The sequence below is a fragment of the Ferruginibacter sp. genome (assembly GCF_049840995.1).
Classification (GTDB): domain Bacteria; phylum Bacteroidota; class Bacteroidia; order Chitinophagales; family Chitinophagaceae; genus Ferruginibacter.
Genome location: NZ_JASGIP010000003.1, coordinates 1,960,832 through 2,018,502, shown reverse-complemented (window position 1 = coordinate 2,018,502; position 57,671 = coordinate 1,960,832). Strand labels below are relative to the sequence as shown.

Here is a 57,671-nt window from a genome sequence, read left to right as displayed (position 1 = left end):
TATAGTTAATATAAAACAAAAAGGTTGTCTTTCTAAAGACAACCTTTTAAATAATATTTATTTAATCTTATTTACACTTATAACTAAACGTCAGTTTCCCTTCTGCCGCCGGTATGCTCGACTGGTCATCGCCCAGCATATACGCACTAACAACATAATTATCACGGCTAAGAATATACGAATTAAAGGTAGATACTGCTGAATCCACAACCACGTTGCCCGGATCATAGTAACGCAGTTTTAAACTCTTTACTGCATTGGATGGTTTATTGCCAAAATTGAAGAACTGGTTGTATTCTGCATAAGTATCTTCATCAGGAAAAAGATACAGGTAATTTTTTGGTGAGATGTTACTGTAATAGGTCAGGTCCGCGTCTTTTATCTTATCGGTTGTAAAAGCGTCGATCACTTCCATGTGCGTTAGGTTGCTGCCGGTATAAGTATAATTCACCAGCTGGTAAGGAACCGTTGGTAAAGCTGAATTAGCATACGATTTATTGATCAGTAAACCAGCCGCGTCGTAAGTATAAGTAATATCAAATTCAGCAGAGCCGGGAACAGTAGGGTCTACCAGCCCGTGCAGCGATTTGATACGCTTATTGGCTGTTTCCATAATAAAATACTGGTCGGGGTCGATATACACGGTATCATTAAAATACTGTGGCTGAGAATTAAAATCGATGGTCAAAGTAAGGCTGTCGAATTTGGTGATATCGGTTACCACATCTGTTGCATCAATGGTGGCGCTGATAGAACCGATGCCCACGCCCGATGCACTGTCTGCATAAGCGATCTTGCTGATGCGGCAATCGGCACCGATAATAACACCTGCACCGCCTTCGCCACCGTTCTCTGTACTGTATTCTTTCTGGCAGGAGGCAAATGCTGCAATAATTATAATGGAATACAACAACCCTTTTTTCATGCTCAATTATTTATTTGATAGTTCCTTTTCTAAAACAAAAATGAAGCCATATCAATTGCTCTTACAATTATCTTTAAAATACTTTATAGTTTTTGATAGGATAATTTGGTCCGGTAATTCCGAATAAAGGATTAAAATTGACAACAATTTTAATAAGCCCTATACCTTTTGCATAATAATAATCATCTGTCTCTGTATCAAGATTAGAAATACCAAGGCCAGGTATAGTAAACATAGGGGTTACTGTCATATGGATCACATTGCTGAAAGTAACTGAGTTAACGGTAAGAGTCGTATTAGGATCAATTATTTTAAGATTATAATACATTGTTGCCGCATACAATGTTCCGCTTCCATCATCGACATTACCACTATAACTTCCGGTTGCAGGCATTCTCCAGGTAGTACCCGCTGTTGCATTTTCTTTTAAGAAATTAAAGTCGGTATAAACTGCGGGTGCTTCAAAATATATGCCGTATGAATAATAGTCAGTAGGCATCCATTCCCAGTAGTCGTTACCCGATTTCCTGTAATGTGCCGTATCGCCGGGTACATTAGCATAATTATCCTGCATCTCCGTGTAGGTGTTACTGTTATATGCCTTAGTGCCATATATTACATTATACAATGTATCGCTAGGTGCTGATGATTCTGAATCAAAATAACTCCACCAGCTGTTATTGGTCAAAGGGAAATAATCGTTATTCGGTACAGGTGGCGCTGCCACATAAGTTACTACAAAATCGCAACTGTTGGCAACATTGGGTTTAAAGGTACGTGTACCTGCTGCGCCCGTTGGTGTACCGGTGGCCGCTAATGTTATGGTTTGCCCGGTACCTACCGCAAGCGTTCCTGTTGCAGAAAAAGTAATACCATCCAGCGTGTTGGTGCTGATGGTATAAGTACCCGCAGTTGTTACATCTACTTTTAAAATCACGGTATTGGTAGCGCTACTTACTGCTGTACCGATGGTGTAGGTTCCGTTAATAGTAGGTGTGGTACAGTTGCCCGGGTTGCCCTGGAAAGTAAATACTGCTGCACCGCCGCCTGCTGCCTGCACGGGTATATCCACATTGCAGAAATTAACCAGGTCGGGCGTTACAGAAAATGGTATGTTACCTGCAGTGGTTGGTGTACCGGTACCCGTTAAGGTTACATTCTGTACACCAAGGCTGGTGAAAAGGCCCGTGCCTGAAAAAGAGAAACCAGCGGTGAGTGTGCTGTTGGTAGCCACAATATTATACGTACCTAAGGCTGTAACATTTACTTGTACGGTTAATGTATTGGCAGGCGTTAATGGAGTGTTCACTGTATACGTACCACCGGGTGTGGCAAGCGTACAGCCTCCGGGCGCACCGCTTAATGTAAAGATGGCTGGGCCCGCTGCAGGCCCTACCACGGTAATATCAAAAGTACAGGTGCTGCCACCTGCTCCTGTTCCGTATTTTACTGTAAAGGTATTAGTGCCGGACAGTACGGGTTTACCGCTGGCATACAGGCGGATGGTATTGGTGCCCAGCACTACACTGCCTGCTTTATTGAACCAGAAACCATTCACGGTATCTGTCCTGATATCGAATGTACCCGGGTAAGAAACATTTACCTGTACGTCCACATAATAATTACTGTTGAGCGTGGAATCCACTTTAAAAACGCCGTTCACCGTTACAGGTGCGCAATCGCCGGCCGCATCTTTCTTAAAAGTGCCGGTCGAAACACCATCATTGTCATATTTTAATTCTTTTTGACATGATATAAACACCGCAATTGCTGCAAAAATGAAGAGAGTAGATTTCAAAATTCTCATAACCCGGTTATTATTATTTGTTTTTTTATAAAGATAAGTCTTTTACGACACCTGCGACTCGTCATTTACCAACGCCCTGGTTTCTACTGTATGATTATTTTCATGGCTTTTCCGCTGCCTGAAAAAACGTTTTTGGAAAACTAAAATGGCAATTACACCCGTAGAAATGGCCGCATCGGCCAAATTGAAGATCGGCCGGAAGAATTCAAAGTCATCACCGCCCCAAAATGGCACCCAGGAAGGGAAATGTCCCCTTATCACCGGGAAATACAGCATATCCACCACGTTGCCGTGTAAAAAAGAGGCATAACCATGTTTTGAAAATACAGCCAGTCCTGCATACCCGGCATAATCCCTGGTAACAGGATCTGCCACCATTCCCTTATCAAAAATTAATCCATAAAATGCGGAATCGATCAAATTGCCCAGCGCACCGGCATAGATCAGGGCGGCGCAGATGATAAAACCTTTGTGGTATCGCTGTTTGATGATATTGCCCAGGTACCAGGTTCCAAACACCACGGCCACCAGCCGGAATACCGTTAACGCCAGCTTGCCCCAGTTGCCGCCAAACTTCCAGCCATAGGCCATGCCGGGGTTTTCTACAAAATACAGCTGGAACCAGTTGCCCGCCACATTGTGAGACTCGTTTAAAGCGTAATTTGTTTTGATGTAGAGTTTAAGGGCCTGGTCGGCTATTACCACCAGCGCAATAATAAATGCAACGTGTTTTGCTTTCATAATAGGGCGTAAAGATAAGACGTTGGGAGTTAAGAGGTATGAGTTATGAGTTATAAGTTGGGAGTTACGGGTTACGGGTTATGAGTTACAGGTTACGGGTTGCGGGTTAGGGATGTTTGGTATTTATGCAGGTTATTTGATCCATTTGCCTTCGCTAACGATCCAATAACCCGCAACCCGCAACTTGTATTTTATTCCTCATAGTACACCCGCTTCACCCTTTGCGATATGCCGGTGAGTATTTCGTAAGCGATAGTGCCCGACCATTGTGCCAGTTGAGCGACCGCCAGTTGTTCGCCAAAAACAATTACATCATCTCCCTCTTTTGCATCAATACCGGTAATGTCCAGCATCGTCATATCCATACACACATTACCAATGACAGGAGCCAGTTTACCCTCCACCCACATTTTACCTACGCCATTGCTCAGGTTTCTCGGGTAGCCGTCCGCATAGCCGATCCTTACTGTAGCGATCACGGAATCTTTTTCTGCAATGCCTTTGCGGCTATAGCCAACGCTCTCCCCTGCCTTTACATTTTTTACCTGCGAGATGGTGGTCTTTAAGGTGCTTACATTTTTAAGGCGCTGCTGCATTTTTTTATTGCCATCCACACCATACAATCCAATGCCCAGCCTTACCATATCCAGCTGCAGTTCTTTATGGCGGTGAATGGCAGAAGTATTGGCAATATGTTTTATGAAGGGATAGTTGATGTTTTGCTGAATTACCGCACAGCCTTTTGCAAACTGTTCTGCCTGGTAATGCGTAAAATCATCATGCGCTTCATTATCGCTGGAGGCCAGGTGCGAAAAAACAGATTGTATCTTGAACCGCGATGATGTACGCAGGTTTTCGCTGAGCGCTTCAATATCTTTTGGTTCAAAACCGAGGCGGTGCATGCCCGTATCCAATTTAATATGCACAGGATAATTGCTGATGCCCGACTGCAGTAAATAATTTTCAAATGCGGTCAATATGCCAAAAGAATACAGCTCCGGTTCCAGGTTGTGCTGCACCAGCATATCAAAAGTGGATTCTTCGGCATTCATTACCATAATGGGCAGGCTGATACCGGCGCGGCGCAGCTCCACTCCTTCATCGGCATAAGCCACGGCCAGGTAATCCACTTTATGGAATTGCAATAAATTGGCGATCTCAAAACTTCCGCTGCCATAGCTGAAAGCTTTTACCATGGCCATCATTTTCACACCCGGTTTTAAAAACTGCTGGTAGGCCTTCAGGTTATGTATCACGGCGCTCAGGTTTATTTCCAGCAGGGTCTGGTGCGTCTTCTGCTCCAGCAAATGACTGATCTGCTCAAATTCAAATATCCGGGCGCCTTTTAGTAAGATGGTTTCGTTATAAAAATGCAGCGCTGCAAACTGTTGTTTGAATTCGCTGGTGGAACTGAAGAAACTGGTTTCCTTTATTGCATTAAAGCTTTCGCTGTATTTGGAAATTTCTGTACCGATACCGATCAGCCGGCTGATATTTTTTTGCTGCAGTATATCTGCCACTTCTTCGTAAAGCGCCGCATTGTTCTTGCCACTTTGCAATATATCGCTCAATATCACCGTGCGCTTGGGGTGCTGCTGTTGTTGCTGTAAAAAATCCAGCGCTATGGAAAGCGATGTGATATCGGCGCTGTAACTATCATTGATAACAGAGCAATTATTGATACCCTGTTTTAATTCCAGCCGCATTTCCACCGGCTTCAGTTGCAGCATACGTTCCTGTATCAGTTCATCGGGTATGCGTAGGTGTAATAATATACACCAGCAGGTGATGGCGTTCTTTACCGCCGCATCGTTGGTGAATGGTATGGAGATGCTGATCTTTCTTTCGTTGAATACCGCTTTGATGACGGTGTTGAATGGCTGTACCTGTATGGTGTTGATGCAGAGCGTGGCATCTTCCTGCTGCCCCCAGCTGAATAAAGTGCTGTTATTTTTTTGCTGCAGTTGCAGCATAGCTTCATCTACCAGTTGTTCGTCTTTACAATACACAATGGATTGTGCATCGATAAATAAATTTATCTTCTCACTGATCTTGGCAGCAATGCTCTCAAATCCTTCGCTGTGCGCTTCGCCGATATTGGTAAAGATGCCAATGGTGGGCTGTATCACTTTCTGCAGCCGCTCCATTTCTCCCACCATAGAGATACCGGCTTCAAAAATGCCGAGTGTGTGCGAACTGTCTATCTGCCAAACACTGAGCGGTACACCGATCTGTGAGTTATAACTTTTAGGACTGCGTACAATATTATAATCGGCCTGCAGCAACTGGTACAGCCATTCTTTTACAATGGTCTTGCCATTACTGCCGGTGATACCAATTACCGGTATATAAAAACGGGAACGATGCTGTGCCGTTAATTGCTGTAAAGCACCCAGCACATTTTCAGAAAGTATGATATTGGCATCGGGATAATCTGAAGCCTTAAATACAAAAGAACTGTCTACAATAAAATTCCGTACGCCTTTCTGGTACAGGTCTTTTACAAAAGCATTGCCCTGCCGGCGTGGTCCGGCGATGGTAAAAAATAAAGTAGAAGCGGGGAATAATATTTTCCTGCTGTCGATCAGCAAGTGTTCAATAACGGCTTCGGGATTTTTATTGACTAAAAACCTGCCGGCGATTATTTGCTCTATTTCGTTGATCGTGTACATGACACATTGCAGTTTAGTGTTACGGACCGGGTAGTAAATAAAAACGTTTTTACCGGCGGCTTATTGCCCGCTCATATCCTCGGGGCAACCCTTTCTTTTATGATAAATGGAGTATAATATCGACCCTGTGATACATACCACTATCACCAGCAGTGATACCCATACCGGCATGTGCAGGTAATTATCATCCACACCAACATATTTCAGCAACGGTACCAGCATTTTGGCACCGATGAATAATAATACAATAGCAATACCCTGTTGTAAATAATCGAACCTGCTGGCAGCGCCCCGCAGCAAAAAGAATAAACTCCGCAGGCCCAGCACCGCAAAAATATTGGAGGAATAGATCAACAGTTTTTTGCTTGGGTCGGGTATAATGGAAAATACTGCAGGTATGGAATCTACGGCAAACACAATATCTATCAGCCCCAGCATGATCACCACCATGGATAATTTTGTAAAGAAGGTCTTGTTATCTTTTTTAATGATAAAGCGGCCTTCGGGCTCTTCATCAGTTGTACGTAAAAATTTACGCATGAATTTAAATGCCCAGTTGGTTTCGGGATCAAACTCTGCTTCTTCGCTGCTGGCAAACATTTTAAAACCTGTATACACCAGGAATACGCCGAATATATACATGATCCAGTTGAACTCCGCCACCAGCTTGCTGCCCACGGCGATAAAGATGATGCGGAATACAATGGCCATCAGTATACCCAGCAGCAATACCCTGGAGTAATTATTTTCTTTTACTTTAAAAAAGGAGAAGATGATGATGAACACAAAAATATTATCGATGGAGAGCGACCACTCCAGTAAATAAGCGGATATATAAGATATCGCGTCTGCCTTACCGTTACCTCCTTCATTTTCTATCCAGATAAAACCGCAAAAGGCCAGCGACAGCAATACCCAGAAAACGGTTTGCAGCAACGCCGTTCTTAAACTGATGGTCTTGTTCTTTTTACTGAGCAGGCCAAGATCCAGTACCAGCGCCACTATGATCACTGCACTGAATACGAGATATATCACCTGTGTTTTGTCCATTGTACTTATTTAGTGTATTTTCTTTTGCGCAGCCATTGGTAAATAATGGCAAATAAAAATACCAATAATACCGGCAACGCGATATTAATTAATTGCCAGGTGGTTTTTTCGGCTGTTACTTTTTTACTGTCCAGCAAACGCAATGTATAGTCCTTTGCTTTTGCTTCGGCCAGGCCTGATGGGTTCACCAGGTAATCGAGGCAGTTCTGCAAAAATTCTTTGTTGGCAAACTGGTACTCGTATTGTGTGCCTGCGGTATAGCGGTTAATGCCCATCGGTAAAGGACCGTCTTTATCCAACGCATTCAATACCATATCGCCATCGGCCACCACAATGATCTTGTTATCAACAACACTTTGCGGCACGAATAGTGTGCCGTATTGTTGCAGCGAATCATTCATCGCCTGCGTTAAGCGGTTCCTGTACATAGACTGGAACTTGCCTTCGAGCAAAACGGCAACGGGAATGCCAGACTTTTTAAATTTATCGCCTTCGGGTGCATTTACATTTTCTTTTCCGCTTATCAGCGCCGGTGTAGCAATGGTTCTTGAATTGGGAGAAGTTGCTAACAGGATCGTTTTTTTAATGCCGTCTGCTTCCACCGTATCAATAGAATTGACAAACTGGCCCGATACCAATCCAAGATTTTTATTGATCACGTGGTTGGATTGCGATTCGAACAAGGGAAAATAATTCCAGTGCAGGTATTCCATTTGCCCGCTGCCATTGGTTACAAAGGGCAGGTAATCGCATTGCAGGTCCATTACAAGATCGCTGTTGATCCTTACACCGTATTTGAACAGCAGGTCATCTAAACCAAGGTTGCGGTCGTAAGCCACTACTTCGTTGTTCGTGGTCTTTAAACTGTCCAGCTCTGCTTCCAGTTTATCAATGAACAGCAATAATTTTCCTCCACCCATTACAAACTGGTCGATCTTTAATTTTTCTATTTCTGTAAACTTTTGGGTGGGCTTTACCATCACCAGTAGTTTGAATGTATCGGGGTTGAGCGGGTGTACATTCAGGTCGAGCACCCGCAGGTTATAATCTTTCAGCAATACATTATTGGCAAGGTCGTAGCTTCTCATATTGCCCGTTTCGCCATTGCCGGCAGAATAGGCCACCATCGGTTTCTCTTTTTCGGTGAGCTTACTGATAGCGTCTGCGAATTTAAATTCCATCATTGCTTCGGCGCTGTTCAGTTCCGAATAAGATATCCTGCCATCCACATTGGAAGACCGGATGCCTTTTGCTTCAAACAACACTACAGGAAAAATATCTTCTTTATAATGCACTAGTGCCACGGGAAAAATCAGTTGCTGCTGCTCGCCCGATTTTATTTGTGCCTTGATATTGATAGGTGAAAAACCGGCGCCCATTAATGTGTCGCCCCATTTTACATTGGTGCCTTCCATCAGGTCGTCGGGACTCAGGAAATTATACTGGAATTTTTTGCCCGCTACTTCTTTAAACTCATTGAGTGTTTCTTCAGCGCTGTTGGCCAGTTTTTTAAACCCGCTGGGAAATTCTCCTTTTAAAAACACATCCACCTGCACTACATCGTCTAGCTGTTTCAATATTTTTTTAGTGGCGTGGGAAAGGGTGAATCTTTTTTCGTTGGTAAGGTCCATTCGTGTATGGTACACCGATGCCAGCCAGTTGATGGCCACCAGCAGTACGATCACCAATGGCAACCAGAGTTTGCTCTTCCATATTTTACCTGCTGCACTCATTTATTTTTTATGGAGATTTTTTACGGTGATCAATAAAAAAAGAAAGATTACACTGGCGGCATATACAATATCCCTGCTGTCGATAACGCCGCGGCTGATACTGCGGTAGTGAAAATCGATGCCGAGCATTTCGATATAATAATCCGGCCCGTTGGTAAGAAAAGGTAAACGGCTGAGTGCATTGAAACCAAAATACAATACCAGGCAGCAGAACACACTTATTAAAAATGCCACGACCGCATTGCCGGTAAAACCACTGCAGCATAAACTGATGGCTGCAAATACTGCGGCCAGTATGAACAAACCGATATAACTGCCCGTGATACCACCGCCGTCAATACCGCCCGATACGCTCAGGCTTTTGATGGTATATACATATATAAATGTGGGAACGATCACAAAAAGCAATACCAGCAGTACAGAAAAATATTTACCGAGCACTATTTGCCAGCGGGTAAGCGGTTTGGTTTGCAGTATCTCGAAAGTGCCGCCCCTGAATTCTTCCGAAAGGGTACGCATGGTAATGGCGGGCACCAGGAAAAGGAGGATCCAGGGAGCCAGTTCAAAAAATTTATCGAGGGTGGCATAGCCAAAATCAAAAATATTGCTGTCGTTCAGCACAAATAAGAACAGGCCGTTGACCAGCAAAAACAAAATAATGGCTATATAACCCGTAAGGTTGCTAAAAAATTGCTGTAATTCTTTTTTACAGATACTCCACATGAATTTTAAAATTGCTGCAATTTACTACTTAACCGGTTAATTTACAGTGATAAAATACTGCATATTAAGTTTTATATGAATTCATGAACCCCGCCGGCAGCACAAATATGCTTTGTTAAAAATAATTTTTAACTTTTTAAGCAGCACTTTCTAAAAAGCCTTTGTCATATTTCCCGGAAATACTGTTTAAACAACTGGCAGTTATATAATTCCAAAATTTTAAAGCCGGGTTAAGTTTTTTTTAAGTTTTAAGTGCCTGCAAACAATCGCTTTAAGATTTAAACTCATCAAGGTTGTTTACCCAAAACCAACTGCTGAAAAGTCCCCCGCAACCCGGGGGGCTTTTTTTTATGGAATACCGGCCGGTTGGCATCTCAGCAAAAAATTGTTTATGAAAAAACTGATCATTGTACTGGCTGCGGGTATGATCGCCAGTAACGGGATGGCACAAACCGGTCAAAAAGTTCCGCCGCCACCTCCGCCGGCCCCGCCCAAAACGGCCAAGTTTGCACCACCCAAGATCGTGAAAGACGAGCTGCCGGCGCCACCCCCGCCACCTGCACCACCAAAGGGTGCTAAGTTTACACCGCCTAAAATTGTAAAGGACGGACCACCTCCTCCACCGCCACCGCCAAAAAACAGGCCGGCATTTATGAGCAATAAAGGCTATGCCATGAAGATCGTACAAATCATGAACGAGCCGGTGATCATATTGACTAAAAAAGGCACTACCCAAAAAATAAGGATGAGTGTATGGAATGCCAAACCTGCTTATTTTGAAAGTAAGTATGGGCAATTACCACCACCTCCTCCACCGCCGCCTGCACCACCGAAAGAATAAATATATATACCACTGTGAAAGCAAAAACCCTCCGGACGGAGGGGTAGTTTAGTCAAGCTCCAGCTTGACTATAAGAAAAGAACTTTTGTTACAAAAGAAAACCCTCCACGATGTGGAGGGTTTAGTATCATGAAGTCAAGCTGGAGCTTGACTATACAGTTTGAAAATAAGTATGGGCAATTGCCGCCACCACCACCGCCGAAAGAGTAAACACTATATACCACTGTGAAAGCAAAAACCCTCAGGATGGAGGGGTAGTTTAGTCAAGCTCCAGCTTGACTACAAGAAAAGAATTTTTGTTACAAAAAACCCTCCACAATGTGGAGGGTTTAGTATCATGAAGTCAAGCTGGAGCTTGACTATACAGCAAAACTTTCGCCGCATCCGCAGCTCCTGCTGGCATTGGGATTGTTGAAGAAGAAACCTTTGCCATTCAACCCGTCGCTGAATTCCAGCTCGGTATTCACCAGGTATAAAAAACTTTTCAGGTCGCACACTATCTTTATACCCTTGTCTTCAAACTGCTGGTCCATTGGTTTTACCTCGTTATCAAAATCCATTTTATAACTCAGCCCGCTGCAGCCACCGCCCACCACGCCTACTCTTAAAAAGTAAGAGGGGTCTGCGGCAATACCTGCATCCGTCATCAAACTGATGACTTTGCTTTTTGCCTTATCGCTGATGTATATAGAATTATCTGTTGCTACCATTTTCTTAGCTTTTAGCTGTTAGTTTATAGCTTTTAGCCCCAGCACATTTTTGCTAACAGCTAATAGCTAAACACTAATGGCTTATTAGTGAACTACACTTTCTTCAAACTTAATAGCTTCCATACCATTTTTTACACGGTAATCGTTGATGGCGGCTTTAATAGCGTCTTCTGCCAAAACCGAACAGTGGATCTTTACCGGCGGAAGGTTCAGTTCTTCCACGATATCCATATTGTCGATCTTTAAAGCTTCGTCCACGCTTTTGCCTTTCAGCCATTCTGTTGCCAGTGATGAGGAAGCAATAGCCGATCCACAGCCAAATGTTTTGAATTTAGCATCGGTGATCATGCCTGTTGCATCATCTACCTGTATCTGCAGGCGCATTACGTCGCCACATTCAGGTGCACCTACCAGCCCGGTACCCACATTCTTGCTCGCTTTATCCAGTGTACCTACGTTCTTTGGGTTCTGGTAGTGATCTATTACTTTTTCTGAGTATGCCATGATTATTGATTTGAAGATTTGTAAATTAATTGATTTGGAGATGTAATACGGTTACTAATTTAAGACCATTTCCAAATCTTCAAATTAGGTAATTACCAAATTAATGAGCTGCCCACGCAATGGTGTTCAGGTCAATGCCTTCTTTATACATTTCCCAAAGCGGGCTCATTTCCCTTAATTTCAAAACCGTTTCACTGATCGCTTTGATGGTATATTCTATCTGTTCTTCTGTTGTAAATCTGCCTAAGCCAAAACGCAGCGAACTGTGTGCCAGGTCATCGCCCAGGCCCAATGCTTTCAATACATAACTCGGTTCCAGCGAAGCTGAAGTACAGGCAGAACCGGAGCTTAATGCAATATTCTTATTAAAGCCCATCAGCAGGCCCTCACCTTCTACGTGCTTGAACGAAATATTGGTTACATGCGGCAAACGGTGTTCCCTGCTGCCATTCACATAAGCTTCTTCCAGTTTCAGTAATTCTGTTTCCAGGTGATCACGCATTTTGCTGATGCGTTTGTTATCTTCTTCCATATCCAGCCTGCACAATTCGCATGCTTTACCAAAGCCCACAATACCGGGTACATTCAGTGTTCCGCTCCTCATGCCTCTTTCGTGGCCACCGCCGTCCATCTGTGCAGTTACTTTTACCCTTGGATTTTTACGGCGTACGTATAATGCACCCACACCTTTTGGTCCGTACATTTTGTGTGCGCTGAAAGCCATCAGGTCAATACCATCTTTATTTACATCCACGGGTATTTTACCCACGGCCTGTGTTCCATCCGTAAATACCAGCACACCATGTTTACGTGCAATGGTGCTGATTTCTTTAATAGGCATTACGGTACCAATTTCGTTATTGGCATACATAATAGCTATTAAAATGGTGGTTGGTTTTATCGCTGCTTCCAGTTCTTTCAGATCGATCAGTCCGTCTGGCTGCACCTGCAGGTAGGTTACCTCGCCGCCCAATTTTTCAATGTGCTTGCAGGTATCCAGCACCGCTTTGTGCTCGGTGGTGGCTGTGATGATGTGGTTGCCCTTGCTGGCATACATTTCATACACCCCCTTTATGGCCAGGTTATCACCTTCTGTGGCACCACTGGTAAAGATGATCTCTTTAGGATCAGCGCCTATTAATTTGGCTACCTGCTCACGGGCATAATCAACGGCCTCTTCCGCTTCCCATCCAAAGGGGTGGTTACGGCTGGCAGCATTGCCAAAATGCTCCAGGAAATATGGTGTCATTGCTTCCAGCACCCTTGGGTCCATGGGCGTGGTGGCATTATTATCTAAATAGATGGGTAACTTCAACATGTTGCTTATTTCTTATTTATACAGCAAATTTACTGCAAAAGGTTCTATTTTAGCTATTCCGTTTAAAAGGGGCTTTTCAAATTACGTATTTCGTAAACCTGCCCTCTAAAACACTGTAAAATATGCTTAAACCAGAACATATCGGCATTGCTGTTAAGGATCTGTCAATTTCCATTCCATTGTTCGAAAAACTGCTGAATAGTCAGTGTTACAAGACAGAACTGGTGGCTTCCGAACAGGTAAATACTGCTTTTTTCAGGGCCGGCGACACCAAAATTGAGCTTTTGGAAAGCATTGACCCGGATGGGGTGATCGCCAGATTCATAGAAAAAAAGGGCGAAGGCATGCACCATATTGCTTTTAATGTGGAAGATATTGAGGCCGAAATGAAAAGGCTGCAACAGGAAGGCTTTGTACTGCTGAACGAAAAACCAAAGGAAGGCGCCGATAATAAAATGGTTTGTTTTCTTCATCCCAAAAATACCAATGGCGTGCTGGTGGAATTATGCATGGAAAGAAAATAAACATCCCCTTGCTGAAAAAAAATTTTTATACCGCTTTATTTGTATGCTGCTTTTTTTTCGGCCCTGCACAAAATACCAGTAATCTTATTTTTTCGCAGATCAGGGAAGAGAATGGCCTGAGCGATAACCACGTTACCTGTGTGCTGAAAGATAAACAGGACCTGGTATGGATCGGTACACAGGATGGATTGAATTTAATGGATGGTTCTTCCATAAAAGTTTTTAAACACCGCGATAAGGACAGTACGAGTATCAGCAATAATTTTATCAATGCCATTAAGGAAGATGGTGAAGGCAATATCTGGATCGCTACAGCGCTTGGCCTGAATGTGTACAAAAAAAAACTGCAGCGCTTTTTTAATTATCCCCTTGCAGCAAGCCCTTACAGTACTACCGCCATTATTTTTTCTTTGGCCGTGGATAATGATGTGATATGGTGTGGTACCGATGGCGGCTTAGTTAAATTCAACCGCAATAATGGCAGCAGTATTTTCCTGGATTGTGGTAAAGAGGAAGCCATCGGCAACCGCAAATTCTGTAATAAGATCAATTATGTTTTGCAGGATGAAAATAAGATCTGCTGGCTTTGCACTGCCTCCGGCTTATGGTCGTTTGATACCAGGAACAATATTTTTAAAAAAGAAATTTCTGCAGACAATGATCCCAAATTCAACCCGCTTTTTTTAACTGCTTTAAATGAAAGTAATAACAGGTTGTGGGTCGGCTCCTGGCAATACGGTTTAAAACTGTTTGATAAAAAAACAAAACAGGTCACGGATTATGTAAACCCCGATTATCCTTTTGAAATTTCCAGCATCGTTAAAGTACCGCAGCCCGGCGGCAGCGAAGTGATCTGGCTGAATGGAAACCTGAATGCGTTCAATCCTTCAACGGGTACATTTTTCCAGTATAAAAAGCCCTTACTGTTACCCGCTTACCCGCTTGTAAAAGGCAATTATGTTTCGCCCGATAACTGGGTGTGGACCTTTACAGATAATGGCCTTTACGTGTACAATCCGCAGCGGCAGGTATTCAATAACCAGGTTTTTGATACGGCCATCACCACGCAGGAAGTGGTATTCGGCGCCATTAAAAACAATGTACTGGTTTGCGGGCAGGGCAGCAGTATCTGCAAAGAGTACAGCAGTGACCATAAGCTTGTCAATGATCTCAGCTCTTTAATATATAAAAACGGCGCCCCCGGTACCACTTCTGTTGCAGCCTTAACGCTCACCAAAGAAGATGATAACAGCTGGTGGATGGGCACCACAGAGGGCATTGTACACTTTAATACCGCTACCGGGTACACGAAATGGTTCAGGCATAAAGATGGCGACAGCAATTCTTTGCCAAGAAATTTTGTGAACCATATTTTTATCGACAGCAGGCAAAAGATGTGGGTATTTCCCTGGCGGCAGGGCATCTGGCAAATGGACCCCGTGAGTGGCAGATGCAGCAAGGTTTTTGAAGGTTTTGCTGCAACCGCGGAAGCAAGAAAAAAACTGGTGATTGCCGATGTTGCAGAAGATGACCAGGGCAATTTATGGCTGTGCGACCTGGATGAAGGCATTATTTTTTACGACCGGGCAACTAATAGTTTCAGTCAACCTTTTATTGCCCAAGTGGGCGCCGGTGTACATACAGCACGTATCTATAAACGGGGCGATTATTTTTACACCGTTGCCAACAGTACTATCATTAAATGGAAGAATAAGAGTAATTGCACCAAGATCAGTTTTCCGCCCGAAATGGATAAACCGGTATACGATTTTGTTGCCGACCAGCAGGGTAAATGGTGGTTCAGTACCAAGAGCGGGCTTATTTATTTTGATGAAGAAAAAAATATCTTCCGCAGGTTTACCACTGCAGATGGTTTGTATGGCAATGACCTGGACGGTACTATTTTTTGTGCGCCGGGTGGAAAGATCTTTGTCGGCACCGCTCCTTTCGTTACTTCATTCGATCCGCAGCAGATCGTGGCCGTATCACAATCGGTGCCCGGCCTCTTGCTCAGTAAATTCACAGCCAACGGCAATATCATTGACTACAGCAATGGCAATACTGTTAACCTGGATCATACCAATAACAATATTGTTTTTGAATGGGCTTTGCCCGATTATACCAATCCTTTCCGCAACCAGTATTACTGCCGGCTGCAGGGCATTGACAGCAGCTGGCGCTATGTGGGCAATAAAGGCGAAGTGCAATATGCCAATCTATCGCCGGGCAACTACACTATTTTATTAAGGGCCGCCAACAGCAATGGTGATTTTGCCAACGAGAATATCAGTATTCATTTCATTATTCATGCGCCTTTCTGGAAAACGGCCTGGTTCCTGTTTGCAGTGTTATTTTTTATAGTGGCGTTGCTGTATGGTTTATTTAAAAGAAGATTGAATACAGTAAAGAAAAAAATTGAACTGCAGCAGCAGATGAATGAACTGGAGATGAAAGCATTGAGGGCGCAGATGAACCCGCATTTTATTTTCAACAGCCTGAACAGTATACAGGAATGTATCGTTTCAAAAAATACCGATGCTGCTTATAATTATCTATCCCAGTTTTCCAAACTGGTAAGACGCATACTCGAAAATTCGGGTAAAGAAACGGTGCCTTTAAAAGAAGAGCAGGAATTGATGCAATGGTACCTGGGCCTGGAGCAGTTACGCTTTACCGATGAATTCAAATTCAGTATTGAAAATAATTGCAGCAATCCGCAAACGGAAATCCCCTCTATGATAATTCAGCCGTTTATTGAAAATGCTTTGTGGCATGGGCTGGTAACCAAGAAGGGAGAAAAATTCATCCGCCTGGTATTTAATGATGATGATAAAGGCATCAACATACAGATACATGATAATGGTATCGGCAGGAAAGCTGCTGCTTTATTACCTAAAAGCGCCGGCAAACAAAGTATGGGCTTAAGCATTACCAAAGAGCGGCTGCAACATTATTCGCATGCTTCTTCTATTGAAATAATCGACCTGCTGGATGAAGCAGGTAATGCAGAAGGTACAAAAGTTATCATACATTTACCGCACAATTAAAAAATGCTGAAGGCGATCATTATAGACGACGAACCGAAAGGCAGGAGCATCCTGCAACAGTTGCTTACGTTGCATGCCCCGCAATTACATATTGCCGGTATTGCCGCCAATGCGGATGAAGGGCTTCTATTAATTGACAGCCACAAACCCGATATTGTTTTTTTAGATGTTGAAATGCCCGGCAAGAGCGGCTTTGACCTGTTGCGTGAATTGAATAATATCGATTTTAAAGTAGTGTTTGTTTCGGCGCACAATCATTATTCTTTAAAAGCCATTAAATTTCATGCATTCGATTACCTGTTGAAGCCTATTGACCTGGATGAACTGAAACAGACCATTGCAAAATTATTGCAATCGGCACAATCGCGTTCGCAGGAACAATTGCAGGAAATGCTGACCGCTTCCAAACCCGGCAATACAGAGTTTGGAAAAATTGCCATCCCCTCCCTTTCTTCCATCGATCTTATTAATGTAGATGATATTTTATATTGCGAAGCCAGCTCCAACAACACGTTCGTTTATCTTGTTAATAATAAAAAAATTGTTGCCACAAAGAATCTAAAGGAATACGAAGACATTTTAGTCAATCACCGTTTCTTCCGCATTCATCATGCTTACCTGGTGAACCTTAAACATGTGGCCCGCTATATCAAGGGCGAAGGCGGCAGCGTTGTACTCAGCAACCAGAAGGAACTTGAAGTGAGCCGCAGAAAAAAACAGGATTTCCTGAATACCCTAAAGCAGTAATTCTTTCCACTTTTTCCCCACTTATTTTTTAAACCTGCCAGTTATTCATTGGCTGTTGTAATGGCTTTTGCCTTATGCTTTCTTTATGCCATGACAAAAGCTGAGGTGGAATTTATCAGGAAGGTGCAACAGGTTGTACTGAAACAGGAATTACCACTTAACACAGAAGTACATTATGAATTACTGAACAGCTCTAACCAGGTAGTAATGAGCAAGACCGTATTGAACTTTTTGGAAACCAATTTTACAGAAAAGATAGAAGTGAGTCACTTACCGCATGGATCTTATACACTTATAGTAAGCACGGGTAATCCGCATAAACATTTAGATACTATTGCTATTCATTTATAATCGCCAATACAATTTTAAAAAATAAAGATCATGAAAAAAATATGGGCTGTTTTGTTTGCGTGTACAATTTTGGGTTTTAACAGTCATGGGCAGTTAATAAAAAAACTGGGTAATAAAGTAAAGGATAAAGCTTCGCAACGGGCCGATCAAAAAGTAGATAAAGCCATTGATAAAGGACTGGATAAAACTGAAGAAGCTGCCAAAAATTCCACCAAGGCCGATGCCGGCAGCGGTACTACCACCACCACCACTACAGGAGCAACCGGCAGCGCTGCTAAAATTGATACCACGTTCACTCCTGCGTCTTTCACCGCTTACAATAATTATGATTTTGTACCGGGCGAAAAAATTTTGTTTGAAGATAATTTTATGGACGACCAATTGGGAGAATTTCCAGCGCACTGGCATTTAGGTGCAGGACAGGCTACTGTAAACACTGTTGCCGGCAAGAATGCACTTTTATTGACTGCAGGAAATTTTGCGCATGTTTCTCCTTTAATGAAATCAAAAACTTATTTACCCGATGCTTTTACTATTGAGTATGACAGTTACAGCACCGGTGGTTATGGTCCGCATATTTACTTATACGATAACAGTACCGATGCAGAAGGAGGCAACCGGGACAGAGCGCAGATAAATATGAATTCGGGAAATATATGGAATGCCGTGGGATATAAACTTACAGATAAAGATGAAGTTACGGGTGAGTATCCAAAAGACATTTTAGGAGACGCTTACCACAACAAATGGCACCATATTGCTATTGCATGCAAAGGACATTTAGTGAAAGTTTACATTGATCAATTCAGGGTATTGGTAATTCCTGATATTCAAATCACTCCCCGTGCATTTGACATTGAAGGTATTGGTGATCCAAAAGAACCTATCATAATGGCCAACTTTCGTATTGCCGATGGTGCCGGTATGAATATGCTGGGCAAAAAATTCACTGATACCAAGATCATTACCCACGGCATCAATTTCGATGTGAACAAGTCCAATATCAAACCTGAAAGCATGGGTACGCTGAACAGCATTGTGCAGATCATGAAGGACAATCCTGATATAAAATTTGAAGTGGGTGGCCATACCGACAGTGATGGCGATGATGCATTGAATTTAAAATTATCACAGGCAAGGGCAGACGCAGTTCGTGCCCAGCTGATCAGCATGGGTATTGATGCAGCAAGGCTGACTGCCAAAGGATTTGGAAAAACCAAGCCTATTAGCGACAATACTACTCCCGAAGGAAAAGCCAATAACAGGAGGGTGGAATTCGTAAAAAAATAATTTTTCTCTTTTTAAAACATTTGCGCATGAAAAAAATAACCGTTGTACTGCTTTTTATGTTTGCTGCATTCTTTACAAAGGCGCAGGTGAGCAAACTGGTGCTTTCGTTGGATTCGGTGAGCAATTCGGGCAAATGCCCACACCTGTTGAATTTTAAACTGCAGGTTACCTGTGCTGCTGCGCTTACTGCAGATATCATCTGGCGTAAGAGTGATAACAGCACGCAAACGGTTAAAAGTGTTGCTTTAAAATCCGGTATCAACAATTTTTTCTACGACTGGAAGATCAGTGCGGATATGTCGGGGCATATTTCTGTATTGGTCAATTCTTCTGACCATAAAGAATCGAACCAGGTATCATTTAAAGTAACCTGTAAATAAATTTTAATGAAAAATAAATTGCTTTTACTCAGCATACTTTGCTGTATTGTTATACAATTAAACGCTCAACTAAATACTATTCCTGCCAAGCCAACAATTGCAGTGCCTACAGCACCCGTAAGGCTACCGGGTGTAAGCAGCATTGTATTGGTACAGGATTCTGTTACTGCTTCTCACAAGCTTGATGGTACCCCTATGCATATCCATCATTTAAAAGCCACCATCAGTTCTTATGGGTTAACCACCATTAATTACAGGTGGGCCACCATGAATCTGAATTTACCTAACCAGCAGCCAGGCAATAAACCAGGCAGCATTACTACCAATGGCACTGGATCGGATATTGTACGTATTGATGTACCTGATAATGGCCTCACCAGTTTAAAGATCGTACTGGTTGTTGATGCTCCAACTACAGTTGTATCAAACAGCATTAACCTTTAAAGCAGATCAATTTAAAAACTATAAATAAAAAGATATGAAAAATAAAATGTTGCTGGTATTGATAATAGCTGTCGGCTATACCCTGCCTGCTCTTGCACAAAACAATACTATTCCGGCCAAGCCCAATATTACGGTACCGGTTGCTGCACCGCATATACAGAAAGTGTTTTCAGTAACCTTAACGCTGGATTCTGTAACAACTGCCGGTACCGGTAAAACGAAGTATATAACGGCTGTTTTTAAGTCGATCGGTACCGGTACAATTACTTATACGCTTACCGATAACAGCAGCAGTGCTAATGGTACTAATTCTTACACTTTTCCTCCAGAAACACTCACCCTTAGCGGTACCGGCACCGATGTTATTCACTTTGCAAAAGGTTTTTATATACGTTCCTCTCATGGGTATTTTATAACTACAATAGCACCTAACCAGGTGGAATCAAATCATATTTAAACGAAATCATTTTAAAATAAACATCATGAAAAAGTTCTTCACCTTATCCGTTTTACTTGCATTTATCTTTTCTCCAGCTGCACACGCCAAGATCTGGAGGGTCAATAATAATTTCGGCGTTGCTGCCGACTTCAGTAGTACTACTGCCTGTTTCAGCAGTGCAAGCGTACATGCAGGCGATACGGTTCACATCGAAGCATCCGCAACCGCCTACCAGGATTTTAATGTTACTAAAAGATTAACCATTATTGGTACCGGGTATTTTCTTACCGAGAATTCACCCTTAATTGCCAATCCCAAAACTCAGGCCAATACCAATGTGAGCTATGTATCCAATATTGGTTTTGCAGCGGGCAGCAAGGGCAGTTCTGTAAGCGGAATGTCCGGCTATGGAATATATTTAGATGACAGCCTTATTACGGTTCAAAGATGCAGGGTGAATAATATTCTTGTGAATATCAGCAGCAACATCTATGCTGATACTATTCGCCAGAATACAATCGGTGGATTAAGCTCCAACGGTGATAACAGCACCAAGGCAGAAAATCTTATTATATACAATAATGTTTTTTCGAACTTTTATGCAGTAAATTTTTTCAGTAACCCTATTCTTGTTAATACGGGCTATTTTATCAATAATCTTTTTTACGGCGGCACTTATTTTAATTGCACCAATTTTACTTTTCAGAACAATATTATGAGCGGTCCTTATTTCGGCGCCCTCCTCAGTTCCAATTCATTTTTTAATTGCATTGCCGATAATGCCGGTATCCCATCGGGCAGCGGGAACCAATTAAATGTAGGTTTTGACAATGTTTTTGTTGGATGGAGCAGTGCATCCGGTTACAGCAGTGATAGCCGCTTTGCATTGAAAGCAGGCTCGCCCGCTATTGCTGCAGGTGTATTAAATGGCAGCCCTGTTGATTGTGGCCCATTCGGCGGCCCGGCCCCTTATGTATTATCAGGTATGCCATCGGTGCCGAGTATTTATACATTTACTGCACCCACTACTATCAGCAGTGGTACCACTTCCATGAATATCACTATCAGTACGATCTCTCATTAATACAATGCCTGGTATACCCTTATGCTTAAAAGAATTTTTATGAACACGATCAATTTAAGATCCGGATCAGTTGCCTTGCTTTTACTGCTTTGCTGTAAAACCAATGCCCAGGTAAGTTTTAATATCCCTGCCAACGCTGCAGCTGGTAATATCAGCAGGATAGAATATTCCATTGATGCAGACCCGGGTTTTGGCAGCAGTAACACTATTGCGTTCACAGCTTCGCCTGATGTAACGGTAACGAATACTCCCATTTCTTTAACCGGTCTAAGCAATGGTGCACACCGGTTGTACCTGCGCAGCAGGAATGTAAATGGTGGCTGGAGCCATACCAATATCAGTACATTTTTTATTGCAAACCTGAATACGGCCCTGCCTGCCAATAGTTCTTTAAGCAATATTGTCAGGATGGAATATTTTATTGATACAGAGCCGGGATTTGGAAATGGCATTAATATTCCTTTTAGTGCCTCTACCGATGTAACGGTGTCTGGCTTTGCAGTGGTTACCACGGGACTTACAAACGGCATGCATCAATTGTATACCCGTTCAAAAGACAGCTATGGCAACTGGAGCCATACCAACAGCAAAAGTTTTTTCATTGTTAACCTCAGTACTACTTTTCCTGCCAACAGTGTTCCAGGTAATATCACACAAGTGGAATATTTTGTAGATACCGATCCTGGTTTTGGAAACGGTACTACTATCAGTTTTGCTGCTGCGAATGATGTTACTTTAAACAATTATCCAATCACTATCGGTACATTGAGCAATGGTGCACACCGGTTATATATAAGAAGTAAGGATGCAGCAGGTAAATGGGGACACACCAATGTGCAGAGTTTTGTGATCACCAATAATATCACTATCCCTTCCAACCCGGCACCAGGTGTTATCAGCAAGCTGGAATATTTTGTTGACACGGATCCTGGTTTTGGAAATGGTACTACTGTAAATGTCACACCCACCGGCGACCTGAATAATTATTCTTTTGCTGCCAATATCGGCACGCTTGCAAGTGGTGATCATGTATTCTATATCCGCAGCTTTGATACCTGGGGATTGACGTATGTGTATCCATTTACAGTGAACGGCACTTTACCACTGCACCTATTATCATTTAACGGGCAAAAACAAAATGCTATTGTAAAGCTCAACTGGCAAACCACCAACGAGATCAATACAAAATACTTTGATGTAGAAAGAAGTATTGACGGCGTGCACTTTGCTGCTATCGGCCAGGTTGCTGCGCAAACAGGTACAGCCAGTATCAAAGATTATAGTTTCGATGACAAGAATTTTCCCACAGGTGTTTTGTATTACCGGTTAAAAATGGTGGACATCAATGCTGCTTTCAGTTATTCTCCCATTATAAGGATCAACAATACTGCAAGCATGGTATTGAGTATTTATCCCAACCCAGCAAACGACATTGTAACTGTTGCACTGCCTGCTGGTACCGGCAAGAATATTGCCATCAATATCACGAATATGCAGGGGCAACTGGTTAAACAATTGCTGCAAGCTTCTGCGCCGCAAATTCAGCTGGATGTTACCACGTTGCCTGCAGGCATGTACACTGTTTTTATTACGGATGGTGTAAACAATTACACGCAAAAGATCACGATCACTCATTAATATACTATGACCCGTCAACAATCAGTAAAACGTTTTATCGCATTGATGTTATGCACTTATTGTTTATTAAAAAATGTGCATGCGCAAACAGGCAGTTTTACGGCAACTTTTACGCCGGCTGATGTTACCATCAAACCGGTTACACTGTCTATCAGCAAGCCGGCATTTAAATTTGATAATCCGCATGGGTACTGGTTTGTAAATCCGCATAATGGTTACAAACATTTTAATACACAGCCCGACCAGGGTTACAGCGACAGGAAGGAAGAGCAGACCGGGATCGCATTCATCAGCTTCAATCAAACTGAAAATGATTTTGATTTTTATGCCCTGAATGACAGCATTTCAATTTCGCTGCAAAAAAATAAATCGGTTATCAGCGCACCCAAATACGACCCCAAGATCGGTGACAAGAATAAACCTTTGCACATACATATTGCCAGCATCAATGCTGTAGAAATTACGTTTACATTAAGTGGTGCGGCCGAATTATCATCTACAGAAGGGTATGCCAAACCAAGCATGGGCACCATTAGCGGCACCGGTCATTTTTTTCGTGATCCGCAGTATGCAAAAAGCGATCCGTTACCGGGTTGTGATTGCGACCCCACCATCTATGCCAGCGTGATTGACGATGCCAACTGGGTACGCACCCCTTCTGCCTGCGAAAAAGCGTTCAACAACAAACTGTTTGACGCTGTGCAAAAAACAATGTCACCTTTATTTGACCATGTTGATCACAAAGACAATATCAGCATTACTATTTTACCCGGCAGCGCAAACATCAATGTGCCCGTGCAGGACCGACCTTATTGCAGCAGTGACTATTATCATAATGGCCTTACCGGGTTGGATGCAGAGAAAAAACTGTTCAGCAGTGATGACCGGTTCGGCGTACGTTTTATAAGAACGTTGAGTAACGAAGCGATGGGCATTACGCCTAATACGGGTGCCAGTTCAAAAGCCGGCCGTGCTAAAATGGATTCGTTGTACAAGCTGGCTGCTGCTAAAAAAATCTCCATGGAGGAATACAGCAGGCAAATACAGGCGGCTATGACGAATATGGCCGGTAATGAAAACATTGTGGATGTAAAAAAACTGGAAGCGGAGAATAATTTATACATCACTGTTATCATTAACCCCGGCAATAAAACACAAACAGAATTAAAGCTGGCTGATAAAAACAAAACAGTGGTTACGCATACTGTTAAAGGCGCTGCGTTTGAAATATTTTCCCCTATTGTGAAAGATGGTGATGGTACCTGGTTAAGAAGCCGTATGGCAGTGTACTTTGGAAAATTCTCTGCACCTGTGATGGGAAAATCAGGTGGTGGCTTTGCTGCCGAAACCACCAATGCAGCTTATCCGGCACGACAGAATAAATTATCTGTTTACAATATCATCATCAAAATGGAAGGCGGCAAGGACCTGATGGATAAAGCCCTTGCCAATATGGACCTGGATGCTTTACAAAATTTAATTACCAAACAATAAAATGTATTTGTATGAAGCTATTTTCCTTATCGCTCCTGGCTGCATTTATTTTTTATTGCAATACTACCCAGGCTCAATATACCACTACACAAAGCGGCCTGCTTAATGGCGCCAATATTTTTACAGTTGAGTTCTGGGTAAAAACAGCCGAAACAAAGAGCAATAATATTTTCTGGCAGCGTCCTTATCTTTTTGGCAATGAGACCAACGGTGATAATTCCGGTGACTTTGGCATCACTATCAATAATGGTTATATCGGTATGTTTGAAGGCATCTCTAATTTAAATACCGATCAGCAATTCCTGTCCAACAGCATTCGTGTGAATGATAATTTCTTTCATCATATTGCCGCGGTTAACAACGGGCAAACGATCAATTTGTATGTGGATGGTAATATTGTTGGCTCTCTCGTTTCGGGAAGAACTTTACAAACCATGAATGCGCCGTTGACCTTTGGCGCCGCTTCACTCGATCATACTTTTGCCGGTAACTTCAACAATACCAATTTTGCTTCGCAGTCTTCTTTTGGTGATGCAAGAATTTCCAACGTGGCAAGGTATACTACTAATTTTCAGCCGCCCACTACTTATTCTTCGGACGGTAATACGGTTGCCTTATATCATTTCGGCAGTGTTGGCAATTACAATAATAATAATACCGGTGGTAATGTTGCGATCAATATGGATCCCAACCGCCCGGTTGTTTTTGCACCGGACCAACCGATCAATAATGATTACGCACAACAGGCCACACTGTTCCTGAATGATTCAACTGTATTGTATGGCAGGTTGTTCCTGGCAAAGAAGAACTGGAGCTTTAATAATGATATCGGTATTCATTTTTTTGAGAACAATTCCAAGAAAGATAAATTTTTTAAGCCTGAAGAAATAAGAGGCTTTCAAATGGGTGACAGTTATTATGAACCCAAGTTCCTTTCTTCCGGCGGCTCTGTGAATACGCCGTTTAAAAAAACAATGGTAAAGCGGCTGACACCTAACGGCAGCAAAATGGCGATGTATGAGTATTACAGCCATACCGGTACCAAAACAGGTACGGGCTATACGGATTATAAAGATGTGGTGATTTATTTAGTGCAGTTGCCCAATACTACGGATGATAAAATCTACCAGTTCAGCGACAATAAATTCATGCCCAAATTTGATACGAAGGTGAGTGCCATTGTTGCCGCCAAGCCTGCGCTGGCTGATAAGATCAGGAACAAGGATAAAGATTTCTTTTACGCATTTGTAACACAGGATACACACCAGTTAAAAGTATGGTGGAATATTATTAACGAATACAATCAATAAAAATGAAAAGAATATTATTTCCTCTTGCTGCTATTTTATTTTTATCCGCCTGCAATAATAACCCGGATAAAAAAAATACCGAAGCTGTAACACCCGCTGCACCAGCTGTTGATAAGCCCGCCACAAGCAGCGCAGGCTCCAGCATTAAAGTAACACTTACAGGTGGCGCCAACGCCGGCAGTTATACTGCCAGCTCCGAAACTGCTACCTGCAGCATGGGAGCAACAGGCCCAAAATCGTTCGGTAATCAATATTCCGTAAGCGGGAAAGCTGCTAATGAATTCAGCAGCCTGCAATTAATTGTGGATGATTACGAAGCTGCAAAATCGGGTACGGATAAATTTTACATCAAAGTTGCTTTTGGAAAAGTGCTGGTGGGAAACAAATACGAGATCAATGGCAGTGATAACTCCCTTGCCGGTAAAAAACAGGGCAGTGGTAAACTGACCATTCATGAATCGGGCAGCACTAAAACAGCTACTATACAGGGTAAAACCGCTGATGGCGTTGCGCTCGATGCAACGTTGATCTGCAGCGAGGTGATAGCAATGCCGGGCAATTAATAAAACAAGGTTATTGATCATGAAATATTTTCTTTCTACTTTTTTGTTTGCCGGCATTATGTTGATGCAGCCACATCTTTTTTCCTTAAAAGAAAACGGCAACACATCATTTACAAATACGCTGAAAACTGATACCTCCTATGTAAGTATCCAGGTGTTTTACCAGCTTTCAAAAAAAGGCCGGCACATCAACACTACTGCATCTATTTCGGCCAGTACCAGCACGGCGCCTGTTATTGCCAATGGTATCAGCAAAGTATTAAAAGTAGAATCTCCAACTACAGCGAATAAGACATTGTTGAATACACTTTTAAAAGGTCGTGTTATCAGTAAAAAATACGCTGATGCCTATACTTCTCTTACAGGTGATATCAGTTATTCCCTTGCCTCGGATAATACAAAAGAAGTAGGTAATGGTATTGCGGAGTCAATGGGTTTAACTTTTATTGTACAGTTTAGTGATGATGATGCCGACCCAACTATTACAAGTATTGGTGGCGGCGTAAAAACAGTGATCACTATCGGTAATCCTGATGGCGAGCCCCCTACCATCAAAAAAGGTGAGCAAGGTGTTGGTTTTGGAGGCATGAATATTCCCGGTGACAGGATTGGAAATGCCGCGCCGGTAAATGCAAGTAATGGTGCTCACATCACTGTTGCTAAAAGTAATGGAAGCATCATCCTTAAAGGCGAAAAAAAATATACAGAAGATGGAGAAGATGGTGGTGTGACAACAGTTGAATCTTTTACTGCTGTGATCGGCACGTCACCGCAGCGATATGTGGCCATCATCAAACCGGTAGAAGAAGGTGATCTTAAATACCAGCAATGGTTGCCGGATGGCCCTGCTACGGATGGTGAAGATGATACGAAAGGAAATAATAAATTAAAATTCACCATCAGTGTTAGAGATAAGAATGATCCGTCGGCTATTTACCCCGGCAACTTTACAGTAAAATGGATATTGAAAGATGTTACCAGTTACCCGGGATTCTGTAATAATTATCCTGCTTATTCAGAAAATCCTGATGTAAGTAATGACCTGGTATTTGATCCTTCTTTAAAGAGTAATCCCAATTTTGAACCTGGTGATGACCCCTCTTCCATCAGCAGCAAACCCGGTAATGGCGCCGGCGCTGTTGTGCAGGTAATGTGCATGGATTATGCAGCATGGGGAAAGTTAACCGCCATTGTTACACTGGATGATAACAGTTTTCCTATTACGGCCAACCCGTATTACGATAACAAGTCCGCTTATCTTACTATTCCGTACGACAGGGATGAGAATAAACTGGCTGATGCATGGGAATCTGCCAACGCCGTTTTTCGTTCGGGCCATCCGCTTACTTGGGATGCGGATGATAATCCTAAGCAACAAAGAGATCAAGGTGACGGGTATACGCTTTTTGAAGAGTACCGGGGTTTTGCGGTATTTAATCCCAGTGATGCCACTCCGCTAAAACAGTTTATTCATATCCGTACCAACCCCAATTATAAAGATGCCTTCATCAATGACCCGGATAAATTATTCAAAGAAAATTATGAAGCAGATAATCCTTCCGATCTTAACTGGCATTACCTGTCGCTGGATAAAAATCAATTCTATTACCCTGACGAATTAGATATCGAAAAGCCTTTAAGCCGTTGGGTGAATTTTAATAAAGTGGCTGATTATTTCTACAGCGAGCAGTATTGTCTGATGATCATGTATTCGCACATCGTTTATCCCCGCGATAAAAAAATGACCGGCTGCAGTTATACCAAGCAGGAATGGGATGCTGTGCATATGGCGCAGCCACTTTCGGAGGGAGATGAGTTTGTATTCAACGAGGGTACGGCGCCTGATTATACCACCAAAAGCCCTGTGAAAAAGTTTTTAAAGATCGAGATCTACATTGATGCTATCCGGGCAAAATTTCAATTTGTAAAACAAGAGCGGGGTGATGCGGCATTTAAAGATGCTGTTGCGAAAAAGGTCAGCCGCACTGTTAAGCACGAGATCGGCCATTGCATTGGCATCCATCATCATTTACCACCTGCGGGTGCAACGGCTGCGCTGGATCATGATGAAATTGATATCAAGGAAAGTGATGGCCTTACCAGTTGCGTGATGCGCTATTTTACTGATAAAGAAAATAAAGACATTGATCTCCTGCTTTCTGACATCAAGACCTATTGTAAAAAAGAAGGAACAGGCCCTTTTTATTACCTGGTATTTGCTCCTACAGATACCGATAAACAAGGGCCTTACACGGAGAATTATGGCGGCACCAAGCAGGCTGATAATTGTTTTGGCCAGATCAGTATCAAATCAAGACCGGAGGATACATTGCTTCCATAGTGCTTATTTAAAATCATTTTTAAAATAAATTGTATGAAACGATACCGGGTTTTTTTATTATTGGCTGCGGGGTTATTCACCCAAACTGTTTTTGCACAACCGCATGGCAGCAATGCCAAGAAGCAACTGGAAGAAGCGTTGACTTTAAAAGGTGGCCGCGTTTCTTTAGAGAGCGATAAAGAATTATTAGAGCCCAATGAATCTGCTGCATTAAATATCATGCTCATTGTGCCGCCTACTATTAATGAACAAAGCGGTGAAGCCAATGGTGATGCTTACACCATCAATTTACCGACGGGCTCTGATCCAAATTTACCGGCGATCTATAAAACCAAGAACTGGAAAATAGTAGAAGGTGGGGGCTCACTCGTGCGCATTGATGATAATTCGTATACTTATAAAGGTCCTGCCACCAGGCCCGCCAATGGTGTAATGACGATATCGGTAGAACTGTATCCTGTCGGTAATACACTGCCCAAAGTGATCTTATTAAAGACATTGTATTTTGCAGATAATGAAACAGCCATCGTAGTGAACATGCCCGCTGCCGGTATCAATAGCCGCAAATACATAAACAAGATGAATACCGGTATGAAATTGCCCGCTACGGCTACGCAGGGAATGGCCCCCCGTGCGGCCAGCCGCATGCCAGCCGACATACAGGCTAAGCTGGCGGCCGCACAGCAACAGGTTAATGCAGCGCAACAAAACACCGGCCTTAATTTATCTGCTATTACCAGCAATGCAATGGAACTATATGATGTTAAAGATAATTTCACTACCGTAAAGTTTACAGCGCTTTCAATGGAAATGTATAACGGTAAGCCATACAAGCAGGAAGCTGGCAATGTAATGTATACTTTTCAATTTAGTGGAAAAGGTGTTGGAAATCACCCATTATTAAAAAATGAAAAAAGTGGCATGTCCATTATTATTGCTCCAACTAAAGTTTGTTTTTGCGGAAGCAATGCACCTTCTGCAGATGATAAAGTACTTTGTGATGGATCAGTAACAATCCTATCGATGGATGATAATTATATGACCGGGTATATTACTTCTAAAATTTACACTGCTGTGGGCAAAACGATTTACCAGGGTTTCATACACGGAAAATTCAAAGTAAGGGTAACCAGCATGGACCAGCATTAACAGTTTTTTATCGAAAAAGATCATAGCAAATAAAAAGCAGAATTCGCCGCTATTTATTTATTTTAGTACCAGGCTAAAATAATTCAGTGAAGCGATCACTTATCCTTATTGCTTTTTTACTCTACACTAGTATCGTTTTTTCGCAAAACAATGCTGCTGTATTATACAGCATCACCGAAAAAGACGGGCTTACAGATAATATTGCCAATTGTTTTTTCCAGGACAGCCGTGGTGTAATGTGGATCGGTACCAGTTATGGGCTCAACAGTTTTGATGGTTCGGTGATCACCAATTTTCATCACAGCAGCGATACCAATACTGTGGCGGATGATGTGATCAATGACATTATACAGGATGAAAAAGGGGTGTTATGGATCGCTACTGCCGGGGGCTTATCGGCTTACGATATTGCAGAAAAAAAGTTCTCGAGTTATTCTTATAATAAAACTTCGTCTGTCCTTAACCGTTACTATAGTATTACCCTTGTGGGAAATATTATTTTACTGGGTACAGAAGAAGGGTTGTTTGAATTTGACAGAGCCACCAAAAAATTCTCCCTGCACCAGCCGGAAAATAAAGACACCCGCTGGATCACCAAAATTTACCGCGATAGCAAACAGCAAATATGGCTGGCCACTTACAATGGTTTGTGGCAATATGATATGCAGCATAAGACCTTTACATGCTTTGACAGCCCGGCCAATGATGCCTTTTTTGATGGCCTGGTCACTACCATTGCAGAAGATCACAGCGGGCAGCTTTGGTTTGGTAGTTGGAATAAGGGTTTAAAAAAACTCCATACTGATGGACGCATTGAAAGTTTTTTAGATTTTAAGAACAGCAACGGCAATATTACCAGTCTTGCCGAACAAAAAAAGCCTGATGGCAGTTACTGTTTGTGGCAAACCAGCAACCTCAGCTGGCCCGATACTGCCGCCCGCTCTTTTATAAGTTTATACAATAATAACAAACCCGTTTCCGGTAACCGCATCTATTGCGACAGCAAAAATCTTTTATGGATCTCCACAAATGAAGGCATCAAAATATACAATCCTGCCAAACAGTATTTTCAAACCACGATCTTATCATCTTATGTTCCGATCACTTCGCAGGGCACAGCAGTTTTTCCATTAAAAAATAATTTCCTGGTCGGGGGCGAAGGCGGTACTTCCCTGCTGCTTTTTTCTGACTCTGTAAAGCTGTTGAAGAATCTTTCTTCGCAGGTGACCAATGGCGCTGCCATTATGAATATTCAACAGGATAAGGATGGTACATTCTGGATGTGCACCTCGAATGGCTTATATCTTTTTGATTCTTTGCTGCATAAAAAACAAATGTTCCTGCACAATGATAAAGACAGCAATTCGCTGCCCAAGAATTTTTTGAATTATACCTTATTGAAAAAAGATGGCAGTAAATGGCTGCTGCCCTGGCGCAAGGGCGTGTGGCGTGCAGATGCAGTACATAAAAAATTCTTCCGGGTGCTTACCCCTGCAGGTGATACGCTGCTGCCGGGCAACAATCTTTCCAAAGCCCTGGAAGATAATTATGGCAATGTATGGATAACTGATTACACCGGTGGCTTGCATAAGTATGATCCTGTAAAAGGTGCATTGAAGAATATCATTGAAAGCCGCAGGTTTACCAATGAATATATTCTGGGAGATAAATTATGGACACTCAGCTCCACGCAGGTCTTCGCTGTTGATATTAAAACCGACCAGGTTGAAACGTATAATTTGCCGGAAGGTAAAAACAAGTATGAATATGATTTTATACCCGATGATAAGGGCTGGTTGTGGATCGCTACTAAAACGGGTTTGCTGGCTTTTAATATGCAGACAAAACAATTCAAGAGTTTTAATGAAGATGATGGTTTATATGATAACAACCTGGACATTACTTTTGGTAAACTTTACAATGGAAATATCCTGATGGTGGCCGGCAGTTATGCTATTGCCTTCTCTCCTTCTATTGTACAACAGAATATTGTTTCTGCTGCATTGCTTTTTACCGGCGCTGCCGCCGAAGGCGCACCCAAAAAGATCAGCAGTGATGTGATCGATATTTCATGGGGCGAAAAAAATATTGAACTGAACTGGGCTTTACTGAATTATTCAAACCCGCTGGGCAATACCTATTATTATAAACTGGATGGCATCAACAGCAACTGGCAAACTGCCGGCAATAAAGGACAGGCCATCTACAACAGCCTTGAACCCGGTACTTATTATTTTCATTTTAAAGCTGCTTTGTCAGAAGGCGCTATGAGCGAAGAGAAGACCGTTCGTATTGTGGTGCATCCTCCTTTCTGGAAAACCTGGTGGTTCATTATTATGACGGCTTTGCTTACCGCCATACTTTTTTATGCCGTTGTTAAATATGTTTCGCAAAGAAATTTAAAAGAAAAATTACTGCAGCTGGAAAAACAACAGGCGGTTGAAAAAGAACGCAACCGTATCAGCAGGGATATGCACGATGACTTGGGAAGCGGTCTTACTAAAATTGCCATCCTGTCGGAAGTAATAAAAACACAGCCTTCTTCTGCAGTGGGCAATATTGATAAAATCAGTGAAACGGCAAGAACCCTGGTGGATAATTTAGATGAGATGGTTTGGGCATTGAACCCACGCAATGATTCGCTGGATAAACTGGTGGCTTATATTGCCGAATATATGCACCAGTTTTTGGAAAGCACCCCTATAGTGCCCTTTATAGCATTGCCGGATGATATTCATCCGCATCATATCGGTGAAGAAAAACGGCGCAATATCTTTATGGCCATCAAGGAATTTTTGAACAACAGTGTAAAGCACAGCGGGGCTAAAACGATCTCATTCCAACTGTTGCAGCATGCCAATAGTTTTGAAATGATCTTAAAAGACGATGGCAGGGGCATTGATAAAGCCATGCTCAACGATCTTGGTAACGGCCTGCAAAATATGCAGCACCGTATTGAAGATATCGGCGGCAAGGCTAGTATTGAGTCTTCCGCTGCCGGCACCAGTTTTGTGATCGTATGCCCGGTTTAATGTTATTTATTTTAAATTCCCCTGGTAAAAATCCAGCACTTTTGTACGCAGCAGGTATTCGTAGCGTGCAATGGTGAAATTAACATTTGCCCTGTCCAGGTTATTTTTTATTACCAGATAATCCACCGAATTCATTGCGCCTAGATTAAAGCGTATCTCTGCGGCACGGAATGATTCTTTAAATGCAGTTACCTGCCCGTCAAGCAATTTGTATTTGTCAAATGAAGTGAGCATATTCAGGTGTGCCTGTTCTACCGCCTGCCTTAATAATATCTTAGTATTATCAGCAACGTATTTTGTATTCTTTTCGTCTATGCGTGCCAGTTTTATACGGCTGCGGGTTTGAAATGCGCTGAAGATGGGTACCTGCATGCTCACACCAAAATATGTATTCAGGTTATTATTCAGCTGGCTGAAGTAGCCGATCTTTTGTGAATTGTAATTGGTCTGTTTGGTAATTACGGGTATGTTGTTACCGTTTACCACTACATAATCTGTGGTAGCTATATCTGTTACACCTGTTGCCAGCGATGTTCTTGCTGCACTGGAATAATTGCTGTTAAGCTGGCCGAACAATGAAATGGTTGGGTATAATGCCGACTTTGCCACCTGCACTGCTTTACCTGCTGCCTGCATTCTTAAGTCAGCGGCTTTTACCATCGATAGTTTTTGCAGCGCAGTGTTATAAATTTCATCTGCTGTGCCTGCATATTCCTGTACGGACATATCCAGCCCTTCCCTGCTTAATTCCATTTGTTTACTGTAAGGAATATTCATCAGCTGCGACAAACTCAGTTTGGATAGTTCCAGTGCATTGGCAGCATTTACCACACCCAACTGATCAGCTGCATACTGTCCCTGCATATCCGATAAAGTAGCGGGAGCAATAGCGCCTTCCGTATTCATGGTGGTTAAACGCTCTACCTGTTTTTGTGTTACACCGGCCTGTTTTTTTGTAAGGTCCAGTACGTCTTCATTATTCAATACCTGCAGGTAGGCCAGTATCACACTTAATGTAAGATTATCTTTTTCCTGCTGGTTCTCCTGCTTTGCAGCCTGGTAGTTCAATGAATTCTGTTCGATGGTGCGCTGTGTCTGCAATCCCTTAAATACCGGCACCGATGCTGTAAGGTTGGCGCTTGAAGAGGACAACTGCTGGTTGATATAGCCGTTGGTATAAGGATCGATACTGCGGCCGTTGTTGATACCGTAGTTAATACCTGCCGAAACATTGGGCAGCCGGTCGTATTTTGCCTGGTTAAAATTAATGGCAGCTGCGTCTTCTTTCAACTGGTTCTGTTTTGCCGCAATATTATTGGCCAGCGCCATATCGATACAACTCTTAAGGTTATACGAAGTGATGGTTTGTGAAAAAACACGGTTATTCAAAATGGCCGTCAGCACTATACCCGCCACCAATACTTTCATTTTCATCTTCATTGTTTTTATAAATATTTTACGACACTATACGTCCGTCCAGCAGGTTGATGATCCTGTTGCCATAGGCCGCATTTTTTTCTGAATGGGTTACCTGTATAATGGCCACGCCATCGTTATTCAGTTCTTTAAATAATTCCATGATCTCCTCTCCCTGTTTGGAATTGAGGTTGCCGGTCGGTTCATCGGCCAGCAATAATTTCGGTTTGGCTATCAATGCTCTTGCTATGCCCACCAGTTGCTGTTGCCCGCCGGAAAGTTGTGTTGGAAAAAGATCTTTCTTACCCACGATATTAAAGCGGTCGAGTATATCCGCCACCATTGCTTTTCTTTCCGCAGCTTTTACATCCTGGTATATCAGGGGCGTTTCAATATTTTCATACACGGTCAGTTCATCTATCAGGTGATAAGCCTGGAATACAAAACCGATATATTGTTTGTACAAAGCCGCTCTTTGCTTTTCTTTTAATTTATGTACCGGCTCACTGAGGAAGTTGTATTCTCCTTCGTTGAATTCATCGAGCATTCCGATCACGTTGAGCAAAGTTGATTTGCCGGAACCCGATGGTCCCATGATGGAAATGAACTCTCCTTCTTTAACGGAAAGGTTCACATCTTTCAACAAAAATGTTCGGTTGTTGCCGGTATTGACCCATTTGTAAATGCCTTTTAAGTCTAACATATTTCTTTTATTTATGCTGTTTTTGTTTGTAATGAAACAGCAAGGTAACACTATTCACCAACCCCTGTGCCAATGGCGGAAGTAATTGCTTAACAGGCTTTTAGAAGTAAAATTATTTATGAGGTGTGCGAAAACGGACACCTGCCGTTCGTAATCGTACAGGCATTTTGCAATGCCTGTACTGTTTGCAGTGTTTGAATTTTGAAATGGTTTACTCGGTTCGCAGCGACTTTACGGGATTGGCTGTGCCTGCCTTGAGGGTTTGCAGCATTATTAAAATGGTGGTGATCATTACCAGGCCGGTAATAGCCGCCAGGAATGGTAAGGGCGACATGGATATCCTGTAGGCATAATCGTTCAGCCATCCGTGCATGATATACCAGGCAATGGGGCAGGCTACCGCACCGGCGATCAGTATCACCGTTAAAAATTCTTTCATGAACAATGCAATGATGCCGCTGACTGACGAGCCAAGCACTTTGCGTATGCCAATTTCTTTGGTGCGTTTTTGAATACTTAATGATACCAATCCCAATACACCTATTAAAACTATGATGAGTGATAAACCTGCAGCAGTATAAGCGGCTTTTTGTAATTGTATCTCGGCCCTGTATACTTTTTTCAATGTTTCATCAATGAATTTATATTCAAATGAACTACCGGGCATCAGGTTGTTCCATTTTTTTTCGATGGCAGCTACGGCACTGCTGATATTACCGGGTTTTATTTTAAAAGACAGGTAGCGATATTGCGTGGCAAAGTTTACGTTGAAGGACATGCAGGGTGCAATGTTCTGTTGCATGGAGCCGAAATGAAAATCTTTGCACACAGCTTTTATCGTAAATACTGTTGGGTCACCAGGAATGCGCAGTTGTCCATTTACTGCTTCAGTTGCATTCGTGAATCCTAGTGTATGCGCTGCCGTTTCATTGATGATCACTTTACCGGAATCCAGTCCGCCACCGTTGAAATTAGTGCCCGCCACCAGGGGCACCTGGTAAGTATCCAGGTATTTTTCATCTGATATCAGTACCTGCAGGCTTGTTGCCGTAGTGGAATCTGCGCCGGCTTTATACACCGGTGCCTGTCCGCCATTATTGCCATCGGGTATTTCATACGAAAGTGTTACATTGGCTACCTGCGGCATGGCTGAAAATTCGTTGCGGATCGTGGTCATTTTTTGCACACCTGCCTGCGACCAGTCGCGGGGCACTTGTGATGCCACTACAAATTCTTTGTTATATCCAAGATTCTTACTGAAGAAATAATCCAGTTGCTGCGTTACAATTACAGATGCTACCAATACGATCAATGCAATGGCAAACTGAACGCCTACGAGTGATTTGCGCAGGCCGATATTTTCTTTTACCGATTTTAATTTCCCTTTTAATGAATCCACCGATTTAAGCGCCGTTAATACAAAGGCTGGATATAAGCCTGCCAGTATACCGACTAAAAAAACGAATACTGCCAGTATAAAAACAAAATAGACCGGGAAGGATGATAGTGCAGGAATATTTTTTCCCACCAGCTGGCTGAAAAGCGGCCGCAGCAAGGGATAAGCGCCTACTGCCAAAGCTGTGGCTATCAAAACAAAGATCACAGATTCAGTAAGGAACTGGAATACCAGTTGTTGTTTGGTGCCGCCCGATACTTTGCGTATACCGATCTCTTTCATTCTTGCAGATGACCGGCTGATGGCGATATTGATAAAGTTGATAACAGCCATCAGCAAAATGAACAATCCTACAAAGGATAAAGCATATAACATGCGTTTTACGATGGCATTCTCTTTCTGCAAATGATACTCCGTTAAAGCAACCGGTACCACGCTGATATTTTCTTTTATATAACCGGAGGTATTTTTTGCTACCAGTTGGTCCACTGCTGATTGCAGGTCCTTAATTGTTTTGCCTTTTTGCAGTTCCACATAAGATGCCACATATAAATTGCTCCACATTTCAATATCCTGCCTGCCAAAATAAGTGAGGGCGCTTGCGGAGATAAAAATACCATTGTTATTATCCACGCTTAAATGCGTTACCGAATTCTCGGGCAGTTCTTTTAATACACCTGCTACAGCAAAATCACGTTTATTGCCGTTGAGGTTTTGTATATTGATCGTCTCCCCCACCACGTTTGTCTTACCAAAATATTTTTCTGCCACTTCTTTTGTGAGCACTACATTGTAAGGATCGTTCAATGCGGTGGCTGCATTTCCGTACAGCAATTCAAAGCCATACATTTTCAGCAGGGTGCTGTCACCTATCTGTATATTTTCCCGTAAATGTTTTTCGCCTTTAGAAACAATCGAAGTAATGCCATCAAAACGGTAATAATTATTTACGATGGCAGGGTAATCTTCTTTTAATCTTTTTGCCAATGGGCCAAAAGTGGCCAGTGAATAACCAAGGTTGGCATCTTTTGATTTGGTAGTTAAAATATATTGCTGTGAAGCATGATCGAGCTTTTTATTTACTTCCAATTCCCCGTATACATAGGCTGTTATCAGTAAGGTAAATGTAATTCCGGCGAATAAGCCCAGCACATTTACAAAGGAATAAAAGGGATGCCGGCTGATATTGCGCCAAGCGATCTTGAAATAATTTTTTATCATAACAACTGTTTTATTCTGTACGTAAACTATTGACAGGATTTACCGATGCTGCTTTAATAGTTTTTATAACGATGGTTAAAAGCGCCACTAAAAAGATACCTGCAAAAAGCAGCAGCATCAGCGGCAGGTTCACACCATTATTAAAAGCAAAAAGTTTTACAAAAAAGTAACCGGATAGATAGCCCAGCGGTATACATATCGCTGCGGCGATCACGATCAGTTTTACAAAACCTGCGGATAGTTGCCGCACAATCGCTGCTACTGAAGCGCCCATTACTTTACGGATACCGATCTCTTTTATTCTTTTTTCTGTATTATAAGTCACCATGCCAATTAATCCCATTATAGCAATTATAAAAACAATAAAACCTACCATTCCCATAAACTTCATGTCAGCCCCTGGATAATATCTTTCATACAGGTCTTTTTCATAATTGGCAAATGCAAAATCTGCATATGGGCTGTATTTTTTCCATATCGCACCCATATCAGCTTTAAAGTCTTTTTCATTTACAGCTGTTTTTGTTTTGATACTTAAAACATGAAACTGGGCAGGGTTATATTGTATCACCAGCGGTTGCGGCGCAAACTGGTACATGTAATAACAAAAACTTTTTAGCACACCATATACTATCACCGGTTTAGTATCATTTAAAATGATCTGTTTACCAATAGCTTCCTGTGGCTTACCCAAACCTGTTGCAAAAAGCGCTTCTTCATTTACAAGAACAAAGGCGGAGGCTGAATCACCGGTATTTTGCGGCAGGTTCTTTCCTGCAATGATCTGCAGGTTCATATTGCTGATGAAACCGGCATCAGCAGCATAATAACTGGCCGCTACATTATCATTTTGCTGATCATTTTTTATACCGCAGCTTGCAGCTGTACCGCCAAATGCTGTTGACACCATGCCTACAGTTGCTACGTCTTTATGCTTTTCAATATCGTTTTTCAGCAAGGCATAATTATTTACAGCAGAAATGTTATAGATATTTTTCCGGTTGAAATTGGTATTGTCTGTAGCCATATAGTTCAACTGGCTGTACATATTGGCCATCAAAAAAATAAAGCAGGCTGTAACAACAAACTGCAATACCACCAATCCTTTTCTAAAGCCGATCTTTCCAAACGAAGCCGGGCTGATAGTGCCTTTTAATACTTTTATCGGTTGAAAGCCCGACAATATTTTTGCAGGGATGACACCCGCCAGCGCCCCGACAAAAACAGCAAACAAAATAAAGCAACTCCATAAAACAACATTGTGCTTCACCTCCCATATAACCCATCTTACGTGAATGAATTCCTTCATCAGTTGCAGGATAAAAAAGCCGGTCAGCAATGAAAGTATAGCGATCAAAATGGCTTCGCAGATGAATTGCCCGAATACCTGGTACCGTAATGCACCGGACACTTTGCGTATCCCTACTTCTTTTGCACGGCTTAAGGATCTTGCCAAAGTAAGATTGATGTAATTAAATACTGCCAGTAAGATGATGCCTAATGCTATTACAAAATTCACACTCAGGTCGGTGAGGGATTCGATATAGGGATTATCTCTTAACCCCTGGAAATCCGGGGAAATGGAAGACAATGTTTGCTGGCGGAAGTGCAATGTTTGCGTTGCTTTTATTGCATCGCCATTTATTGCAGCCGTAATCGAATTCAATGCAGCATCAAAACTACTCGCTTTAGTACCAGGTTTTACAAGAACGTAGGTAAATCCACTCAACTCTTTTGTAGAAGCGGCTTTTGAAAAATGCTTAAAGGTTTCCATAGAAACCATCACGTCACTTTTAAAATGCGTACTGCCCATATAAGGCTTTAATACACCTGTAATGGTAAAGGTACCGTAATCGGGGTGGGTAAGTGTTTTGCCGATCACGTCGGTATCCCCAAAAAAGATCTCCGCCATTTCGTGTGTTATTGCCAGTGTATTGGGCAATGTGGGCACTGTTCCTTTTTCGAGCGGAAAACCGAATATCCCAAAAAATGCAGGTTCTACATACAATGTATTTACCCGGATCGTTTTTAGTTTATTATTTAATTCCCATCCAAAATCCCTTGCCACATAAGTTGCTTTTTCTACAAATGGATAATCCGTTTTTAATTTATCCGAAACGGCAAAGGGTGTTGTTGCATATTTGGTTTTTGATCCGTTGGCATCTGTTACGTCTGTAATAACACGGTAGGTCCTGTCGGTATAAGGATGAAAGCTGTCGTATTCATATACGTTGATCACCTGGATAAGCGCCAGCAATGCAAAAGGAATTGCCAGGCCCAGGCTCATAATATTGATAAAGGAAAAGAGTTTATGTTTCCATAAATTTCTCCAGGCTATTTTGAAATAATTCTTTATCATTTTACTCTGTTCTGAGTGATTTAACAGGATTAGCGATAGCGGCTTTAATGGTTTGTATGGCCAACGTAAGCAATGCCACCAATATCATTAATGCTCCGGCGAGTGCAAAGATCCATAGGCTGATATCGGTACGGTATGCAAAATTCTGCAACCATTTATGCATGCCTATCCATGCCAATGGCGCTGCAATTATAAATGCCAGTAATACCAGCAATATAAAATCCTTTGCTATCAGTTGTATGATCTGCAGTACCGAAGCGCCGAGTACTTTTCTTACACCAATTTCTTTGGTGCGCTGTGTAGTGGTATACATTACCAGGCCCAGCAATCCCAGGCAACTGATGAATACAGCCAAACCAGTTGACCATTTTAAAAGGCCAGATATATTTTTTTCCTGGTCATAAAATTTGGCAATTTCTGCATCGAGGAAACTATATTCAAAATCGTCTTCGGGGTACACTTCTTTCCATGCAGTTTCTATCTTGCTGATGGCCGTTTTCCAGTTATCACCGCCTGCTGTTCTTGGTTGCAATAATATGTTGATCGTTCTTTCTGTGCCGCTCCAACTACCCATTGCCAATGGTTTGATGGGTTCGTGCAGGGACCGTTGGTGAAAATTTGCCAGTACGCCGGTTATGGGTACCTGCCGGTCGCTCCATTCCAGCATTTTACCAATGGCCTGCTGCGGTTGCTGAAAGCCAAGTATTTTTGCATACGCTTCGTTGATCACAAATGAATTTACCGTATCTGTTTGTGCCACTCCTTTGCCTGCCAGTAGTTTGAGGTTGAACAATTTTATATAATTACTGTCTGTATATTTAAACTGTACATCCGCTTCCACTTCTTTTTTACCATCTTTATATTTTACTGTACCGCTCCAGGTATTGCCCGATGATGGCGGTGCAGTGGACATACTCACCATTTTTATTTCCGGTATTGCTTTTAATTTTTCCATCAATACTGTTTTATGACTGGCGACAGTATCGTAATAGTTAGTATTTAAATAAACGATCGCATCTTTTTTAAAACCAAGATCTTTATTGAGTGTGTAATGTATCTGTTTACCTACCAGTATGGTTGCCATAATAAAAACCTGGGCTATCACAAACTGCGAAATGGTAAGCGATCTTCTTAACCATACCTGCCTTGTTTTTCCGGAGCCGCTGTACAGCTGGTTCTTCAATACCAGCACCGGTTTGTATCCTGACAAAACCATGGCAGGATAAAAACCTGATAAAACGGTTACCACTATCATCAGCAATAATAAAAACACTACTATGGAAGGTTGCTCGAGTATATTAAAATGCAGTTCTTTCGGTATAAAGTCGGAGAAGGATTGCAGTATCAGTGGTGTTAACAGAACGGATACAATGGTTGCTATAAAGGTCAATAAAAAAGTTTCGCTGAGAAATTGAAAGATCAATTGCCCTTTTGTACTGCCCATTGTTTTACGTACACCGATCTCTTTGGCCCGTTGTGTTGCCTGTGCAGTTGTAAGATTTATAAAATTGATACACCCCAGCAACAAAAGGAATAAAGCTACCGCCAGCAAACTATACAATATCGGCTTGTTGGCCAAAGGTTTACTATAGCCTCCATAATCGCTGTTGAAATGAATATCGTTCAAAGGCTGCAGCAGCAATTCCACTTTGCTGTGATCATCTGCTTCTTTATGCCTGTATTTATCATACAAGTCATACATGCCTTTTTCGATCTGTGTTGTTGATGTGCCGGGCGCTAATTTCAACAATAATTGTGATGCGCCGTTCGTATTGTTCCATTGATCAAAATCATGTGGCTTCAGGCTTGTTTTTTCCAATGTCGCCATTGATACAAATGCCTGGAAACTGAAGTCGGTATTTTGCCGGATGCTTTTTACAATACCAGAAACAGTTGTAAGCACCGTATCATTAAAACGCACCTGTTCGCCGATGATCTCTGCAGGTGTTAAATGAGGAAAATATAATTTGGCTCTTTCTTCTGTCAGTACGGTCTGATAAGGTTCGCTCACTGCATTCTTCACTGATCCTGCCAACCATTGATATCCCATTAAGTTAAAATAATCATCGCCTGCGAATATGATCTCTTCCTGTTTTTTAAATACCTGCAGCTCGCTGCTGTTGTGCTTTGGTATGCTCACTTTTGCACTACCATCCCAGGTACGAAAAGGCACAACTGCATCCAACCCGGTCAATTCTTTTTTTACAGCTCCAGCCATAGGGGAAGTTATGCCTGAGTTATAATACACTTCTCCTGAAAAACTGAATTTTGATACGGCACGATAGATACGGGCATTATCATCTTCAAACTTATCAAATGTAAAATGATAATTCACCAATAGATAGATCACCAGCGATGAACTGATACCAATGGCCAGGCCCAGCACATTGATTAATGAAAATACTTTGTTCTTCAGCAACGCTCTTAATGCAACCCTGAAATAATTTTTTATCATAGCTGTAATTTTATTCTGTACGTAATGATCTTACCGGGTTGGCAATGGCGGCTTTTATTGCCTGGAAACTTACCGTGAACAAAGCGATAAGCATTGCAACGGTACCCGCCAGTATAAACACCCACCAGCTGATGCTGATGCGGTATTGATAGTTCTGCAGCCAGCTGTTCATAGCCCACCATGCAATGGGAAATGCCACGAGACTGGCAATGGCCACCAGTTTTAAAAACTCTTTCGATAATAAACCGGTCACACTGGCCACACTGGCGCCCAGTACTTTTCTTACGCCGATCTCTTTGGTGCGGCGTTCGGCGGTATAAGCTGCCAAACCAAATAAGCCTAAGCAGGAAATAATTATTGCCAGCAATGCAAATACCCTGGAGAATTTACTGATCAGCATTTCGCTTACAAACATTGCATTGAAACGATCGTCTACAAACCTGTATTCAAAAGGATAAGCAGGATTATCAGCTTTCATCACTGCACCTAATTTTGCGATCACTTGTTCTGCAGGCACGCTGGGTTTTGTGCGTACCAGCATCAGGTCTGCCAGTTGTGGTATGCAGTAAAACATTACCGGGTCGGCTTTGCCATACATATTTCCATAAACATAATCATTCACTACGCCCGCTACTTTTAATTGCAGGGCGCCGCCATCCATCTGCCTGCGTATGATCTTGCCGACTGCAGTTCCTTTGCCCATTAATTTTTCCAGCGATTCTGTGATAATAATGTTGAAGGTTTGAGAAAGATCAGCAGGCCTTGTACCATCTGGCGTAAATGCAACTGTATCGGTGGAAACAAAGTCCCTTCCTTCTTTAATTTTTAAACCGTTCACCTGCATAAATTCCTGGCTTACCAGGCGCTGCGATATTACCACCATGCTGTTTGGATCTTTTCCATCCCATTCCACGCTGGTGGTATTATTACCTGCAGTAATGGTTTCATGATCGGCAAGTGCTACATTTTCTGCAATGCCTGTATTGAGGATATCCTGTTTGATGGATGCATAATTTTTCAGCATGTTGCCCCTTATATTCATCTGCACCAGGTTGTCTTTGTTAAACCCGAGATTGCGGCTTTTTACATGCTGTATCTGCTGATAAATAATAATAGTACCAATAATAAGTATGATGGATACGGAGAACTGCACTATCACTAGTCCTTTACGTATAAAAGCAGCGCTGCCCGATCTGATTCTTATTCCTTTAAGTACCGATACGGGATTAAAAGATGAGAGGTACAATGATGGGTAACTGCCGGCCACCAGTCCGCAGATGATCGTCAACAATACCAACAGCAATATATGCGATGGCTTTTCAAAACCTATAGAAAGATCTTTCTGCACCAATGTATTGAACAATGGCATCGCAAGGGTAATAATTATAACTGCGGCTATGGCTGCCAGTGAGGCCATGATCATTGCTTCGCCGATGAATTGCAGTACCAGTCGCTTTTTCCCGGAGCCTAATACTTTTCTTACGCCTACTTCCCTGGCCCTTTTTTCGCTGCGGGCAGTGGCAAGGTTCATAAAATTGATGCAGGCAATGAACAAAATGATCCATGCTATTACTGCAAACAAACGCACATATTGTATGCGGCCGCCGCCGGTCATTTTTCCATTGTCAAATTCATCATACAGCCGCCAGTCTTTCATGGCAAATAAAAAGCTGTGTATCACTGAAACTTCAGCCTGTTCTTTTATTTTGATATAATCATACAATTGCTGGTCGATCTTTGCAGGATCTACACCGGGTTTCAATTCCACATAAGTAGTAGTGTTTGCATTGCCCCATTTTTGCAGGTTCTCGTATTTTTTTACCAGGGGTTCAAAAGCCATCACCCATTCAAAATGGATACTGGAATTTTCCGGCATGTCTTTTACCACACCGGTTATCATATGGGTCTCTTTATTATTGGCTACAATTGTTTTACCTACATAACTGTTCTGCACGCCAAATATTTTTTTTGCTGCGCTTTCCGTTATCACCATTGCATCCGGTTGTTGTAAGGCAGTTTTGGCATCTCCTTCTGTAAATGGTATCGTGAACATGCTGAAGATAGAAGGATCGGCGTAATTGCCTGCGGAATAAACTGCTTTTTCTCCTGTGCCCAACAACAGGTTGTCGTGCCCTTCTGTTGTTCGGCAGCTGTTGGCAATACCCGGCAGATCGGCAATAAATGCAGGCCCCATTATTGCGGGTGTGGAAGAATGTGTGAATACACCTGCATCAACCTTGGCATTTGTTTTTACGAGGTAGATATTATTTTTCTTCACATGGTTATTGTCGAAATTCCTTTCGTCTTCCACCCATAAAAAGATCAGTGCTGCGCAGGCAATACCAATGGCCAAACCGGCAATGTTTAAAAAACTGTAGCCTTTGTTTTTCCAGAGGCTGCGGAAAGTTGTTTTAAAAAAATTCTTCAACATAAAAATTATTTTTCTATTCTGTTCTTAATGATTTAACCGGGTTAGCTATCGCGGCTTTTATTGCTTTATATCCCACCGTTATCCATGCAATGATCATGGATGAGCAAATGGCTATCACAAAAACTGCCCAGCCTATATTGGTGTGAGCATAAAAACCGGATAACCATTCGTGCATAAAATAATAACCCAACGGAGCTGCAATTAAAAAAGCAATGCCTATTAATAGTGTAAATTCTTTTGAGAAAAGATATATGATGCTTTGTGCAGAAGCCCCTAATACTTTTCGTATACCTACTTCTTTTGTTTTTTGCACTGCCATAAAGGACACTAATCCAAATAAGCCCAGGCAGGAAATGAATATCGCCAATGCAGCAAATATTTTGAACAGCTGTGCAGTGATGGCTTCGCTCCTGTAAAATCTGTCGATCTTCTGATCAAAAAAAACAGGGTCGAACATATAGGTGGGATAAATGTTGCTGAATAACTGGTGCACATTTTCCATAGTATGGCCCATATTTTTTTTATCCATCCTTACCGCCAGCCATTCATAAGTACCGTATTCGGTAGTGATAGCAGTAGGTTCAGCAGCTTCCCGCAATGACTTGTTATTATAATCTTTTATCACACCAACTACCGGCATTTTTCTTGTCCAGCCCGTATAGGTCAATGTTTTTCCTATTATTTCTTCGGGAGCATGCAATCCCAATTTTTTAACCAGCGTTTCATTTACTATCATTTCCATGGTACTATCGCTGTTGAAAGGTAATCGGCCTGCTATTAATGTAAGGCCAAATGTTTTAAAATAGCCGGTATCTGCAAATTGGCTGGTAAGAAAGAAATCTTTTTTTACCGGATCATTGTCATATACAAAATCTGTTGTCCACGACCAGCCGCTGGAAGGTGAATCCATACAAAGGCTTGCCGATACCACACCCGGCACTGCTTCCATACGGCTTTTCAATAAATGATACTTTGTTTTCAAGGTACTGTCACTGGGTAAATTAATAAGCACTATTCCATCTTTATCAAAGCCCATGGATTGGCTGCGGAAAAAATTCATTTGTTTAACTACTACCACCGTACTTATAATAAGCAACTGTGCTATTACAAATTGAAATACCACCAGGCCACGGCGTAAGGAGATACCACCGGTTGATACGGCATTGATCTTACTACGAAATACCGAAATGGGATTGAAGCCCGATAAAATAATCGCCGGGTAAATTCCTGCAAGTAGTGTAACTATAATGCCGATCAATAACAGGTAAAAAATTATAGCAGGGTTATTGAACAAATTAAGCGAAAGATCTTTATGCATCAGTTCATTCAGCAATGGCAGGCCTGCAAAGGCCAGCATGCAACCCAATATGATGGAGAGTAAAGTGATCAATGCAGTTTCCAGTAAAAACTGCCTTACCAGTTGTGAACGGTTACCACCCAACACTTTCCGCACACCAATTTCTTTTGCACGGTTCACCGATTGTGCAGTAGCCAGGTTAATAAAATTGATACAGGCAACGAGCAATAAAAAAATACCGATCAACGTCATCGACCATAATTCTTTCTTTGATAGCGTATCATGTTTATAGGTACTGTAATCCTGGTTAAGGTGCATATCGGCCAGGGGCTGAAAATTCAGTTGCCATTTAAAAGCCGGATCATTTGGGTAATATTTTTTTACAAAAGGAACCAATTGCGATTGCAGGGCTGCTACCTTATGTCCTTCGTTGGCCAATACAAAACACTGGTGATCATCATTTGCATAATTCCATCCATCGGGATTTGCAAACATATTTTTGTTCAGTATTTTAACGGTAGGCAATGACCCAGCCATTCTAACGGGCAGGTCCGAATTATCGGGTACTTTTTTAAATACACCTGTAACAGTAAGGGGTATACGAAATGACCATAGCTGGATTGTTTTTCCAATGGCGTTCTGTGCATTGTCGAAAAATTTAGCTGCCAGTTCATCATCCAGTACAACGGTGTTGGGTGCAGCTAATCCATCAGCATTGCCTGCCAGCCACGTAAAATCGAATATTTTAAATAATGTAGCGTCGGCCCAAAACAATCCCCTGTTCTCTTTAAATCTTTTTTCTTCTTCCAGTCCTTTTCCGGGAATGTACACCTGCGATTGCCCCAGTCCGAAGGCATTCGCCACCTGCAGCTGCGGAAAATCAAGTCGCATGGCATCCGGCAATTGAGGAGGTACGCCACTGCTCCTTGATTTTACTTCGTTATTGCTTTTATTTAATTGTGTACTGACTACCCTGTATATCCTGTTTTTTTTGGTATTAAAATCATTGTAGCTGAATTCATTTTTTATTACCAGGAAGATGAGCAGGCTTGCTGCAATACCTACGGCGAGTCCCGTAATGTTCAACAAAGAAAAAGACCCGTTCCTTTTTATCGTACGAAATGTTGTTTTTAAAAAATGAGTAGCCATATATACGTATTGTACTTTTTTTATTTTATTCAGTCCTGAGTGATTTTACCGGGTTGGCAACTGCTGCTTTTATTGCCTGGAAACTGATCGTTGCAACCGCGATAACAACAGCCGCCAATCCTGCTAATGCAAATACCATCCAGCCAATGTTTGTTTTATAGGCAAAATCCTGCAGCCATTTATTCATCAGGTACCATGCAACAGGTGTAGCGATCGTTATAGCGATCAGTACCAGTTTAATAAAATCCCCTGCCAGTAATTTAATGATGCCCGGAACGCTTGCACCCAATACTTTTCTTACACCGATCTCTTTGGTACGTACCTGTGCGGTATAAGTTGCAAGGCCGAACAGGCCCAGGCAGGAAATGATTATTGCCATTAAAGCAAACACATTAAAGAGTGAACCCGTACGTTGTTCGGAGCGATAGAGATTATTAAAAATATTATCCAGGAAAAAATATTCAAAAGGAAAATCTGCGTTATACTGCTTCCATTTCTTTTCCGTTGCCGCGATGGCTTTAGGCGCATCTTTACCGGTTGTTTTAATATAGATGGCGCCCATATTTTTCGGATCATAGAAAAATACCACCGGTTCAATCTTATTCTTCATAGAGGCAAGATGAAAATCTTTTACGACTCCAGTGATCGTTCCTTCTCTTTCCCAGAGTTTGAATTTTTTTCCGATAGGATCTTTTATTCTGGCAGTCTGCACCGCAGTTTCATTTAAAATAAAATGTGCAGAATCTAACACAGCTCCGGTAAAAGCATTGCCTTCTTTCATCTGCATATTAAAAAAAGACATGAAATCCTTATCGATCGTCATGGGTCGCACCATCATTGTTTCATCCTTTCCTTTTCCTTCCCACCAGTTACTGCCCGTTTGCGCCCCTATACGAACAATATTGGCACTGGCCCTTGTTACATTCACGATACCTGGTTGCTTTAACAATTCGGTTTTTACTGCGTCATAGTGTTTACCCATATCACGCATAAAAAAAGCCAGTACATTTTCCCTGTCATATCCTAATTGTTTTGAGCGGATATAATGCAATTGTTTACTGATGATGAATGTACCCGCTATCAGTACTATTGAAAAACTAAATTGCACCACTACCAATACTTTACGGAATATGGCATCGCTGATCTTTGCAGAGATCTTTCCTTTCAATGCTTTCAGCGGTTCAAATGATGATAATAACAATGCAGGATAAATACTGGAAATTGCCAGTGTGCCTAACATTGTGATCCAGATCACCTGCCAGATATGATAGTTAGTAAGGTCGAATGACAATTCCTTTCCTGACAGGCCGTTGAATAAAGGCATGAGAAAATGTATAGACACTATTGCAAGTAAGGTTGCAGAGCACGAACAGCAATGCCGTTTCCACAATAAATTGCAAGAAGAGTTGCAGTCTGGCGGCACCGGCAATTTTACGCAGGCTGATCTCTTTGGCCCGCAGCATGGAACGTGCCGTGGAAAGGTTCACATAGTTGATACAGGCAATAGCCAGTATCAGTAAAGCGATGATAAAGAACATTCGCACCGTTTCCATACCGGCATCCGTACCATCTGCTTTATACAAGTGCATTTGCGGCAGCGCCTGCAGCAGGTATAATATATCTGTATCATCCGATTTATTGTGCAGGTGTATATTCCTTATCTTGTCTGCAAGGCCTGCTGTAGTAATACCTGGCTTCAGCAAAAGATAGGTCTCAAAACTGAACTGGTTAAAATCGTTGTTGATATTCTGGCCGGTTTTTCCTTCGTACATATTTTTGGCCAGTAGGGAAATGGGCAGAAAAATATCACTGTTAATGGAAGAGTTTTTCGGAAAATCTTTTATCACACCGGTTACCGTAAAGTTTATTTTGTCTTCTGCATTGATCACTTTTCCTATAGCATCTTCATCACCAAAATATCTTTTAGCTGTTGCTGCTGTTATCACGATCGAATTATCATCTTTGAAAGGTTTTTCATTATTCCCCCTTATCAATTTAAAATCAAATACCGAAAAAAGTGATGGGTCGGTGTAAGCCGTCCTTTCTTCTTTGAATACTTTGTCTTTATATTTAAACAACTCATAATTATAATTGCCTGTCAACCGTACTACATCTTTTATTTCCGGCAACTCTTCTTTAGCCATTACACCAATAGGCGCTACTGTTTTTTCCCATATCTGGGTGCTGGCGCCGGTGCCCACCCTATTCTCTAAACGATATATAGATGCCGCCTGTTTATGAAAACTGTCAAATGAATTTTCGTCCTGCACCCACAGCAATATCAATATACCCATGGTTAAACCTGCGGTCAAGCCTAAAATATTGATCAGCGTATAAAATTTATTCTTCAATAAATTTCTCCAGGCCGTCTTTACATAATTTTTAAACATAGTGATAGCTTTATTCGGAACGTAATGATTTTACAGGATTGGTCAATGCCGCTTTAACACTCTGGAAGCTTACCGTTATTAATGTGATCAGCAATGCTCCCGCAAACGACACGAGGAATATCCACCAGCTTACAGGTGTACGGTAGGTATATTTCTGTAACCAACCGTGCAGGAAATAATAAGCGAGTGGCGCTGCAACCAGGCAGGATATCAACACCAGCAGTACAAAATCCTTCGACAGCATACCCCACAGGTTCATTACCGATGCGCCCAAAACTTTTCTTACGCCTATTTCTTTGGTGCGTTGTTCCGCAACAAAAGAAGCCAATCCAAAAAGCCCCAGGCAACTGATCAGCACCGCCAGCATCGCAAAAAAGCCGGCAAGCTTGCCAATGCGTTCTTCAGCCAGAAATTTCCTGTCGTAATCATCATCCGCAAATTGGTATTCGAATGGTGCCGCCGGTACATTTTTTTTAAAGAATGCTTCGATCTTTGCAATAGATGTTGCAGCGCTTTGTGCCGGATTCAATTTCAATACAATGAAATTCGCATCTTCTCTTTTATTCAGGAAAAAGATCGATTGGTTTACAGGTTCATAAGGCGATTCCATTACCATATCTTTTATTACACCAACAATGGTAAAACTCTGTGCATGCTCCCCCTCGCCCCATTTTATCATTGTGCCCACCGGGTTTTTAATGTTCATGAATTTTACCGCCGCTTCATTTACCACGATGGATGCAGAATCAGTAAGTAAGTCCCTCGAAAGGTCCCTGCCTGCTGTAAATTGCCAGCCTACTGTTTTACCAAATTCGTGGCTTACCCAAATAGTAGCGAAGCCACCATCCAGGTTGGGATCTTTACCGGGCCATGATATGCCACCATTGTTGGACCATACCTCTGTAAGCGGACCTGATGTTTCCGCTGCTTCGATGATTGCACCTTCATTCTTTAATTGCGTGCGTACCAGCTCCAGCTTGTTTTTAAAATCTGGCGAGCTCATGTGTATCGACATCAATGCATTCCTGTCATAACCAACAGGGCGGTCTTTGCTGTATTGTATTTGCTTATACACGATAATGGTTCCGATTATCAGACTTACCGAAACGGTGAACTGCACCACCACCAGGGCTTTGCGGGGCAAGGATGCAAGGCGGCCTGCCTTAAAAGTTCCTTTCAAAACCTTTACCGGTTTGAACGAGGAAAGGTATAAGGCCGGATAACTGCTGGCAATAATACCTGCAAATAATGCAAAGCCTACACCAATGATCCAGAATAAAGGTTGACTCCAGAGTATATCCATATTTTTACCAGACATGCTGTTAAATAATGGCATCAGGGCTTTTGCTAACAGTAACGATAACACGAAAGCTAGCAGTACAACCACCAATGATTCGGTAAAGAATTGTTTGATCAGCTGGATGCGCAATGAACCGATGGCTTTGCGGATACCCACTTCTTTCGCTCTTTTTTCGGAACGGGCGGTGCTGAGGTTCATAAAATTGATGCAGGCCAGTAACAGTACAAAAATGCCGATCATTAAAAACATGTTCACGTACTCTATAAAACCGCCGGTGTTTATACCATTCTCCCATTTAGCCCTTAAATGCCAGTCATCCATCGGGTGCAGCAATATCCTTGCATTGTATTTTTTATCTTCCGGGCGCACATTATTCTGCTTGGCATTAATGATATGCCTGTTCACCGTATTAAAATTGGTGTTATCTGCAATCTGCACAAATACCTGGAAGGAATTATTGCCCCATTGCGCTTGTTCCACCGAGCGCTTCACCCAGGGTTCTGATGCTACAAACAGGCTCCAGGGTGCAATGAAATACAGTTCTTTAAAATCTGCATTCTCCGCAATATCTTCATATACTCCGGTAACTTTTACATCTTGTTTGTTGTCAATTTTTATCAGTTCATTCAAAGGATCTTTATCCCCAAAAACAGCTTTGGCTGCCGAGGCAGAGAGCAGGATGGAATTGGGGTCCTTCAATCCCTCATTGGTGCCACGGAGCATTTTAAGCGAAAGCAGTTTGGCTGCATCCACATCCATATAATTACCATTCTTCAGCACTTTTTGATCCCCATAACTTAAAATATGCTTTCCTCCCCACGAAGACATGACCACGTATTTAAAATCACCGCCATATTTTTCTTTCAACTCATTGCCCATCGGGGCCGGTAAAGACCGCTGTGTACCTACCTTTCCATTAAAGGTTTGGTGCTGCAATACCCTGGCAATGCGTTTATAATTTTTAAAAGAATGATTATAGGTCACTTCATCATATATCCACAAGCCAATAAGCATGGCTACCGCCATGCCTATTGCCAAACCACTGATGTTGATAAATGCAGATGACCTGTTCTTAAAAAGATTGCGCCAGGCTACTTTAAAATAATTCTTTATCATGGCTTTGGTTTTATTCGGTTCTTAAACTTTTTACAGGATTCATCAATGCCGCTTTGATGGCCTGGAAACTCACAGTAGCCAGTGCTATCAGCACAGCAATACTGCCCGCCAGCGCAAATACCGTCCAGCCGATATTTACCCGGTAAGCAAATTCTTCCAGCCATTTATGCATGGCGAACCAGGTAACGGGAACGGATAACGCAAATGCGATGACCACCATGTATAGAAAATCCTTTGCCAGCAAAACCACTACCTGGCCAATGTTGGCACCCAATACTTTGCGTACACCAATTTCTTTGGTGCGTTGTGCAATAGAAAAAGCCGACAAGCCCAGCAAACCAAGTGCTGCAATGATGATGGAGATCAATGCAAAAGAGGAAAATATTTTTCCCGTTCTTACTTCAGCGCTGTATACGGCTGCAAACCTGTCGTCGATAAAATTATACGTAAATGGTCCTTTGGGATTAAAGCTGTTCCATTGATCTTTGATAGTGGACAATAGACCTTCTACGCCTGCAGTTTTGATCTTTACGATCAGGCCGCCATTATTATCGCCCAGCATCATTACCAGCGGTGCTATTTTTTCTTTTACAGATGTGTAATGAAAATCTTTTACCACGCCAATGATATTATATTCATGCTGGCCGGAGGAAATGATAGATTTACCGATCGGGTCGCCTTTAAAACCAAATTCCTTTACTGCAGATTCGTTCAATACCACCGCAGCTGAATCCGCGTATTCCGGCGAAAAATATCTCCCGCTCACCATCTGCATGCCCAGTGTTTTCAGGTAATCATAATCCACATGGTATTTATTGATGTGTATCTCCGAATGCGATTCGTTGGCCAGGTTATCTTTTGCATAAGCCTGTGTGCCATCGATGGAAGGTGCGCCTACGGGCACATCTTTTGATAAAGTGGCGCTTACCACACGGCTGTCTTTTAATAATTGTTCTTTAAATGCCTGCTGATCTTTACCCAGTAAATAACTGTCGTTAATGATCAGGGCCTGCGTTTTATCATAACCCAATGATTTGTTCTGCATAAAATGCAATTGCCGGTATACCACAATGGTGGAGATGATGAGCGCAATAGAAACCGCGAACTGGAAAACCACCAGGCCACTGCGTAATTGGTTGCTGGTTTTGGGCGTGGCGTTCTTCTTTCCTTTCAGTATGCTGATGATATTGAATGATGAAAGAAAAAATGCAGGATAAGTGCCGGCCAGCAAACCTGTTACTATTACAAATGCCAGCGATGCCAATACGGCTTTGTAATTAATAAAGCTGGTAAATACAATATGCTTACCGGAAAGGTCATTAAAGAAAGGAAGCGCCAGGTATACAAAACCCAATGAAATGATATAGGAGAAGAATGTAAGCAATAATGATTCCGACAGGAATTGCAATATGAGTTGCTTTTTACCCGAGCCCATCACTTTTCGTATGCCTACTTCTTTAGAACGTTTGATAGAAGCAGCCGTAGAGAGATTGGTAAAATTTACAGCCGCCAGTAAAATGATGAAAAATGCGAGTGCGGCAAATATGTACACATATTTTATACTACCATTCACTTCCATTTCATCTTTGTTGGAAGAATAGAGATGGATCTTTTCGATGGGTTTTAAATAAAAGATAAAAGTGTTCACCGATTTTTGTGCTTCCGCAAGGCTTACGCCCATATCATGCTGCACCTCGGGCACCACATGCTTTGCCACCAGTTCAGGAAATTTTGCTTCCAGTTTTTTAGGATCGGTACCGGGCCTCAGGCGTACATAAGTATAATTGCCCACATTGCTCCAGGTTTGAACATTAGGATTATCCCTGTAACCTGTATAAATATCAAAATTAAAATGCAGGTGGCCCGGCATATCCCCCAATATACCTGTTACTTTAAATGGATTGGCCGCATTATTATTGATCACCAGCATTTTTCCCATCGGGTCGGCTGTGCCAAAATATTTTGTTGCCATGGCCTGCGATAATACCACGGTGTGCGGTTCCCTCAATGCAGTGGCTACATCGCCTTTTTGCAATGTGATAGAGAACATTTGTAAAAAATTCGAATCCACAATACCGATCGCAGGTTCTTTGAATTGCTGGTTATCGTATTTTACAAATACATTTTTCCAGTTAAGTACTCTTGCAAAATCCATTATTTCAGGATAAGCATCTTTCATACCCCTGCCCACGGCTACATCCGGAGCAGAATAAAAATCCTTGTTCTCCAGGTTGATCTCTACACGATAAATATCTTTTGATCCCGGAAATTGATCATAGCTCAGTTCATTGTATAAAAATGCACTGATCAACAGGCAGCAGGCAAAACCTATTGCCAGCCCGAAAATATTGATGGAAGCAAATGCTTTGTTCTTAAGCAAATTGCGGAAGGCGATCTTGAAATAGTTCTTTATCATGGCTAATGGTTTATTCTGTTCGTAAACTTTTAACAGGGTTGGCAATGCCTGCTTTGATCGCCTGGAAACTTACCGTTAACAAAGTGATCAGTAATGCACCTGCTGCTGCTGCACCAAATATCCTCCACGAAAGGTTTGTGCGGTACGAATAGCTTTGCAGCCAACTGTGCATAAAATAATACGATGCCGGTATGGCGATCAAAAGTGCAATGCCTACCAGCAGTACAAAATCTTTCGAGAGCAAACCCCATACATTCAATACGGATGCACCTAATACTTTTCTTACACCAATTTCTTTTGTTCTTTGTTCAGCAATGAATGATGCCATACCGAACAATCCAAGGCAACTGATAAAAATAGCAAGCAATGCAAAAAAGCCTGCAAGCTTACCAATGCGTTCTTCACTGCCGAATTTTTTGGCATAAGCTTCATCCGAAAACGTATAGGTAAAAGGTTGACTGGGGTTGAATTTTCTAAATACTGATTCTATTGCTGCAATGGATTGATGGGCGCTTTGTACAGGATTGAGTTTTATCGATACAAAAGATTCATAGCCCCCGGATAAAACAAAGATCGTTGGCTTTACCGGTTCGTAAGGCGATTGCATCACCATATCTTTTGATACACCTATCACGGTAACGGTTTCATCAAACCAGCGTACCTTCTCTCCAACAGGATCTTTGAACCCCATAAATTTTACGGCCGATTCGTTCAGTATTATTCCTGATGAATCCGATGGAAAATCTTTGGAAAAATTTCTTCCCGCAACGATCTGCCACCCTACCAGTTTTGGATAATCAAGCGATATATTCTCTCTTAAAAAATCAACTGCAAGATTGGGATCTTTTCCTTGCCAGCTGATGCCGCTGGTGGATGACCATATGCCGGTAAGCGGGCTGCCTGATTCTGCAACAGCCATCACAGCGCCAGTTTTTTCCAGCTCAGATTTTACTGTTTCAAAGTGATCGTGAATTTCGGAAGTATTCATCGGCATAGTAATGATGCCATTATTGGTAAAGCCTAATGGCCTGCTCTTACTGAATTGTACCTGACGGAACACCACCAGTGTACCAATGATCATGGCTGCAGAAATAGAAAATTGTAATACCACCAAAACCCTCCGGGGTAATGCAGCATATCGCCCTGCTTTGAAAGTGCCTTTCAAAACTTTTACCGGTTGAAATGAAGAGAGATACAATGCAGGATAACTTCCTGCAATGATGCCGGTGAATAAAGTGAAACCGATACCCATTGCCCAGAAATAAAAATTATTCCAGGGTATCTGCATGCTCTTATCGGAAATGCTGTTAAAGAAGGGCAGTATCAGTAAGGCAAGTAGAATGGCAATTGCAAATGATAAGAAAACCATCGTCATCGATTCCATAAAGAACTGGTAGATGAGCTGGCTGCGTACCGAACCAATAGCTTTACGTATGCCTACTTCCTTGGCACGTTTTTCACTTCGTGCGGTACTCAGGTTCATAAAATTGATGCAGGCCAGCAATAACACAAAAATGCCAATGATACCAAACATCCATACATATTTAATAGCGCCACCCACATTTACACCGTTTTTAAAATCGGCATACAAATGCCACTTGTTCATTGGCTGTAAAAATATTTCGGGTTTCTTTTTGGCCAGCTCTTTATTAACGTTGTTTAATTTGGCATCTTTAATTCTTGCTGATACAGTTGCTGCATCTGTATTTTCTGCCAGCTGTGTAAAAATATTAAATGCATTGGGCCTCCAGGGATCACTGGCTGTTCTTATCCACTCTGTGTTGTTCAGGAACAATTGCCAGGGTGAAATAACCTGCAGTCCTGCCAACATACTGTTAGCCGGCAGATCTTCGTATACACCCACTACCTGTACATCGATCTTATTATTCATCTTCATGGGCTTATTCATCGGATCTTCATCACCAAAAAAAGCTTTGGCCGCAGATTGCGACAGCATTACAGAAGATAATTCCTTTAATCCATCCCTGCTGCCCCTGATCATCTTCAATGAAAAAAGTTCAGGACCTTCCGGTTCCATATATATACCGCTCTCCATTAATTTTTTATCTCCCGCACTCATGATGCGGTCACCAAGGTTGGTACTTAATACCACGTATTTGAAATTGCTGCCGTATTTATTGCGCAGCTCAGCAGCCAGCGGGTAAGGTATGGCCGACTGTGTGGTGGTTTCGCCGTTGTTGGTAAGATTTTGTTTTACCATTGCAATACGATCGTAATGCTGGTGGTATTTATTATAAGACAGTTCATCCCATATCCACAATCCTATCACCATTGCAACCGCCATGCCCGCAGAAAGGCCGGCAATATTGATAAAGGAATAGGCTTTGTTATTCCGCAGGTTCCTGAAAACGATCTTCAAATAATTTTTTATCATGGGGTTACTTTTATTCTGTTCGTAAACTTTTAACCGGGTTGGCCAATGCGGCTTTTATTGCCTGGAAGCTGACCGTAAAAAATGCGATCAGTAATGCAGCTGCTGCTGCCAATATGAATACCCACGCACTTATATGTATCCTGTAAGCAAAATCTTTCAGCCAGCTATTCATAATCAGCCAGGCTATGGGAGATGCAATAACAATAGCGATCAATACCAGCCTTAAAAAATCTTTCGACAATAACTCCGTGATATTGTATATGCTGGCACCCATTACTTTCCTGATCCCGATTTCTTTTTTACGGCTTTCGATAGTGTAAGTTGTTAACCCAAACAGGCCGAGGCAGGCAATGAAAATAGCCCATATTGAAGCCACGGTAAATAAATGGCCGTATTGCGCTTCTGTTACGTATTGCCTGTTAAAATTCTCATCAGCAAAAAAATATTCAAAAGGGTTGCCGCTGAAATAACTATTATAAATTGTATGCAGGGAAGCGATATTATTCTTCAGGTTGCTTGTAGAAAGGCGCAAAGAAAAATAAGCGCTGCTGTTCTTCGGAAAAAACACAATAGGATTCTATCGCATTCTGCAAACCGGTATGATGATAGTTTTGTATCACTCCAACCACTTGCAACACTTTGCCATCTTTTTGAATTTTAGTTTGCAACGCATCCTGTGCAGATGCAAACCCCATCATTTCAACCGCTCTTTCATTCAGTATCACTTTATCATTATCGCTGGCTTTTACAAGACATTCAGCACTGGAAAA

Annotated in this window: 41 protein-coding genes (1 of these 41 cut by a window edge); 17 read left to right on the top strand and 24 right to left on the bottom strand. The window is 42.1% G+C overall.

What is annotated here, in order from left to right; genetic code table 11:
* Nucleotides 1–67: 67 nt before the first annotated feature.
* From QM738_RS10400 to QM738_RS10370, 7 genes are all read right to left on the bottom strand, one after another.
* The gene (locus tag QM738_RS10400; protein ID WP_462276629.1) at nucleotides 68–925 is read right to left on the bottom strand and encodes a hypothetical protein; all 858 of its coding nucleotides are present in this window, start codon (nucleotides 923–925) and stop codon (nucleotides 68–70) included.
* Nucleotides 926–998: 73 nt separating this feature from the next.
* Nucleotides 999–2,732 (bottom strand): hypothetical protein, encoded by a 1,734-nt coding sequence (locus tag QM738_RS10395; protein ID WP_462276628.1) that lies wholly within the window; start codon nucleotides 2,730–2,732, stop codon nucleotides 999–1,001.
* Between the two features lie 42 nt (nucleotides 2,733–2,774).
* On the bottom strand, nucleotides 2,775–3,473 hold the full coding sequence (locus QM738_RS10390) for a lipoprotein signal peptidase (RefSeq protein WP_462276627.1): 699 nt from the start codon (nucleotides 3,471–3,473) through the stop codon (nucleotides 2,775–2,777).
* Nucleotides 3,474–3,664: 191 nt separating this feature from the next.
* Nucleotides 3,665–6,145: a bifunctional UDP-N-acetylmuramoyl-tripeptide:D-alanyl-D-alanine ligase/alanine racemase gene (locus QM738_RS10385; protein ID WP_462276626.1), complete on the bottom strand. Its 2,481-nt coding sequence runs from the start codon at nucleotides 6,143–6,145 to the stop codon at nucleotides 3,665–3,667.
* Between the two features lie 60 nt (nucleotides 6,146–6,205).
* Nucleotides 6,206–7,195, bottom strand: a complete 990-nt coding sequence (locus QM738_RS10380; protein ID WP_462276625.1) for a TerC/Alx family metal homeostasis membrane protein — start codon at nucleotides 7,193–7,195, stop codon at nucleotides 6,206–6,208.
* Between the two features lie 5 nt (nucleotides 7,196–7,200).
* Nucleotides 7,201–8,928 (bottom strand): gliding motility-associated ABC transporter substrate-binding protein GldG, encoded by a 1,728-nt coding sequence (gene gldG, locus QM738_RS10375; RefSeq protein ID WP_462276624.1) that lies wholly within the window; start codon nucleotides 8,926–8,928, stop codon nucleotides 7,201–7,203.
* The gene (locus tag QM738_RS10370) at nucleotides 8,929–9,651 is read right to left on the bottom strand and encodes an ABC transporter permease subunit (RefSeq protein WP_462276623.1); all 723 of its coding nucleotides are present in this window, start codon (nucleotides 9,649–9,651) and stop codon (nucleotides 8,929–8,931) included.
* Nucleotides 9,652–10,042: 391 nt separating this feature from the next.
* On the opposite strand from QM738_RS10370, the gene QM738_RS10365 reads away from it, so the two are divergent.
* Nucleotides 10,043–10,492 (top strand): hypothetical protein, encoded by a 450-nt coding sequence (locus tag QM738_RS10365; RefSeq protein WP_462276622.1) that lies wholly within the window; start codon nucleotides 10,043–10,045, stop codon nucleotides 10,490–10,492.
* A 359-nt stretch (nucleotides 10,493–10,851) separates the two neighbouring features.
* Here QM738_RS10365 and QM738_RS10360 read toward each other — a convergent pair whose 3' ends face one another.
* The 3 genes from QM738_RS10360 to QM738_RS10350 all read right to left on the bottom strand — a co-directional run bounded on the left by QM738_RS10360 (nucleotide 10,852) and on the right by QM738_RS10350 (nucleotide 13,024).
* Nucleotides 10,852–11,202 (bottom strand): HesB/IscA family protein, encoded by a 351-nt coding sequence (locus tag QM738_RS10360; protein WP_462276621.1) that lies wholly within the window; start codon nucleotides 11,200–11,202, stop codon nucleotides 10,852–10,854.
* An 84-nt stretch (nucleotides 11,203–11,286) separates the two neighbouring features.
* A complete protein-coding gene (iscU, locus tag QM738_RS10355) occupies nucleotides 11,287–11,706 on the bottom strand; it encodes a Fe-S cluster assembly scaffold IscU (RefSeq protein ID WP_462276620.1) in 420 nt (139 codons plus the stop codon).
* Nucleotides 11,707–11,806: 100 nt separating this feature from the next.
* Nucleotides 11,807–13,024, bottom strand: a complete 1,218-nt coding sequence (locus QM738_RS10350; RefSeq protein WP_462276619.1) for an IscS subfamily cysteine desulfurase — start codon at nucleotides 13,022–13,024, stop codon at nucleotides 11,807–11,809.
* A 122-nt stretch (nucleotides 13,025–13,146) separates the two neighbouring features.
* On the opposite strand from QM738_RS10350, the gene mce reads away from it, so the two are divergent.
* From mce to QM738_RS10270, 16 genes are all read left to right on the top strand, one after another.
* Entirely contained in the window at nucleotides 13,147–13,548 is a 402-nt protein-coding gene (gene mce, locus QM738_RS10345; protein WP_462276618.1) for a methylmalonyl-CoA epimerase, read from the top strand.
* A gap of 8 nt (nucleotides 13,549–13,556) precedes the next feature.
* Nucleotides 13,557–16,595 (top strand): sensor histidine kinase, encoded by a 3,039-nt coding sequence (locus tag QM738_RS10340; RefSeq protein WP_462276617.1) that lies wholly within the window; start codon nucleotides 13,557–13,559, stop codon nucleotides 16,593–16,595.
* A 3-nt stretch (nucleotides 16,596–16,598) separates the two neighbouring features.
* Nucleotides 16,599–17,342: a LytR/AlgR family response regulator transcription factor gene (locus QM738_RS10335; RefSeq protein ID WP_462276616.1), complete on the top strand. Its 744-nt coding sequence runs from the start codon at nucleotides 16,599–16,601 to the stop codon at nucleotides 17,340–17,342.
* A 90-nt stretch (nucleotides 17,343–17,432) separates the two neighbouring features.
* A complete protein-coding gene (locus QM738_RS10330; RefSeq protein ID WP_462276615.1) occupies nucleotides 17,433–17,693 on the top strand; it encodes a hypothetical protein in 261 nt (86 codons plus the stop codon).
* A 30-nt stretch (nucleotides 17,694–17,723) separates the two neighbouring features.
* Nucleotides 17,724–18,983, top strand: coding sequence for an OmpA family protein (locus QM738_RS10325; protein WP_462276614.1), 1,260 nt, complete (start codon nucleotides 17,724–17,726; stop codon nucleotides 18,981–18,983).
* 26 nt (nucleotides 18,984–19,009) lie between these two features.
* A complete protein-coding gene (locus QM738_RS10320; protein WP_462276613.1) occupies nucleotides 19,010–19,363 on the top strand; it encodes a hypothetical protein in 354 nt (117 codons plus the stop codon).
* A gap of 6 nt (nucleotides 19,364–19,369) precedes the next feature.
* The gene (locus QM738_RS10315; protein WP_462276612.1) at nucleotides 19,370–19,807 is read left to right on the top strand and encodes a hypothetical protein; all 438 of its coding nucleotides are present in this window, start codon (nucleotides 19,370–19,372) and stop codon (nucleotides 19,805–19,807) included.
* Between the two features lie 34 nt (nucleotides 19,808–19,841).
* Complete coding sequence (locus tag QM738_RS10310) at nucleotides 19,842–20,264, top strand: hypothetical protein (RefSeq protein ID WP_462276611.1); 423 nt, start codon at nucleotides 19,842–19,844, stop codon at nucleotides 20,262–20,264.
* Between the two features lie 25 nt (nucleotides 20,265–20,289).
* Entirely contained in the window at nucleotides 20,290–21,330 is a 1,041-nt protein-coding gene (locus QM738_RS10305; protein ID WP_462276610.1) for a right-handed parallel beta-helix repeat-containing protein, read from the top strand.
* A gap of 39 nt (nucleotides 21,331–21,369) precedes the next feature.
* Nucleotides 21,370–22,968, top strand: coding sequence for a T9SS type A sorting domain-containing protein (locus QM738_RS10300; RefSeq protein ID WP_462276609.1), 1,599 nt, complete (start codon nucleotides 21,370–21,372; stop codon nucleotides 22,966–22,968).
* A gap of 6 nt (nucleotides 22,969–22,974) precedes the next feature.
* Nucleotides 22,975–24,462 carry a hypothetical protein gene (locus tag QM738_RS10295; protein WP_462276608.1) on the top strand — a complete coding sequence of 496 codons (1,488 nt, stop codon included), beginning with the start codon at nucleotides 22,975–22,977 and terminating at the stop codon, nucleotides 24,460–24,462.
* 11 nt (nucleotides 24,463–24,473) lie between these two features.
* Complete coding sequence (locus QM738_RS10290; protein WP_462276607.1) at nucleotides 24,474–25,772, top strand: LamG-like jellyroll fold domain-containing protein; 1,299 nt, start codon at nucleotides 24,474–24,476, stop codon at nucleotides 25,770–25,772.
* Between the two features lie 2 nt (nucleotides 25,773–25,774).
* Nucleotides 25,775–26,335 (top strand): putative periplasmic lipoprotein, encoded by a 561-nt coding sequence (locus QM738_RS10285; RefSeq protein ID WP_462276606.1) that lies wholly within the window; start codon nucleotides 25,775–25,777, stop codon nucleotides 26,333–26,335.
* Between the two features lie 19 nt (nucleotides 26,336–26,354).
* On the top strand, nucleotides 26,355–28,676 hold the full coding sequence (locus tag QM738_RS10280) for a hypothetical protein (protein ID WP_462276605.1): 2,322 nt from the start codon (nucleotides 26,355–26,357) through the stop codon (nucleotides 28,674–28,676).
* A 33-nt stretch (nucleotides 28,677–28,709) separates the two neighbouring features.
* Entirely contained in the window at nucleotides 28,710–29,825 is a 1,116-nt protein-coding gene (locus QM738_RS10275; protein ID WP_462276604.1) for a hypothetical protein, read from the top strand.
* An 86-nt stretch (nucleotides 29,826–29,911) separates the two neighbouring features.
* Nucleotides 29,912–32,857 (top strand): ligand-binding sensor domain-containing protein, encoded by a 2,946-nt coding sequence (locus QM738_RS10270; protein ID WP_462276603.1) that lies wholly within the window; start codon nucleotides 29,912–29,914, stop codon nucleotides 32,855–32,857.
* A 6-nt stretch (nucleotides 32,858–32,863) separates the two neighbouring features.
* Here QM738_RS10270 and QM738_RS10265 read toward each other — a convergent pair whose 3' ends face one another.
* The 14 genes from QM738_RS10265 to QM738_RS10200 form a co-directional block, all read right to left on the bottom strand.
* Nucleotides 32,864–34,291, bottom strand: coding sequence for a TolC family protein (locus QM738_RS10265; protein ID WP_462276602.1), 1,428 nt, complete (start codon nucleotides 34,289–34,291; stop codon nucleotides 32,864–32,866).
* A 22-nt stretch (nucleotides 34,292–34,313) separates the two neighbouring features.
* Complete coding sequence (locus QM738_RS10260) at nucleotides 34,314–34,976, bottom strand: ABC transporter ATP-binding protein (protein ID WP_462276601.1); 663 nt, start codon at nucleotides 34,974–34,976, stop codon at nucleotides 34,314–34,316.
* 211 nt (nucleotides 34,977–35,187) lie between these two features.
* Complete coding sequence (locus QM738_RS10255; RefSeq protein WP_462276600.1) at nucleotides 35,188–37,593, bottom strand: ABC transporter permease; 2,406 nt, start codon at nucleotides 37,591–37,593, stop codon at nucleotides 35,188–35,190.
* Between the two features lie 10 nt (nucleotides 37,594–37,603).
* Nucleotides 37,604–39,952, bottom strand: a complete 2,349-nt coding sequence (locus tag QM738_RS10250; protein WP_462276599.1) for an ABC transporter permease — start codon at nucleotides 39,950–39,952, stop codon at nucleotides 37,604–37,606.
* A 1-nt stretch (nucleotide 39,953) separates the two neighbouring features.
* On the bottom strand, nucleotides 39,954–42,407 hold the full coding sequence (locus QM738_RS10245; protein WP_462276598.1) for an ABC transporter permease: 2,454 nt from the start codon (nucleotides 42,405–42,407) through the stop codon (nucleotides 39,954–39,956).
* Nucleotides 42,408–42,417: 10 nt separating this feature from the next.
* Nucleotides 42,418–44,838 (bottom strand): ABC transporter permease, encoded by a 2,421-nt coding sequence (locus QM738_RS10240; RefSeq protein WP_462276597.1) that lies wholly within the window; start codon nucleotides 44,836–44,838, stop codon nucleotides 42,418–42,420.
* A 13-nt stretch (nucleotides 44,839–44,851) separates the two neighbouring features.
* Complete coding sequence (locus tag QM738_RS10235) at nucleotides 44,852–47,284, bottom strand: ABC transporter permease (protein WP_462276596.1); 2,433 nt, start codon at nucleotides 47,282–47,284, stop codon at nucleotides 44,852–44,854.
* Between the two features lie 25 nt (nucleotides 47,285–47,309).
* Entirely contained in the window at nucleotides 47,310–48,608 is a 1,299-nt protein-coding gene (locus QM738_RS10230) for an ABC transporter permease (RefSeq protein WP_462276595.1), read from the bottom strand.
* Nucleotides 48,556–49,674, bottom strand: coding sequence for an ABC transporter permease (locus QM738_RS10225; protein WP_462276594.1), 1,119 nt, complete (start codon nucleotides 49,672–49,674; stop codon nucleotides 48,556–48,558). The genes QM738_RS10230 and QM738_RS10225 overlap by 53 nt, the downstream gene beginning before the upstream one ends.
* A 10-nt stretch (nucleotides 49,675–49,684) precedes the next feature.
* A complete protein-coding gene (locus QM738_RS10220; protein WP_462276593.1) occupies nucleotides 49,685–52,090 on the bottom strand; it encodes an ABC transporter permease in 2,406 nt (801 codons plus the stop codon).
* Between the two features lie 10 nt (nucleotides 52,091–52,100).
* On the bottom strand, nucleotides 52,101–54,506 hold the full coding sequence (locus QM738_RS10215) for an ABC transporter permease (RefSeq protein ID WP_462276592.1): 2,406 nt from the start codon (nucleotides 54,504–54,506) through the stop codon (nucleotides 52,101–52,103).
* A 10-nt stretch (nucleotides 54,507–54,516) separates the two neighbouring features.
* Nucleotides 54,517–56,901, bottom strand: coding sequence for an ABC transporter permease (locus QM738_RS10210; RefSeq protein ID WP_462276591.1), 2,385 nt, complete (start codon nucleotides 56,899–56,901; stop codon nucleotides 54,517–54,519).
* Nucleotides 56,902–56,911: 10 nt separating this feature from the next.
* Nucleotides 56,912–57,433, bottom strand: coding sequence for an ABC transporter permease (locus QM738_RS10205; protein WP_462276590.1), 522 nt, complete (start codon nucleotides 57,431–57,433; stop codon nucleotides 56,912–56,914).
* Nucleotides 57,402–57,671, bottom strand: the final stretch of a protein-coding gene (locus tag QM738_RS10200; RefSeq protein WP_462276714.1) for an ABC transporter permease. It continues 1,287 nt past the right edge of the window; 270 of the gene's 1,557 nt are visible here — the last part of the coding sequence; the start codon falls outside the window, past its right edge — the gene reads right to left on this strand; it ends in the stop codon at nucleotides 57,402–57,404. Before QM738_RS10200 ends, QM738_RS10205 begins: the two co-directional genes overlap by 32 nt.

Excerpts from the sequence above, each read along its gene's own strand:
- QM738_RS10250 (WP_462276599.1), bottom strand. The coding sequence starts at position 39,952 with ATGATAAAGAATTATTTCAAAATAGCCTGGAGAAATTTATGGAAACAT.
- QM738_RS10260 (WP_462276601.1), bottom strand. The coding sequence starts at position 34,976 with ATGTTAGACTTAAAAGGCATTTACAAATGGGTCAATACCGGCAACAAC.
- QM738_RS10225 (WP_462276594.1), bottom strand. The coding sequence starts at position 49,674 with ATGTTTAAAAATTATGTAAAGACGGCCTGGAGAAATTTATTGAAGAAT.
- mce (WP_462276618.1), top strand. The coding sequence starts at position 13,147 with ATGCTTAAACCAGAACATATCGGCATTGCTGTTAAGGATCTGTCAATT.
- QM738_RS10265 (WP_462276602.1), bottom strand. The coding sequence starts at position 34,291 with ATGAAAATGAAAGTATTGGTGGCGGGTATAGTGCTGACGGCCATTTTG.
- iscU (WP_462276620.1), bottom strand. The coding sequence starts at position 11,706 with ATGGCATACTCAGAAAAAGTAATAGATCACTACCAGAACCCAAAGAAC.
- QM738_RS10335 (WP_462276616.1), top strand. The coding sequence starts at position 16,599 with ATGCTGAAGGCGATCATTATAGACGACGAACCGAAAGGCAGGAGCATC.
- QM738_RS10240 (WP_462276597.1), bottom strand. The coding sequence starts at position 44,838 with ATGTTGAAGAATTTTTTTAAAACAACTTTCCGCAGCCTCTGGAAAAAC.
- QM738_RS10365 (WP_462276622.1), top strand. The coding sequence starts at position 10,043 with ATGAAAAAACTGATCATTGTACTGGCTGCGGGTATGATCGCCAGTAAC.
- QM738_RS10320 (WP_462276613.1), top strand. The coding sequence starts at position 19,010 with ATGAAAAAAATAACCGTTGTACTGCTTTTTATGTTTGCTGCATTCTTT.
- QM738_RS10325 (WP_462276614.1), top strand. The coding sequence starts at position 17,724 with ATGAAAAAAATATGGGCTGTTTTGTTTGCGTGTACAATTTTGGGTTTT.
- QM738_RS10395 (WP_462276628.1), bottom strand. The coding sequence starts at position 2,732 with ATGAGAATTTTGAAATCTACTCTCTTCATTTTTGCAGCAATTGCGGTG.
- QM738_RS10235 (WP_462276596.1), bottom strand. The coding sequence starts at position 47,284 with ATGGCTACTCATTTTTTAAAAACAACATTTCGTACGATAAAAAGGAAC.
- QM738_RS10285 (WP_462276606.1), top strand. The coding sequence starts at position 25,775 with ATGAAAAGAATATTATTTCCTCTTGCTGCTATTTTATTTTTATCCGCC.
- QM738_RS10275 (WP_462276604.1), top strand. The coding sequence starts at position 28,710 with ATGAAACGATACCGGGTTTTTTTATTATTGGCTGCGGGGTTATTCACC.
- QM738_RS10385 (WP_462276626.1), bottom strand. The coding sequence starts at position 6,145 with ATGTACACGATCAACGAAATAGAGCAAATAATCGCCGGCAGGTTTTTA.
- QM738_RS10215 (WP_462276592.1), bottom strand. The coding sequence starts at position 54,506 with ATGATAAAGAACTATTTCAAGATCGCCTTCCGCAATTTGCTTAAGAAC.
- QM738_RS10360 (WP_462276621.1), bottom strand. The coding sequence starts at position 11,202 with ATGGTAGCAACAGATAATTCTATATACATCAGCGATAAGGCAAAAAGC.
- gldG (WP_462276624.1), bottom strand. The coding sequence starts at position 8,928 with ATGAGTGCAGCAGGTAAAATATGGAAGAGCAAACTCTGGTTGCCATTG.
- QM738_RS10390 (WP_462276627.1), bottom strand. The coding sequence starts at position 3,473 with ATGAAAGCAAAACACGTTGCATTTATTATTGCGCTGGTGGTAATAGCC.
- QM738_RS10230 (WP_462276595.1), bottom strand. The coding sequence starts at position 48,608 with ATGCCTTTATTCAACGGCCTGTCAGGAAAGGAATTGTCATTCGACCTT.
- QM738_RS10305 (WP_462276610.1), top strand. The coding sequence starts at position 20,290 with ATGAAAAAGTTCTTCACCTTATCCGTTTTACTTGCATTTATCTTTTCT.
- QM738_RS10350 (WP_462276619.1), bottom strand. The coding sequence starts at position 13,024 with ATGTTGAAGTTACCCATCTATTTAGATAATAATGCCACCACGCCCATG.
- QM738_RS10315 (WP_462276612.1), top strand. The coding sequence starts at position 19,370 with ATGAAAAATAAATTGCTTTTACTCAGCATACTTTGCTGTATTGTTATA.
- QM738_RS10380 (WP_462276625.1), bottom strand. The coding sequence starts at position 7,195 with ATGGACAAAACACAGGTGATATATCTCGTATTCAGTGCAGTGATCATA.
- QM738_RS10300 (WP_462276609.1), top strand. The coding sequence starts at position 21,370 with ATGAACACGATCAATTTAAGATCCGGATCAGTTGCCTTGCTTTTACTG.
- QM738_RS10255 (WP_462276600.1), bottom strand. The coding sequence starts at position 37,593 with ATGATAAAAAATTATTTCAAGATCGCTTGGCGCAATATCAGCCGGCAT.
- QM738_RS10220 (WP_462276593.1), bottom strand. The coding sequence starts at position 52,090 with ATGATAAAGAATTATTTTAAAGTAGCCTGGCGCAATCTTTTTAAGAAC.
- QM738_RS10280 (WP_462276605.1), top strand. The coding sequence starts at position 26,355 with ATGAAATATTTTCTTTCTACTTTTTTGTTTGCCGGCATTATGTTGATG.
- QM738_RS10295 (WP_462276608.1), top strand. The coding sequence starts at position 22,975 with ATGACCCGTCAACAATCAGTAAAACGTTTTATCGCATTGATGTTATGC.
- QM738_RS10400 (WP_462276629.1), bottom strand. The coding sequence starts at position 925 with ATGAAAAAAGGGTTGTTGTATTCCATTATAATTATTGCAGCATTTGCC.
- QM738_RS10330 (WP_462276615.1), top strand. The coding sequence starts at position 17,433 with ATGACAAAAGCTGAGGTGGAATTTATCAGGAAGGTGCAACAGGTTGTA.
- QM738_RS10245 (WP_462276598.1), bottom strand. The coding sequence starts at position 42,407 with ATGATAAAAAATTATTTCAGGGTTGCATTAAGAGCGTTGCTGAAGAAC.
- QM738_RS10310 (WP_462276611.1), top strand. The coding sequence starts at position 19,842 with ATGAAAAATAAAATGTTGCTGGTATTGATAATAGCTGTCGGCTATACC.
- QM738_RS10210 (WP_462276591.1), bottom strand. The coding sequence starts at position 56,901 with ATGATAAAAAATTATTTGAAGATCGTTTTCAGGAACCTGCGGAATAAC.
- QM738_RS10370 (WP_462276623.1), bottom strand. The coding sequence starts at position 9,651 with ATGTGGAGTATCTGTAAAAAAGAATTACAGCAATTTTTTAGCAACCTT.
- QM738_RS10290 (WP_462276607.1), top strand. The coding sequence starts at position 24,474 with ATGAAGCTATTTTCCTTATCGCTCCTGGCTGCATTTATTTTTTATTGC.